54 protein-coding genes, 11 tRNA genes, 1 riboswitch and 1 other annotated feature (1 of these 67 cut by a window edge) are annotated in these 57,671 nt (G+C 36.6%); of the genes, 47 read left to right on the forward strand and 18 right to left on the reverse strand.

Annotated elements, in window-relative coordinates:
- Positions 1 to 2,073 carry the 3' portion of a CDP-glycerol glycerophosphotransferase family protein gene (locus MHB75_RS03835; RefSeq protein WP_340996003.1) on the forward strand. 1,191 nt of this gene lie to the left of the window's left edge, so the window shows 2,073 of its 3,264 coding nt (coding positions 1,192–3,264); its start codon lies off the left edge, out of view; it ends in the stop codon at positions 2,071 to 2,073.
- A gap of 362 nt (positions 2,074 to 2,435) precedes the next feature.
- On the opposite strand, the gene MHB75_RS03840 is transcribed toward MHB75_RS03835, so the two are convergent.
- From MHB75_RS03840 to MHB75_RS03850, 3 genes are all read right to left on the reverse strand, one after another.
- Positions 2,436 to 3,482, reverse strand: coding sequence for a LysM peptidoglycan-binding domain-containing protein (locus MHB75_RS03840; protein WP_141275085.1), 1,047 nt, complete (start codon positions 3,480 to 3,482; stop codon positions 2,436 to 2,438).
- Positions 3,483 to 3,721: 239 nt separating this feature from the next.
- Complete coding sequence (locus MHB75_RS03845) at positions 3,722 to 5,242, reverse strand: flotillin family protein (RefSeq protein ID WP_141275084.1); 1,521 nt, start codon at positions 5,240 to 5,242, stop codon at positions 3,722 to 3,724.
- A gap of 116 nt (positions 5,243 to 5,358) precedes the next feature.
- Positions 5,359 to 6,438 carry an iron-containing alcohol dehydrogenase family protein gene (locus MHB75_RS03850; RefSeq protein ID WP_340996005.1) on the reverse strand — a complete coding sequence of 360 codons (1,080 nt, stop codon included), beginning with the start codon at positions 6,436 to 6,438 and terminating at the stop codon, positions 5,359 to 5,361.
- 178 nt (positions 6,439 to 6,616) lie between these two features.
- On the opposite strand from MHB75_RS03850, the gene MHB75_RS03855 reads away from it, so the two are divergent.
- The 11 genes from MHB75_RS03855 to MHB75_RS03905 all read left to right on the forward strand — a co-directional run bounded on the left by MHB75_RS03855 (position 6,617) and on the right by MHB75_RS03905 (position 18,933).
- A complete protein-coding gene (locus tag MHB75_RS03855) occupies positions 6,617 to 7,378 on the forward strand; it encodes a hypothetical protein (protein ID WP_340996006.1) in 762 nt (253 codons plus the stop codon).
- A gap of 234 nt (positions 7,379 to 7,612) precedes the next feature.
- Positions 7,613 to 7,795: a hypothetical protein gene (locus MHB75_RS03860; protein WP_068453904.1), complete on the forward strand. Its 183-nt coding sequence runs from the start codon at positions 7,613 to 7,615 to the stop codon at positions 7,793 to 7,795.
- Between the two features lie 91 nt (positions 7,796 to 7,886).
- Positions 7,887 to 8,600, forward strand: coding sequence for a Fe-S oxidoreductase (locus MHB75_RS03865; protein ID WP_340996008.1), 714 nt, complete (start codon positions 7,887 to 7,889; stop codon positions 8,598 to 8,600).
- Between the two features lie 50 nt (positions 8,601 to 8,650).
- Complete coding sequence (locus MHB75_RS03870) at positions 8,651 to 9,127, forward strand: GNAT family N-acetyltransferase (RefSeq protein WP_340998551.1); 477 nt, start codon at positions 8,651 to 8,653, stop codon at positions 9,125 to 9,127.
- Positions 9,128 to 9,591: 464 nt separating this feature from the next.
- Positions 9,592 to 9,824 (forward strand) — a binding site (T-box leader).
- A gap of 61 nt (positions 9,825 to 9,885) precedes the next feature.
- Positions 9,886 to 11,460, forward strand: a complete 1,575-nt coding sequence (locus tag MHB75_RS03875) for a 2-isopropylmalate synthase (protein ID WP_068453900.1) — start codon at positions 9,886 to 9,888, stop codon at positions 11,458 to 11,460.
- Positions 11,461 to 11,527: 67 nt separating this feature from the next.
- A riboswitch (TPP riboswitch) is annotated at positions 11,528 to 11,631 on the forward strand.
- Between the two features lie 99 nt (positions 11,632 to 11,730).
- The gene (tenA, locus tag MHB75_RS03880) at positions 11,731 to 12,429 is read left to right on the forward strand and encodes a thiaminase II (RefSeq protein WP_121176868.1); all 699 of its coding nucleotides are present in this window, start codon (positions 11,731 to 11,733) and stop codon (positions 12,427 to 12,429) included.
- 106 nt (positions 12,430 to 12,535) lie between these two features.
- The gene (locus MHB75_RS03885) at positions 12,536 to 14,350 is read left to right on the forward strand and encodes a sensor domain-containing diguanylate cyclase (RefSeq protein WP_340996009.1); all 1,815 of its coding nucleotides are present in this window, start codon (positions 12,536 to 12,538) and stop codon (positions 14,348 to 14,350) included.
- 123 nt (positions 14,351 to 14,473) lie between these two features.
- Complete coding sequence (locus tag MHB75_RS03890; RefSeq protein ID WP_340996010.1) at positions 14,474 to 14,905, forward strand: MarR family winged helix-turn-helix transcriptional regulator; 432 nt, start codon at positions 14,474 to 14,476, stop codon at positions 14,903 to 14,905.
- Between the two features lie 18 nt (positions 14,906 to 14,923).
- Positions 14,924 to 15,910 carry a ring-cleaving dioxygenase gene (locus MHB75_RS03895; protein ID WP_087680537.1) on the forward strand — a complete coding sequence of 329 codons (987 nt, stop codon included), beginning with the start codon at positions 14,924 to 14,926 and terminating at the stop codon, positions 15,908 to 15,910.
- Between the two features lie 167 nt (positions 15,911 to 16,077).
- The gene (pfkB, locus tag MHB75_RS03900) at positions 16,078 to 16,992 is read left to right on the forward strand and encodes a 1-phosphofructokinase (RefSeq protein ID WP_340996012.1); all 915 of its coding nucleotides are present in this window, start codon (positions 16,078 to 16,080) and stop codon (positions 16,990 to 16,992) included.
- A gap of 12 nt (positions 16,993 to 17,004) precedes the next feature.
- Positions 17,005 to 18,933, forward strand: coding sequence for a PTS fructose transporter subunit IIABC (locus MHB75_RS03905; protein ID WP_340996013.1), 1,929 nt, complete (start codon positions 17,005 to 17,007; stop codon positions 18,931 to 18,933).
- Between the two features lie 40 nt (positions 18,934 to 18,973).
- Here MHB75_RS03905 and MHB75_RS03910 read toward each other — a convergent pair whose 3' ends face one another.
- The 4 genes from MHB75_RS03910 to MHB75_RS03920 form a co-directional block, all read right to left on the reverse strand.
- On the reverse strand, positions 18,974 to 19,147 hold the full coding sequence (locus MHB75_RS03910; RefSeq protein WP_340996014.1) for a hypothetical protein: 174 nt from the start codon (positions 19,145 to 19,147) through the stop codon (positions 18,974 to 18,976).
- A gap of 62 nt (positions 19,148 to 19,209) precedes the next feature.
- Positions 19,210 to 19,473 (reverse strand): ketopantoate reductase C-terminal domain-containing protein, encoded by a 264-nt coding sequence (locus MHB75_RS15075; RefSeq protein ID WP_445667016.1) that lies wholly within the window; start codon positions 19,471 to 19,473, stop codon positions 19,210 to 19,212.
- A gap of 171 nt (positions 19,474 to 19,644) precedes the next feature.
- Positions 19,645 to 19,986: a ketopantoate reductase family protein gene (locus tag MHB75_RS03915; RefSeq protein WP_141274850.1), complete on the reverse strand. Its 342-nt coding sequence runs from the start codon at positions 19,984 to 19,986 to the stop codon at positions 19,645 to 19,647.
- 75 nt (positions 19,987 to 20,061) lie between these two features.
- A complete protein-coding gene (locus MHB75_RS03920) occupies positions 20,062 to 20,256 on the reverse strand; it encodes a hypothetical protein (RefSeq protein WP_340996015.1) in 195 nt (64 codons plus the stop codon).
- A 113-nt stretch (positions 20,257 to 20,369) separates the two neighbouring features.
- Between MHB75_RS03920 and MHB75_RS03925 the strand changes: the two genes are divergently transcribed.
- Positions 20,370 to 22,715: a DEAD/DEAH box helicase gene (locus MHB75_RS03925; RefSeq protein ID WP_340996016.1), complete on the forward strand. Its 2,346-nt coding sequence runs from the start codon at positions 20,370 to 20,372 to the stop codon at positions 22,713 to 22,715.
- Positions 22,716 to 22,896: 181 nt separating this feature from the next.
- Here MHB75_RS03925 and MHB75_RS03930 read toward each other — a convergent pair whose 3' ends face one another.
- Positions 22,897 to 23,673 carry an exonuclease domain-containing protein gene (locus MHB75_RS03930; protein ID WP_340996017.1) on the reverse strand — a complete coding sequence of 259 codons (777 nt, stop codon included), beginning with the start codon at positions 23,671 to 23,673 and terminating at the stop codon, positions 22,897 to 22,899.
- Positions 23,674 to 23,796: 123 nt separating this feature from the next.
- Here MHB75_RS03930 and MHB75_RS03935 point away from each other — a divergent pair, with 123 nt between their 5' ends.
- The 8 genes from MHB75_RS03935 (at position 23,797) to MHB75_RS03970 (ending at position 25,065) form a co-directional block, all read left to right on the forward strand.
- Positions 23,797 to 24,303, forward strand: a complete 507-nt coding sequence (locus MHB75_RS03935; protein WP_068453876.1) for a ferritin — start codon at positions 23,797 to 23,799, stop codon at positions 24,301 to 24,303.
- A 129-nt stretch (positions 24,304 to 24,432) separates the two neighbouring features.
- A tRNA-Gly gene (locus MHB75_RS03940) sits at positions 24,433 to 24,507 on the forward strand.
- Between the two features lie 4 nt (positions 24,508 to 24,511).
- Positions 24,512 to 24,604: transfer RNA gene (locus MHB75_RS03945), tRNA-Ser, on the forward strand.
- 21 nt (positions 24,605 to 24,625) lie between these two features.
- Positions 24,626 to 24,700: transfer RNA gene (locus MHB75_RS03950), tRNA-Gly, on the forward strand.
- 5 nt (positions 24,701 to 24,705) lie between these two features.
- A tRNA-Ser gene (locus tag MHB75_RS03955) sits at positions 24,706 to 24,798 on the forward strand.
- 18 nt (positions 24,799 to 24,816) lie between these two features.
- Positions 24,817 to 24,891 (forward strand) — tRNA-Gly (locus tag MHB75_RS03960).
- A gap of 4 nt (positions 24,892 to 24,895) precedes the next feature.
- Positions 24,896 to 24,988: transfer RNA gene (locus MHB75_RS03965), tRNA-Ser, on the forward strand.
- Positions 24,989 to 24,992: 4 nt separating this feature from the next.
- Positions 24,993 to 25,065, forward strand: a tRNA-Phe gene (locus MHB75_RS03970).
- Between the two features lie 93 nt (positions 25,066 to 25,158).
- Here MHB75_RS03970 and MHB75_RS03975 read toward each other — a convergent pair.
- A complete protein-coding gene (locus MHB75_RS03975) occupies positions 25,159 to 25,863 on the reverse strand; it encodes an IclR family transcriptional regulator (RefSeq protein WP_340996019.1) in 705 nt (234 codons plus the stop codon).
- A gap of 150 nt (positions 25,864 to 26,013) precedes the next feature.
- Here MHB75_RS03975 and MHB75_RS03980 point away from each other — a divergent pair, with 150 nt between their 5' ends.
- The 10 genes from MHB75_RS03980 (at position 26,014) to MHB75_RS04025 (ending at position 33,319) form a co-directional block, all read left to right on the forward strand.
- Positions 26,014 to 26,868 (forward strand): dimethylarginine dimethylaminohydrolase family protein, encoded by an 855-nt coding sequence (locus tag MHB75_RS03980; protein WP_340996020.1) that lies wholly within the window; start codon positions 26,014 to 26,016, stop codon positions 26,866 to 26,868.
- A gap of 15 nt (positions 26,869 to 26,883) precedes the next feature.
- Positions 26,884 to 27,645 carry a dimethylarginine dimethylaminohydrolase family protein gene (locus MHB75_RS03985; protein ID WP_141275063.1) on the forward strand — a complete coding sequence of 254 codons (762 nt, stop codon included), beginning with the start codon at positions 26,884 to 26,886 and terminating at the stop codon, positions 27,643 to 27,645.
- 70 nt (positions 27,646 to 27,715) lie between these two features.
- Positions 27,716 to 29,119 carry an amino acid permease gene (locus MHB75_RS03990; protein ID WP_340996021.1) on the forward strand — a complete coding sequence of 468 codons (1,404 nt, stop codon included), beginning with the start codon at positions 27,716 to 27,718 and terminating at the stop codon, positions 29,117 to 29,119.
- A gap of 71 nt (positions 29,120 to 29,190) precedes the next feature.
- Positions 29,191 to 30,546, forward strand: a complete 1,356-nt coding sequence (locus tag MHB75_RS03995; protein ID WP_109350943.1) for a transposase — start codon at positions 29,191 to 29,193, stop codon at positions 30,544 to 30,546.
- A 155-nt stretch (positions 30,547 to 30,701) separates the two neighbouring features.
- The gene (locus MHB75_RS04000) at positions 30,702 to 32,315 is read left to right on the forward strand and encodes a M20/M25/M40 family metallo-hydrolase (RefSeq protein ID WP_340996022.1); all 1,614 of its coding nucleotides are present in this window, start codon (positions 30,702 to 30,704) and stop codon (positions 32,313 to 32,315) included.
- A 219-nt stretch (positions 32,316 to 32,534) separates the two neighbouring features.
- Positions 32,535 to 32,798, forward strand: coding sequence for a dienelactone hydrolase family protein (locus tag MHB75_RS04005; protein WP_340998553.1), 264 nt, complete (start codon positions 32,535 to 32,537; stop codon positions 32,796 to 32,798).
- 167 nt (positions 32,799 to 32,965) lie between these two features.
- Positions 32,966 to 33,051 (forward strand) — tRNA-Leu (locus MHB75_RS04010).
- A gap of 19 nt (positions 33,052 to 33,070) precedes the next feature.
- Positions 33,071 to 33,145 (forward strand) — tRNA-Gly (locus MHB75_RS04015).
- 4 nt (positions 33,146 to 33,149) lie between these two features.
- A tRNA-Ser gene (locus MHB75_RS04020) sits at positions 33,150 to 33,242 on the forward strand.
- Positions 33,243 to 33,246: 4 nt separating this feature from the next.
- Positions 33,247 to 33,319 (forward strand) — tRNA-Phe (locus tag MHB75_RS04025).
- Between the two features lie 193 nt (positions 33,320 to 33,512).
- Here MHB75_RS04025 and MHB75_RS04030 read toward each other — a convergent pair.
- On the reverse strand, positions 33,513 to 34,202 hold the full coding sequence (locus tag MHB75_RS04030; RefSeq protein WP_340996023.1) for a metal-binding protein ZinT: 690 nt from the start codon (positions 34,200 to 34,202) through the stop codon (positions 33,513 to 33,515).
- Positions 34,203 to 34,473: 271 nt separating this feature from the next.
- Between MHB75_RS04030 and MHB75_RS04035 the strand changes: the two genes are divergently transcribed.
- The 6 genes from MHB75_RS04035 to MHB75_RS04060 all read left to right on the forward strand — a co-directional run bounded on the left by MHB75_RS04035 (position 34,474) and on the right by MHB75_RS04060 (position 40,121).
- Positions 34,474 to 36,105, forward strand: coding sequence for a glycerol-3-phosphate dehydrogenase/oxidase (locus tag MHB75_RS04035; RefSeq protein ID WP_340996024.1), 1,632 nt, complete (start codon positions 34,474 to 34,476; stop codon positions 36,103 to 36,105).
- Positions 36,106 to 36,128: 23 nt separating this feature from the next.
- Positions 36,129 to 36,713, forward strand: a complete 585-nt coding sequence (locus MHB75_RS04040) for a glycerol-3-phosphate responsive antiterminator (RefSeq protein ID WP_340996025.1) — start codon at positions 36,129 to 36,131, stop codon at positions 36,711 to 36,713.
- 92 nt (positions 36,714 to 36,805) lie between these two features.
- Positions 36,806 to 37,639, forward strand: a complete 834-nt coding sequence (locus MHB75_RS04045; protein WP_285216255.1) for an MIP/aquaporin family protein — start codon at positions 36,806 to 36,808, stop codon at positions 37,637 to 37,639.
- Between the two features lie 12 nt (positions 37,640 to 37,651).
- A complete protein-coding gene (gene glpK / locus MHB75_RS04050; protein ID WP_340996026.1) occupies positions 37,652 to 39,145 on the forward strand; it encodes a glycerol kinase GlpK in 1,494 nt (497 codons plus the stop codon).
- A gap of 77 nt (positions 39,146 to 39,222) precedes the next feature.
- Positions 39,223 to 39,435 (forward strand): aldehyde dehydrogenase family protein, encoded by a 213-nt coding sequence (locus MHB75_RS04055; RefSeq protein ID WP_340996027.1) that lies wholly within the window; start codon positions 39,223 to 39,225, stop codon positions 39,433 to 39,435.
- Between the two features lie 197 nt (positions 39,436 to 39,632).
- A complete protein-coding gene (locus tag MHB75_RS04060; protein ID WP_340996028.1) occupies positions 39,633 to 40,121 on the forward strand; it encodes a hypothetical protein in 489 nt (162 codons plus the stop codon).
- A gap of 219 nt (positions 40,122 to 40,340) precedes the next feature.
- On the opposite strand, the gene MHB75_RS04065 is transcribed toward MHB75_RS04060, so the two are convergent.
- Positions 40,341 to 40,685, reverse strand: a complete 345-nt coding sequence (locus MHB75_RS04065; RefSeq protein ID WP_068453856.1) for a hypothetical protein — start codon at positions 40,683 to 40,685, stop codon at positions 40,341 to 40,343.
- Positions 40,686 to 40,825: 140 nt separating this feature from the next.
- On the opposite strand from MHB75_RS04065, the gene MHB75_RS04070 reads away from it, so the two are divergent.
- The 3 genes from MHB75_RS04070 to MHB75_RS04080 all read left to right on the forward strand — a co-directional run bounded on the left by MHB75_RS04070 (position 40,826) and on the right by MHB75_RS04080 (position 42,742).
- Positions 40,826 to 41,239: a DUF1284 domain-containing protein gene (locus tag MHB75_RS04070; RefSeq protein ID WP_141274649.1), complete on the forward strand. Its 414-nt coding sequence runs from the start codon at positions 40,826 to 40,828 to the stop codon at positions 41,237 to 41,239.
- Positions 41,240 to 41,389: 150 nt separating this feature from the next.
- Entirely contained in the window at positions 41,390 to 41,614 is a 225-nt protein-coding gene (locus tag MHB75_RS04075; RefSeq protein WP_141274650.1) for a hypothetical protein, read from the forward strand.
- A gap of 105 nt (positions 41,615 to 41,719) precedes the next feature.
- On the forward strand, positions 41,720 to 42,742 hold the full coding sequence (locus MHB75_RS04080; protein ID WP_340996030.1) for an alpha/beta hydrolase: 1,023 nt from the start codon (positions 41,720 to 41,722) through the stop codon (positions 42,740 to 42,742).
- Between the two features lie 107 nt (positions 42,743 to 42,849).
- Here MHB75_RS04080 and MHB75_RS04085 read toward each other — a convergent pair whose 3' ends face one another.
- Both MHB75_RS04085 and MHB75_RS04090 read right to left on the reverse strand, forming a co-directional pair.
- Entirely contained in the window at positions 42,850 to 43,758 is a 909-nt protein-coding gene (locus MHB75_RS04085) for an EamA family transporter (protein ID WP_141274651.1), read from the reverse strand.
- A gap of 52 nt (positions 43,759 to 43,810) precedes the next feature.
- Complete coding sequence (locus tag MHB75_RS04090; RefSeq protein ID WP_141274652.1) at positions 43,811 to 44,296, reverse strand: nucleoside 2-deoxyribosyltransferase; 486 nt, start codon at positions 44,294 to 44,296, stop codon at positions 43,811 to 43,813.
- 687 nt (positions 44,297 to 44,983) lie between these two features.
- Between MHB75_RS04090 and MHB75_RS04095 the strand changes: the two genes are divergently transcribed.
- The 3 genes from MHB75_RS04095 (at position 44,984) to MHB75_RS04105 (ending at position 48,039) form a co-directional block, all read left to right on the forward strand.
- Positions 44,984 to 45,181: a DUF6501 family protein gene (locus tag MHB75_RS04095; protein WP_068453836.1), complete on the forward strand. Its 198-nt coding sequence runs from the start codon at positions 44,984 to 44,986 to the stop codon at positions 45,179 to 45,181.
- A 76-nt stretch (positions 45,182 to 45,257) separates the two neighbouring features.
- Complete coding sequence (locus tag MHB75_RS04100; RefSeq protein WP_141274653.1) at positions 45,258 to 46,121, forward strand: AAA family ATPase; 864 nt, start codon at positions 45,258 to 45,260, stop codon at positions 46,119 to 46,121.
- A 10-nt stretch (positions 46,122 to 46,131) separates the two neighbouring features.
- The gene (locus MHB75_RS04105) at positions 46,132 to 48,039 is read left to right on the forward strand and encodes a vWA domain-containing protein (RefSeq protein WP_340996033.1); all 1,908 of its coding nucleotides are present in this window, start codon (positions 46,132 to 46,134) and stop codon (positions 48,037 to 48,039) included.
- A gap of 44 nt (positions 48,040 to 48,083) precedes the next feature.
- Here the strand turns inward: MHB75_RS04105 and MHB75_RS04110 are convergent, their stop codons facing one another.
- The 3 genes from MHB75_RS04110 to MHB75_RS04120 form a co-directional block, all read right to left on the reverse strand.
- Complete coding sequence (locus MHB75_RS04110) at positions 48,084 to 49,259, reverse strand: toxic anion resistance protein (RefSeq protein WP_340996034.1); 1,176 nt, start codon at positions 49,257 to 49,259, stop codon at positions 48,084 to 48,086.
- Between the two features lie 3 nt (positions 49,260 to 49,262).
- Positions 49,263 to 49,895: a 5-bromo-4-chloroindolyl phosphate hydrolysis family protein gene (locus MHB75_RS04115; protein ID WP_340996035.1), complete on the reverse strand. Its 633-nt coding sequence runs from the start codon at positions 49,893 to 49,895 to the stop codon at positions 49,263 to 49,265.
- A 92-nt stretch (positions 49,896 to 49,987) separates the two neighbouring features.
- The gene (locus tag MHB75_RS04120; RefSeq protein ID WP_340996036.1) at positions 49,988 to 51,712 is read right to left on the reverse strand and encodes a globin-coupled sensor protein; all 1,725 of its coding nucleotides are present in this window, start codon (positions 51,710 to 51,712) and stop codon (positions 49,988 to 49,990) included.
- Between the two features lie 119 nt (positions 51,713 to 51,831).
- On the opposite strand from MHB75_RS04120, the gene MHB75_RS04125 reads away from it, so the two are divergent.
- From MHB75_RS04125 to MHB75_RS04140, 4 genes are all read left to right on the forward strand, one after another.
- Positions 51,832 to 52,125, forward strand: a complete 294-nt coding sequence (locus MHB75_RS04125; RefSeq protein ID WP_340996037.1) for a DUF1033 family protein — start codon at positions 51,832 to 51,834, stop codon at positions 52,123 to 52,125.
- A 212-nt stretch (positions 52,126 to 52,337) separates the two neighbouring features.
- Positions 52,338 to 52,538, forward strand: coding sequence for a cold-shock protein (locus MHB75_RS04130; RefSeq protein WP_068453826.1), 201 nt, complete (start codon positions 52,338 to 52,340; stop codon positions 52,536 to 52,538).
- Positions 52,539 to 52,645: 107 nt separating this feature from the next.
- Positions 52,646 to 52,846: a cold-shock protein gene (locus MHB75_RS04135; RefSeq protein WP_087680518.1), complete on the forward strand. Its 201-nt coding sequence runs from the start codon at positions 52,646 to 52,648 to the stop codon at positions 52,844 to 52,846.
- Between the two features lie 185 nt (positions 52,847 to 53,031).
- On the forward strand, positions 53,032 to 54,069 hold the full coding sequence (locus MHB75_RS04140; protein ID WP_340996039.1) for an LCP family protein: 1,038 nt from the start codon (positions 53,032 to 53,034) through the stop codon (positions 54,067 to 54,069).
- Positions 54,070 to 54,159: 90 nt separating this feature from the next.
- On the opposite strand, the gene MHB75_RS04145 is transcribed toward MHB75_RS04140, so the two are convergent.
- Together MHB75_RS04145 and MHB75_RS04150 are read right to left on the reverse strand one after the other, a co-directional pair.
- Positions 54,160 to 55,764 (reverse strand): ABC-F family ATP-binding cassette domain-containing protein, encoded by a 1,605-nt coding sequence (locus MHB75_RS04145; protein WP_340996040.1) that lies wholly within the window; start codon positions 55,762 to 55,764, stop codon positions 54,160 to 54,162.
- A gap of 192 nt (positions 55,765 to 55,956) precedes the next feature.
- Positions 55,957 to 57,480, reverse strand: a complete 1,524-nt coding sequence (locus MHB75_RS04150) for a succinate CoA transferase (protein WP_141274661.1) — start codon at positions 57,478 to 57,480, stop codon at positions 55,957 to 55,959.
- Positions 57,481 to 57,671 lie beyond the last annotated feature (191 nt).

Here is a 57,671-nt window from a genome sequence, read left to right on the forward strand (position 1 = left end):
CATCATCCAGATTTCTTGTATCCAAATCGTTCAAAAGAGTTTATGAAGTGTATTCGTGCAAAGCAAATCTTTTTACAACATGGTGTATTAGGTGTGAAAAATATTTCAGGATTTTACAGTAAAAAGATGAAAGATTTCCAAACCGATCTATTTATTACATCATCTGAACGTGAAAAAGATATTGTAGTACGCGATTTGAACTATGAAGAATACGAAGTAGCTGTAACAGGCTTACCTCGCTTTTCACGTCTTTTTACAGATGATATTGAAGTGAAAAAACAAGTACTAATCATTCCAACTTGGCGCGATTGGCTGACGACGAATGATAAATTTTTAAAATCTGAGTATTTAGAGCGCTATACAGAACTACTTCATAATGATCGACTACTTGCACTGAAAAATCAGGGAGTAGAATTACTATTCTGTTTACATCCAAATATGCAACAATTCGTTGATTACTTTGATATACCAGAAGAAATTACAGTTATTCGTCAAGGAGACCGCTTAGTACAAGATTTATTAAAAGAGAGTGCGCTATTAATTACCGACTATTCGAGTGTAGCATTCGACTTTAGTTTCCTTCATAAACCTGTTATTTATTATCAATTTGATCGCGATCATTTCCTCGGAAAGTATCCATCGCATCTAGATATTGATGCGACATTACCGGGATTTATTACAGATGATGGTGAAGAAGTGGTAAATGAAACATTGCGTTCATATGAAGCCAATTTCCAAATGTCAGATCATTATAAAGAGTTAGCCAATCAGTTTATTGCAAATCGTGATGTGTACTCGAATGATCGAATTTTTGAAGCGATTCAAAAAATGCCAAAGAAAAAACCAATCTATGACACGCTTAAACATCATCAAGTATATGATGCGAGTATGAGGAAATTTAGAAAAAGTAAGAAGTATTTTTCAGCAATGCGCAAAATGTATAAAGTGATGTCGAAAACACTGAAAAAAGATCCGAAACTCATTTTATTTGAAAGTGGCGTAGGAAAACAAATTTCAGATAGCCCTAAAAATATTTATGACGAGCTAGTAAAACGAAACTCAGATTATCGTTATATTTGGGTATATAATGGTAAAGATGAATTTAAAACATCACATACGAAAGTGATTAAACGTTTAAGTCCTGAGTATTTTTATTACTTAGCGAAAGCGAAGTTTTGGATTAATAATCAAAACTTCCCGAGCTATGTAAAGAAAAGCTCAAAACAGATCTATATTCAGACATGGCATGGTACACCACTGAAAAAAATGCAAAATGATGTAGAGGACTTTAAAGGCAAAGATCCTGGTTACTTAGCACGTGTAAACCAAGCAGTGAAGCAATGGGACTATTTAATTTCGCCAAGTCCATATGCGACAAAAGCTTTTCGCAGTGCTTTCCAATTTAAAAAAGAAGTTTTAGAGGTAGGTTATCCGCGTAATGATATTTTTTATCATCCAGAGGAGCAGAAACAGTATATTGAAAAAGTACGTTTGAAATACAACATTCCAAAAGATAAAAAAGTATTACTGTATGCACCGACATTTAGAGATGATGATTTAGATGAGAATGGTAAACATATATTTAATATGCAGCTAGATTTGCAAAAACTATACGAACAGTTTGGCGATGAGTATGTTATTTTAATGCGTACACATGTTATTGTAGGGAATCGTTTACCAATCCCACTGGAATATCGTCATTTTGTTATAAATGTATCACGTTATCATGACATTCAGCATTTGTATTTAATTGCAGATGTATGTATGACAGATTATTCTTCTGTTATGTTTGATTTTGCGCATACACGCCGTCCACTGCTATTCTTTACGTATGACTTTGATCATTATAAAGAGAATTTACGTGGTTTCTATATGGACTTTGAAAAAGAAGCACCGGGTCCTTTACTACGTAATACAGATGATTTAGTAGATGCACTATCGAATATAGAAGAAATGACGAAAACGTATGCAGAAAAATATGCAGCTTTCCATGAAAAATACTGTGGTCTAGAAGATGGACATGCAGCAGAGAAAATCGTAGATCGTTTTTTCCCAGATGCACGTAAACAATAAAAGAGCTTGGGACAGAACAAAATAATATGTCTCAAATACGAATGATCAAATCAATTGAACGCGTAGAAAACGACTCCTGCGGGAATAGCATGAGCTGAAAACCCCACAGGAACGTAGTGACGAGGAGTTTGAAGCCATGCCCGAACGCTACGTAATATAGTGGGGCAAGATTTGCAACAGGACGTTACGTTCTTTTCTTGCCTACCTCTATTCATTTTTCGAAGCGAAAATTGATCTGAACGAACAAATCCCGTATGATTTTTCAAAATCATACGGGATTTGCTATGTTGAAAATACTTTTGTTTCAGGATCTTTTTGTTGTAAACTTTAAAAAGAGTGAAATGTGCTCTATTCACAAATTATTAAAAACGTTTATAACCTACAAAGTGTGATTGCCAGTAGCTATTTGTAATATCATCAATTTGAACATGGTCACCAGAAGCGCTAACCATTTTTCCATCGCCAATGTAGAAACCTACATGTGAAATACCTGATTTATATGTTCCTTCGAAGAATACTAAATCACCGTATTGTGGAGTTGTTACTTTTGTGCCAAGTGTATAATAACCAGCAGCAGAAGTGCGACCGTAATTGAATCCAGCTTGTTTAAATGCATAATCAATTAAACCAGAACAATCAAAACCTTGACTTGGAGAAGAACCGCCAAATACATATGAAACACCAACTTGTGTTAATGCCGCTTTAGTTGCTGCAACAAGTGTACTTGATTGGCTCGGTGCTTGTTGTGTTTGTTGATTGTTTTGCTGTGTACTTTGTTGCGTATTTTGTGTTGAAGTTGTTGGGTTACTTGTTTGTACCACTTGGTTAGATGGTGCTTGTGATGTTGAAGTACCACGTACTTTTAATGTTTGACCTACATAAATCATTGTAGAAGAAAGATTATTTGTTTCCATTAATTGTGTGTAAGTTGTATTGTGCGCTTGCGCAATTTTAGATAATGTATCACCTTTTGCAACTGTGTATGTACCAGAAGTTGTGTTTGCTGGTTTTGAAGCAGTTGGTTGGTTATTCGTTGTCGTTTGTTGTTTTGAACCACTTACTTGTAACGTTTGACCAGGATAGATCATTGTAGATGAGAGGTTGTTTAACGACATAATTTGTTGATACGATGTACCATATTTTTGTGCAATTTTAGATAATGTGTCACCTGATACAACTTTATATGTATCTTGCGTTGTTGTTTTTTGAGCCGTTTTTTGAGCTTGCTTCGATGGAAGCGTTTTAGAAAGTTCATATTGTAAGGCTTGCTTTTGAACTTGTTGTTGTTGCTCTTGTTTCATTTCTTGACTGCTATTTGCCATTGCATTTGCATCAGTTTGACCTGTTAGTGAAGATATAAATAAAGTTGAGCCTAATGTTAAAGAGGCTACAATTGTTTGCTTTTTCATTGAAAATAAACACTCCTACTTATTCATTTTTTGGAACAACTCTATCTTAACAGGCAAATATAACAAATAGATGATGTAAACATGTTATTTTCATAACTATTATATTAAAATAATACTAAAATATAAAAAATATAACAAAAATATATCTTTTTTAACAAAAAATACGCGAAAAAAGCAACATAAAGTTATTTAAATAAAATAAAAAATCATCGGCATAAAGAGCCAGATGATTTTTTTAGTTATACAAGTGTTTGTTGTCCATCTTCTTCATCAATTGTTGTTTCAAATAGTTCCATGTCATCGTGAGAAAGTGCCACAGGTTCGTCGTCTAAACTCGCTTCTTTTTCGGTTTTACCGCCTAAATAATTACGTCCATATGAAGCGTTTGTTTCGAGTAAGTCTTTAATGTCGATCCCAGTGGTTTCTTTTAATGATTTTTGTACCATCGACATAACGCCAACTGTGTTTCCAGCAACGCCTTGCACACCGCCACCTTCACCGCCAAAGTCCATTACTTGTACATTTTTAATAGAAGCAAGTGGTTCTGCAACTGCGCGAGCAAAATCAGGAAGGGCTTTAATGAACATTTCAGCAATTGCCGCTTCACCGTATTCTTTCATAGCTTCAGCTTTCTTTTTAATAGCTTCCGCTTCCGCAATACCTTTGTCACGAATCGCATCAATTTCAATTTGATTTTTACGTGCAATGGCGTCGTTTTCTACTTTTAATTGTAACTCTTTTGAACGAGATTCGGCTTCAGCTTGACGCTCTGCAATACGTGCTTTTGCATCATTAGCGATGACTTCTTTTTCAGAAGCAATTTGTGCGTCAATAATTGCTTGTTGCTTTGCTAATTCTTTTAATTCTAGTTGTGCTTTTTCACGTTCACGCTTCGCCTGTGTTTCTTTTTCAATTAAGTCTAGTTCTAGTTCAGCTTGTTTTTTCTCATAGGCTTGTTTTGCAATCGCTCGTTGTTCATTCAATTCACGTTCACGTTTTGTTTTTTCTAGCTCTAAGTCATTTTGTGATTTCGTCTGTTCAAGTTGTAAATCGGTATGCTGACGTGTAATTTCAATATTCGATTCACTTTTTGCACGTTCTGTTAACTGGGCATTTGTCGCCTTGTTTTCTTCAATTTGACGTTCTGCATCTGAGCGGGCGTTTTGTGCTTGTTTAGAAGACTCTGCTAGTTTTGTAATCCCTAAATTCTTTAAAAAACCGAGTTCAGAATCGTATTCGTCTGCATCGAGTACGCGGTCAAGAGAGAAATTGACCACGTTAAAGCCCATAGATTGTAAGTCGGATTCTGACTTTTCTTGTACAACTTGAATAAAGTTTTCGCGTGCATTATTTACTTCAAGTGCGCCTTGTTCAGCTACTGTTGTGCGTAATTTACCTTCTAAAATAACACGTAATTCTTTAGAAATTTCGTCAGGTGCTTTTCCCATGAACTGCTCAGCAAACTTAATGACAGCTTCTAGTTCATCGGCTACTTTAATCGTAGAAGTTGCATGAACTGTAATAGGCACTTCATCTTTTGTGAGAATGCCTTCTGCTTTTAATGGAATTTGGAATGAATTGAGAGAAATCGTATGTGCAGATTGAAAAGGAGTAACGAGAACAGTGCCACCACGTACAACACGCAGGCGACGTCCATCTCTTATGTAGACACCAGGATCGCCTTCTTTTCCGACGTTTTTCCCTGAAATAATGAGTGCTTCATTTGGTGCAACTTTTTTATAACCAAATTTAAAAACCATACAAGAACCTCCATAAAAAGTTTTTTAAGGAAAAATTATCCTCACTATAAGGTTAGTGTAAGAAGAGAGGGACGTCAACATGAAAAAGGCACCTTTTTACAGAGTGCCTCGTGTTGTTATGATTGTGTTTGATGATAAGCTTCTAAATCTGCGATTGCTTGTTTGTAAAGCTCTTTTGTAATGGGGTATGGTGAGCAAGCGATATCAACCGTTGTCATTGCTTTATCTAAAATACGCTCAACTTCTTCTTCATTTTTCACACCAATTTGTTCAAGTGATACAGATAAATCAACACTACGCATGAAGTCATATAAACGATTACGTGCTTCAATTTGTCCATCCATTGTTAAAAGAAGTAATACACCGTAACATACGATTTCACCATGTAAGTGTGATTCACAGCCTTCGACCACAGTAGAACCATAGTAAAATGAATGTGCGGCATTTGAATTGTAATCGTTGTCGACTAATACCGATGTTAGAGCAGTTGTCATTAAGATATCCAAAGCCACTTGTTCTAAAGCGAAAGATGTTTTGTTTTCTGTACAAGAATCAAGTGCATCTTTGCCATATGTCATTAAGCGATCCGCACTATTTTGTGCCACTTGAACGCCAAGTGCATCGGTATAAGCAAGTGTTTTACCGCGCGAAGAAAAAGCAGATTCATATTCTTTTGAAATGGCATCTGCAATTCCAGCCCACAAATAAACGCTAGGTGCTTCTGCAATAATCTCTGTATCAATGAAGCAATGTTTTGGCGGGGCATTTAAAAAGAATAGTCCATCCATTTCACCAGTTGCTTTATACATCACTGATACAGCAGTATTTGGCGCGCAATTTGAAGCAATCGTTGGGAATGTGAAAATAGGTTTTGCCATACGTTCAGCAAGCGTTTTTACAGTATCTACTGCACGCCCCCCACCAACTGCGAAGATAAAGTCTGCTTCTTGTACAGTCGGGATTGCTTGTAACCGCTCGACATGTTCATAGGTTGCATCGTCACCATAAACTTGTACATCCGTTAAAATAAAGTCAGTTTTTGCTAATGAAGCTTTGATTTTATCAATACTTTTTTCTAAAGCCGTTTGACCACCAATAATGGCGACCTTTGTTCCAAATGTGTGACAGATTGCACCAATTGCATCATATGCATCTGTTCCAATCGTATAATTTGGTAAAAATACGCTATTTGCCATCTGAGTTGCACTTCCTTTTTTTATTAAGTTATATCATCATAACATAAAAACAATTGAATTTTCAGTATTTTTAAAAAATAAGATATATATTTCAACTTATGGGTATAGTTTATTTTAGCTTTAAAAGACCGATATAAATTTTGTAATACACTATTACACGAAAGAAAGAGAAGAGCATATGAAAAAATTTTTAGCAGTTGGACTTGCAACAACGTTATTGTTATCAGCAGGTGCACAAGTAGATGCCAAACCAAAATTTATTGATAAAAACAAAAATGGCATCGAAGATAAGTGGGAAAAGAAGTACAAATTAAAAGGTAAAAATGTCGCAAAATTAGATACAGATAAAGATGGTCTAAACAACTTTGTTGAGTATAAGTTAAGTTTAAATCCAACGAAGAAAGATACGAATAAAAACGGTGTAGCAGATGCATTAGAAGATACAGACCGCGATGGAATCAGTAATGGCACGGAGCTTGAACTAGGTTTAAAACCTTATACAGCTTACAGCAAAAGTAAAAAAGTAAAAGATGGTCACTTAAAAGATACAGATGGTGTGAAATGGTCTGAAAAAGTACGTGAACTTGAAATCTCTGTTGAGTCAGGCAAAAAAGAGTTTGAGCTAGAGTACGAAAAGAAAAAAGGCAAAGCGAAAATCAAATTAAAACAAAAAGGTTATAATTTAGATCAAGCGACAGTTCGTGCACTTGTAACGGATTTACAAAAAGCAATTGATGATAACTTAACAGAAGACCAAATTTTAGATTTAATTCAATCACGCTTTGAGTTAACAGGCACATATGAAATTGAAGTAGAACTTGAGTACATGAATGGCGATGAATTCGAAATCGAACGCGAAGTTGAAGTGGATGATGAAGACGACGCAGATGACCAAGACGATGAAGACCAAGATGTAGTGGTAGAAGTACCGGCTGTTTAATAGAAGATAAAACAGGGGTTGCATATATTGCAGTTCCTGTTTTTTAAATTTTCGCAATAATTTTATTTGAAACGATAAAAGAGTGGTACAGAGATAGTAAGCGCTTTAAAGTAGTTAATAGTACATATTTGATTTTTTAGATGGATATTTTGAGCAATAAAATGTTTTTTTACTCAAAAATCCGATATACTATAGATATTAAATAAGTACAGTTGGAAAGAAGTGTTATAACAGATGACAAAAGAAATTTTGAACTTTGTTGATGAAATTCAAAGTCAATTGATGTATGACTTAGTAGACGGTGAATCGAATTTAGAACAGATTGCACAGCGTTTAATGGAGTGTCACCAAACGAGCACACGCGATATTTGCCAAGCTTATGAAGTCGTAAAACATGAGTTAGTCGGTACATTATAAGTACGTCGAAAAAGCAATTTCAAATGAGATTGCTTTTTTATTATGCTATGATTATAGTACGAATTGAAAATATACAATGAAGGTGAATAGAATGCCAGCACTCACGATGGAACAAGTTTTAACATTGGATGCACATCAAGTGTACACAGTAGAACCCAAAAGAACACTTTTTACATTAGAAAGAATTCGTAAAGAGTTTTTCCAAGAGGAACTGGGTGAGTTGATGCAAGGAATTACAGAAGCCTCTTCAAAAGCAGCAGCGATTTCGCATCTATCTAAAAAATATGCACAGTTTATCACGATGCAATTTTATATGCTGACAGCGTATGATGAGATTTGGGACGGAGATGAACGTGATTTACAATTTGATGTAACAGAGGTGAACGAGGTCTTCACTGTCTGCATGTTCGCAAATCCTAATGATTGGCGCTATGTACAAGAGGGCGACCGAGCATCCGTCATGAAATGGATTTTGTGGAAACAATGCTATGAAATTATTCAGGCGCTACGTAATACGACAAGTATTTCACCAAAAGTATTATGGGATAATCTTTTTGTCCAATTAACGATTACATATGCAAAATTACTGGAAGACCCGATGCTAGCTGATCGTGCAATGGACGATTTAGAAATGCTAGAAAGCGCAGAAGTATGGTCCATTTTCACAGACCACTCACTTTATTTGGATTATACCAAAGGACGAGCACCACAAGATTTAGTCGGACAACCGATTCGCAAAAGTTGTTGTCTGTCAAAAGATATTCCGGGTGTAGGGGAATGTGGCTATTGCCCACTTGCCAATTAAAAGGAGCGTAACTACATGATTCGTAAAGAAAAAAATAAGATGCAGAACAAATTAGCGTCTTATTGCAACGAGCATTTCAAACAGAGCCACATAGTAATCAGAAAGAGCATGAACTCGTTGAAAAGTTGCGTGTAACGGATGCCTATATCGATGATTTAGCACTCGTGTATGTTGAACAAGACAAAATTATTGGATTTATTACGTATACAGAATGTTTTATTGGTGATTTTCCAGTACTCGCTTTAGGCCCGCTTGCTGTCTTACCAGAAAAACAAGGACAGGGAATCGGTACACAGCTAATGGAGGCTTCATTAGAACGTGCGAAATGGAGTGGTTTTGCTGCAGTTGTTGTACTAGGACATGCCGATTATTATGCGCGCTTTGGTTTTGAACGCGCCGATTGGTATGGTGTTCAAGCGCCATTTGACGTACCACTGGAAAATTACCGCGTACTACCATTATATAAAGGTGCATTAACAGACCTATCAGGTGTGGTAACATACGCGAAACCATTTTATAAAGAATAAAGAGTTGGGGAAACCCCAACTCTTTTGTTTTGGAAAAAATGAAAATTAATATTGCTGAAAGGGACAAATGGTCGCGCGAAAGGGAATCGCCGCCGCTGAAAGGGACAAAAGGTCGCGCGAAAGGGAATCGCCGCCGCTGAAAGGGACAAAAGGTCGCGCGAAAGGGAATCGCCGCCGTTGAAAGGGACAAAAGGTCGCGCGAAAGGGAATCGCCGCCGTTGAAAGGGACAAAAGGTCGCGCGAAAGGGAATCGCCGCCGCTGAAAGGGAATCGAATCTTCCAAATTAGATACGGAAAATAATAAATGATTGATTCCTTGTATATGCATCAGATCCCTCCTTCATAGGAAACAGTATAACAAATACAACAACTCGACATAATAAACAAAGAAAATTAAATATTTTCTGAAAATTAGTTGACTTTGCTTTTTTAATGGTATATTATTCTAAACAATCAGATAATTTAAACAAGCGAAGATTGAAAGTAGTAGAGAAGTGTTCCATCTTTAGAGAGCTAACGGTTGGTGAAAGTTAGTGATGTACATTCTTGAACTCGTTCATGAGCACATAACCTGAACAATCGAGTAAGGTTATACGGATTCCTCCGTTATCAGGATTAAGATGAGAATCTTAAATAAGTGGGATTGTGTGATGCAATCCAAGTAGAGTGGTACCGCGAGTAATGTCTCGTCTCTAGTAGCTAGCGATAGCTATATAGAGGCGGGACTTTTTTTATTATACAGAAAAGAGGGAAAAATTATGTCGAAAAAAATCTGGCTATTTGATACAACATTACGTGATGGAGAACAAGTTCCGGGAGCGAAATTGAACTTATACGAAAAATTAGAAGTAGCACATCAATTAAAAAAATTACAAGTAGATATTATCGAAGCAGGATTCCCCGCTTCATCAGAAGGCGATTTCAATGCAGTAAAGCAAATTGCACAAAAAGTTGGTAACACAGACGATATTATGATTACGGCATTAGCGCGTGCAGTGAAAGCGGATATTGATTCAGTTTACAATGCTGTAAAATACGCAGAAAACCCAATGATTCACATGGTACTTGGTACATCGGATATTCACGTAGAGAAAAAATTCTCAAAATCAAAAGATCAAATTCTACAAATTGGTGTAGATGCAGTAAAATACGCAAAAACACTTTTACCACAAGTCCAATATTCAACAGAAGATGCATCGCGTTCTGATTTTGAATATTTATGGAAAACAATTGAAGCCGTAATGAAAGCTGGCGCAACGATGATTAATGTACCAGATACTGTTGGATACGCAGTGCCAGAAGAATTCGGTGAAATGATTGGTAAATTAAATGACCGTATGAAAAACTTAGATGATTCTGTATTACTAAGCGTTCACTGTCATAACGACTTAGGTATGGCAACAGCGAATACACTTGCGGCAATTAAAAATGGCGCGGATAAAGTAGAGTGTACAATTAACGGAATCGGTGAGCGTGCGGGTAACGCAGCACTTGAAGAAGTCGTAATGGCACTATCTACACGTTCAAACTATTTCAATGCACATACACGAGTCAATAAGAAAGAGATTATGAACACGTCGCGTATTGTTTCAAGCTTAATGGGACTTGATGTACAAGTAAATAAAGCTATCACAGGCGATAATGCCTTTGCGCATTCATCTGGTATTCACCAAGATGGTCTATTAAAATCACGTGATGCTTATGAAATCGTGAGCCCAACAGAGGTTGGTTTAGACGATATGGAATTAGTATTAACAGCTCGTTCTGGTCGTCATGCGGTGAAAAATGCACTTGAAAACTTAGCGTTAGGCAACTTAACACCAGATCAATTTGAAGAGGTTTTTGCGGATTTCTTAAAGTTGGCTGATACGAAAAAAGAAGTGTATAACCACGACCTATTCATTTTAGTAGAAAATTATTTCAAACGTACAAATGAAGATGCAAAAGTTGCGCTTCATAGTGACGCTTTCTACCACTTAGAAGACATTCAAGTGATTTCGAATCAAATCTTCCCGTCTGCAAGTGTGAAGGTACGTCGCGGTGAGGAAGTACTGAAAGCAGCGACAGTTGGCTCAGGTTCAATTGATGCATTGTATTCAGCGCTACAAGAAGTAACAGCATTCGAAGTAAAGCTACTTGAATATAAAATTTCAAGTGTGACACGCGGTAAAGAAGCTATCGGTAAAGTGAAGTTACAAGTTGAATATGAAGGCGAAACATATATTGCAAAAGCTTCTGATACAGATGTCATTAAAGCGAGTGCACTTGCTTATATTAATGCGATTAATACGATTGTTGTCGATCAGTTCATCTCGATTCCAGAACCTGTTTAAAAAATCGCTTGACTTTCCAATTGTTGTCATAGATGATAGGTATGTACTAACAATTAAATACACAAACAATCACTACTAGGGGTGCCATATAGAATTGGCTGAGAGAGCAGTAGCTTAACCCTCTAACTTGATACAGTTCGCACTGTCGTAAGGAAGAAGTGACATTTTTAGCATATTATTTGCAGGTCATTCTCTGTCTTTTACGATTTTCGTAATGCGGTGAGTGGCCTTTTTGTTTCCTTCGTGTTTGTGAAAAGGGAGAGAAAAAAGATGAAGTTTTCAGAGCAATTAATTGAGGAAATTCGACCGATTTGGCGTGCAAATCACGCACATCCATTCGTACAAGGAATTGGTCACGGAACATTAGAACCAGAGAAATTCCGTCACTACATGATTCAAGATTATTTATATTTAATTCAATATGCAAAAGTATTTGCGATTGGGATTCAAAAAGCACGCGATTTAGATGTTATGACACGCTTGTCAGCTTCAGTCCATCATACGCTATCAATTGAGATGGCCTTACATCGTAAATATGCAGAGCGTTTTGGGATTTCAGAGCAAGAGATGCGTGAAGCAAAAGAAGCGCCGACAACGATAGCTTATACTCGTTATATGTTATCAGAAGCGCAGAATGGCTCACTTGCGCATGTGATCGCAGCTATCTTACCATGTGCTTGGAGCTATTTAGAGATTGGACGTGAACTCGCACAAATTCCTGGAGCTGTCGATCATCCACTTTACGGTGACTGGGTGCGTATGTATAGTGAACCGGCATTTGAACATAGCGCACAAGATATGATTGATTTGATGGATGAGTTAGCAGCTGATTTAACAGGTGATGAACTGGCACATGTTAAAGAAATTTTCTTACAAACAACTCGCTTTGAATATTTGTTCTGGGAGATGGGAAACACAATTTCTCACTGGCCTCAGGAACTTCAAGCTGACAAAATCAGTTCTATATAATAGAATGAACACCCACTGAAATTTATTCGGTGGGTGTTTTTTGATGAATAAGTAGTAATTTTATAAGAAAAAGGGAATAACTAACGGAGGTAAAGGAGGGGCGTAAATGAAAAAATGGTTTGTATCACTTTTATCATTCTGTATACTTTTTATGACGTACGCTCCGATGAGTTTTGCTACCACAATGACAACACATGATTTTCGTCATTCAAATTACGATACTTTTTATGAAAATTTAAATGGAAACTGGAACTTTATACGTGGTGAATTATTTGATCCACAAGATATGAAAGAAGAAATTAAGCTTGGAAACAGCGATATTGTCAAAGTACCTTATATGCTAAATCAGCGTTTAAATATTGCCTCTGATCGTGCGACTTATAGTACAACGATTAAAGTTCCTGAATCTTTTGTTGGCCGCTATTTAAAATTTTATATACCTTTTCAATATAGTAGCTATAATTTATATGTAAATAATGTACTTATCAAAGAGAATGGAAGCCTCCTAAAAAGTAATAAGACAGCTGTACAACAAATGAAACCACAAATACCTGGTTTTCGCGTAGATCAAACGACGCTGCAAATTACGTTTCAAGTGATTAGTTTTGAGAATGTAAGCGGTGGTTTGAGGAAAAGTATATCTATCGGTAATGAACAAATTATCGTAAAAAAACAACAGCAACATGAGTTTTGGCAAGTCTTTTTAATTGGCTATATTACATTAACCGCATGTATTTCATTGCTTTTTTATGCATTTAGAAGAAAACAAAAGGAATTTTTAGCTTATGGCATATTTTGTGCAGCAACAAGTCTATGGGGTTTTTTTACAGACTATTATTTATATACAGCCTTTTTAAACCAACTAGACTGGAGTCTGGCTCTTCGTCTGACATTCATTATGCCTGAAATTGTTATGTTGTTCTATGTAGGTTATGTATCTAAAATGTTTAGCGAAGCGATCCCGAAAAAATTGATTACTTTTTATAACGATATAATGATTGTAATTATTTTCTTTACGGCATTTTCTTCTACGGTCATGTATCAAAAATTATTTAATATTATTTTGATTTTTATGTATGTTTTTTATCTCTTTTTACTTGTAAGTGTTATTAGAAAAATAAATTGGCATGATTTGACACAAGTGATTACACTTGTGGGGATACTATTAGTATTTGTAGGGGCCATACATGACATGATTCGCATTTCGGCAGCTGGAAATTCAATTCATCTTACTTTTATCATGTTAGGCATTTTTATTAGTATCCAATGTATACTATTTTGTCGGAAATTTGCTCTACAATGGTTACAAGTTGAACAATTAAATAAAGAATTGATTTCTCTCAATGAATCTTTGGATGAAAAAATTCGCATCCGAACGAAACAATTGGAAGAAAGTAATGAAAAATTACGTGAACTAGCTTTATTAGATAGTCTTACAGGAGTTTTTAATCGTCATTATTTAAGTAGTAGTTTAGAAAAGTTATATAAACACTATAAAGACACGAACATACCTTTTGCTATTTTAATTTTAGATGTCGATGAGTTTAAAAAATATAATGACTATTATGGTCATATTTTAGGTGATCAATTATTAAAAAATCTTGTAAAAATTTTAACAGATGCGTTACCTGATCGTGCGGAATTAACGCGTTATGGTGGAGAAGAATTCGTTGTGTTGTTAGATGCTACGACTTATAGTGAAGCTTTCGATATTGCAGAGTATATGAGAAATGCAGTTGAAAAAGCAGAGCTAGAACATTTAGGACGTGAATGTAAAATTGTAACAATTAGTGTAGGAGGAGTTGCGTTGACAGAAGCGCGATTTACTAATACAACTGAATTTTTAAAAATAGCAGACCAACAGTTATATGAAGCAAAAAATGCAGGGCGCAACTGTGTTCGAGTAAAAAATTTACATTAGCAAACACAACTTATAGTGTGAGAATTCATGCTGTAAGTTGTGTCTTTTTTAATTGACAGTATTTTTAATCCATGTTATCTTTAATTCAAGATATTTTAATTCGAGATAAAAGGAGTGGATAAAATGTCAAAAGAATTATCGCTAAAAGCATTGACGGTTCTACTTCGAGCATCTCAGACAGTTGAAGAAGTTTTGCGAAAGGACATGCAACGTTATCAACTGAACTTAACTGAATTTGCGGTATTAGAACTACTTTATCATAAAGGAGATCAACCGATTCAACGCATTGGTGAGAAGATTTTAATTACGAGTGGCAGTATCACATATGTTGTTGATAAATTACAACAAAAAGGCTATGTCGAGCGCGTAGCCTGTCCAACCGATCGACGCGTCACATTTGCAGCACTTACAGAAGAAGGACGCTCATTTATTGAACGTATTTTTCCACAACATGAAGCATTAGTGGAAAAACTATTTGATGTGGTAGATGAACATGACAAACAACAGCTTATTGCAGCCTTAAAAACAGTAGGATTACACGCCAAAAATATGTAATTAACGGAGGAAATAATCATGAATCAACAATTAAAAGGTATCCATCACGTCACAGCTATTACAAGTAGCGCAGAAAAAAACTATGAATTTTTTACGAATGTATTAGGTATGCGTTTAGTGAAAAAAACAGTCAATCAAGATGATATTCAAACATACCATACATTCTTTGCGGATGACCGTGGTTCAGCTGGAACAGATATGACATTCTTCGACTTCCCAGGTATTCCAAAAGGAACACATGGTACAAACGAAATTTCACGTACAGGTTTCCGTGTACCAGATGACGCAGCACTTGAATATTGGGCAAAACGCTTTACACGTTTAGGTGTAAAACACGACGGTATTCAAACACAATTCGGTGTCAAAGTATTACCATTTACTGATTTTGATGATCAACGATACCAACTTGTATCAGATGAACATAATGAAGGGATTAAAAGTGGTACACCATGGCAAAACGGTCCAATCCCACTTGAATATGCGATTACTGGCTTAGGACCAATCGAAATTACCATTGCTGATTTTAAATATTTTAAAATGATGCTAGAACAAGCACTATTATTTAAAGAAGTCGCACAAGAAGGAGACTTTCATCTATTTGAAGTAGGAACAGGCGGAAATGGTGCGCGTGTTATTGTGAAACACGATGAAACATCACCAAATGGTCGACAAGGTTTTGGAACTGTTCACCATGCGGCGTTCCGAGTAGAGGACCGTGAAGTGTTAGACTACTGGACAAAACGAATGGAAGAAATCGGATTTAATACATCGGGTTATGTGAATCGTCACTTCTTTGAATCACTTTATGCACGTGTAGCACAAGGCATTCTATTTGAGTTCGCAACGGACGGTCCAGGATTTATGGGAGATGAACCTTATGAAACATTGGGTGAAAAATTATCACTTCCACCATTCTTAGAACCAAAACGTGATTATATCGAAAGTGTTGTTCGTCATTTTGATACAGTGCGCTCAACAAAAACATTTGAAAAAGAATACGAATAATGAACAAGCGAGGATCATCTTTATAGGTGATTCTCTTTTTTTATATTAAATTTCTTCTGAAAGGGTAAAGGTATAGCAGTTATAACCAAATAGCGTTTTAATCCCGAATCCAATCGGGTAAAAGGTTATAGATTAGAGTATTAAAAAAGAGATGGAGGGGGGATTCGATGATTTACACTGTTACATTTGCACCGTCAATTGACTACATTCCATATGTAGATGATTTTCAAGCGAATACGTTAAACCGTGCAAAAGAAGTAAGTTATTACCCTGGTGGTAAAGGCATTAATATTTCACGTGTATTAAAACGAATGGAAGTAGACGCTACAGCACTTGGTTTTGTCGGTGGATTTACAGGTGATTATATTCAACAGTTTTTACAAAGAGAACAAGTACCTTCTGCATTCATTCAAGTAGATAGTGTAACGCGGATTAATGTCAAAATTAAATCACAGCAAGAGACGGAACTGAATGGCCCAGCACCCACACTGCAAAGTCAAGAAATAGAGCAACTACTACATTTTCTACAATTACACGCAAAAGAAGATGATTGGATTGTAGTCTCAGGAAGTATTCCAGAAACGGTGACGGATGAGTTCTTTGAACAACTTCAAAAAAGTTGTGCATTAACCGGTGCAAAGTGGGTACTCGATACGTCAGGACCACGCTTAAAACAACTTTTACAATATCAACCGTACTTTATTAAACCGAATCAGCACGAGTTAGGTGAATTAGTAGGAGATACAATCGACACATTGGAACAAGCTGTAGCACATGCAAAAAAATTAACAGAACAAGATGTATCACTTGTAATTGTATCGCTTGGTGGTGAAGGTGCAGTATGTGTGAGTAGTGACACACAATTTCTGGCAAAAGCTCCTAAAGGACAAGTTGTCAATACAGTAGGAGCTGGCGATTCACTTGTGGCAGGTATGGTTGCTCAATTAGCACAACAGCAAAGTTTACAAGATGCATTCTGTTACGGCGTTGCTTCAGGTAGTGCTACAGCTTTTAAAGAAGATTTATGCCATAAAGAAGAAGTAGAAAAACTCGTTCCACAAGTCGAAATTCAAACAATTTAAGAGGTGAAACGCATGAAAATTACAGAATTGATGCCTCTCGATACGATACAATTATCGCTGTCAGGTGGCACAAAAGGAGAAGTACTTGCAGAATTAGCAGATGTACTCGATCATGCAGGAAGGCTAAATAATCGAGATGACTTTTTAGCCGCAATTTTAAAGCGTGAAGAAGAAAGTACAACTGGCGTTGGTGATGGTATTGCGATTCCACATGCGAAAACAGCCGCTGTAAAAACTCCGACAATTGCTTTTGGGCGTAGTAAAAAAGGTGTGGATTATGCTTCGTTAGATGGTAAAAATGCGGACTTATTCTTTATGATTGCAGCGACAGATGGTGCAGGACAATTTCATTTAGAAGCATTATCTCGCTTGGCAGGGTTTTTAATGGATGCTAACTTTACAACTCGTCTACGTGAAGCGAAAACGAAGGAAGAAGTTTTATCGATTATTGAAGAAAAAGAAACAAATGAAGAAAAGCCCAAGCAAACGACTACTACTTCAAGTGAACAGCAATCAACAGGGAAGAAGGTTAAAATTCTTGCTGTAACAGCCTGTCCAACAGGTATTGCGCATACGTATATGGCAGCTGAAAAATTAGAAAATGTCGCAAAAGAAAAAGGAATCGACATTAAAGTTGAAACAAACGGTTCAAGTGGTGCACAAAATGTACTTACAAAAGCCGAAATTGAAGAAGCAGATGCGATTATTGTAGCCGCTGATACAAAAGTCGAAATGGCTCGTTTTGACGGTAAAAAAGTAATTCAAGTACCTGTTTCAAAAGCGATTTATGAAGCAGATCAATTACTAGAGCGTGCAGTAGAAGGAAATGCTTCTATCTTCCATTCCGACTCAGGAAAATCAACAGATGAACAAGACGGCGATGAGAAAAAAGGAATTGGATCTCAAATTTATAAACACTTAATGAATGGTGTATCGAACATGTTGCCATTCGTTGTCGGTGGTGGTATTTTAATTGCTTTATCTTTCTTCTGGGGTGTTAATTCTGCAGATAAAGATAGCTCACAATTTAACCAATTCGCCTATATGCTAAAAACTATTGGTGGCGATAATGCCTTCTATTTAATCGTTCCAGTCTTAGCAGGATTTATCGCAATGAGTATTGCAGACAGGCCAGGTTTTGCACCAGGTATGGTAGCAGGTTTACTTGCTATCACAGTTCAAAATAGCGAAGGAGCCAACTCAGGTTTCTTAGGTGGTTTGATCGCCGGTTTCTTAGCTGGTTATGTAGTAGAAGGCTTGAAAATTGTATTCAAAAAATTACCGAAATCTTTTGATGGATTAAAGCCAATTTTGCTATATCCAGTGTTTGGTATCGCAATATCCGGTATAGTCATGATGTTACTAAATCCACAATTAACGAAATTATATACCGCATTCTCGTCATTGCTTAATTCGTTGAATGGTTCAAACGCGATTATTTTAGGAATGGTTTTAGGTGCGATGATGGCATTTGACTTAGGTGGTCCACTTAATAAGGCAGCTTATACATTTGGTATTGCTATGCTTGAGGCAGGGAACTATGAGATTATGGCAGCTGTAATGGCTGGTGGTATGGTTCCGCCACTTGGCGTCGCTTTAGCAACAACAATCTTTAAAAATAAATTTACAAAAGCGGAACGTGAAACAGGTAAAACAAGTTATATTTTAGGTGCTTGTTTCATATCAGAAGGTGCGATTCCTTTCGCAGCGAGCGACCCACTACGTATGATTCCATCGTTCGTTGTCGGTGCAGCGATTACAGGTGGTTTATCGATGGCATTTAATATTGGATTACCTGTACCACATGGTGGGATTTTCGTTATTCCACTCGTTGAAAATGGTGTCGGCCAAATGTTGTTATATGTAACAAGTATCATTATTGGTGCAGTTGTATCTGCAATGATGATTGGACTATTAAAGAAAAAAGCAAAAACAGTTTAATAAAAAAGAGTGGAATCATAAGGGTTACCCCTATCTGATTTCACTCTTTTTTAATTCTTGTCGCCACAGTGTCCCTGTTCCCAATGGTTGAAAAAAAAGCGATATTCTTATGAAAATCTTCTTCATTTTTTTCATGTAAACAATGAGCAAGTGTCTCTAAATAAGGGGTCGGCTGATCAACTAAAGAAGCCACTTCTAATAATTCATCAATCAAATAAGCATCTTGATTGGAAGGTATTTTTTGATAGGGAAGTAATAACTTTTAAACAATTGGCATTATTTCGTTTTTTTGGTATCAGAATCAATCATTAATGCGGCATAATCCAGTTCAGGTGTCTGTGCTAAAGGAATGTTGTATTTTTTAGCTATCCGTACAATTTCATTTACTAAATGAATGGAGGATTGTAAAGCGATAGGATGATGTAAAATATCGCCATATAAACAATTTAAAGCACTGGCTAATCGGTCAATTGCTCCAGAGAAGATAGCTTGTGTCCATTTAATATCAAAAGCAGTACGTACAATTTGTGTACAGCCTATGGTATCTAATACACTTTTTACTTCTTCTGCATAATAAAAGTAAGATGGATGACTATCGTATAAGTCAAAAGCAACTTGGTTGAGAGAAGCGTGCGGTGAAGTGACGACAACTTGGTGATGCTGTTTGACATACGTTTCAAATTTACAAACAGCTGAAAATAATGGAAATTTTCAGGATGATTGAATTAACTCCCAATCCGAAAGATTTTCTTGAAATGATACGATAAAGCAGCTTTCATGTAACGTAGACTTTAGAATAGGTAAAATATTTTTATTATAAAAAGGATGGACAAATAAAAATACGAAATCATAATCAGAGGCACATGATTCAATGGGTTTTACAACGAAATTTGTAAGAAAAGTTGTACTTGAGTAAATCGTAACTCTACGTGACTGAATTTGCTCAAGCGGTTCCATTGGTACGTCGAGAATTGTCACGTCTGGATAAATTTTTTGTAAATAGGCTGCAACAGTTAAACCTTTTCCTGTAGCGCCAATGATCACAATTTCCATCTAAAATCTCCTTTATCGCTTCATTAATTAGAGAAAAGAAAAACTGTCTGAGCTATCAGTGCTGCAGGCAGTTCTTTAGAGCGGTGGGTTATCGTTGAGTACATCTTCACTAACGCCTTCGTATTCCGCTTCTACATTATCTTCCGAATCGTCGTCATTTACGACGTCATCGAGCACTGTATCATATAGTTCCATATCTTTATCATATACGCGTTGTGGATTTTCTTTTAAAAGCGGTTCGTCTGGTAAAATATCTTTATCTTTTTTCATGATGAAAACTCCTTTCATATAGAGTAATTCCCCAAAAATTTAAAGATAAGCCCTGTATTTGTTGTTTTCCTTTGATATAATATAAGAACAAACATTCGGAAAGGTTGGCGTATATGCAAGTAGAAGAATTATTAAATGATTTAACGATGCGCGCGATGAATAATCAACAGCAGCGTGTCTCCATTAAATGCCGTACATTTATGAAAAAGCTCGGCTACCAAACACGTTCGAAAAAGCGAGTGGAAGAAGTAGAACAGGCAATTCGTGCTTCTAAGTTGACATTACGTTTACCAGAAGAAGTAGAGAGTTGGTTAGCCATTTCTCCAGATGATTCACTTCATTTTTACATAGAAAAACAAGTACAAATGATGCGAAAAGCGCAGCACACACCACCACTTCCATATGCTTTTCAGGCGGAAGCTATTCACCGTTTACATCAAATGCGAAAAAAGACTTCTTTTAAGGGGCTTGTTGTACTACCAACAGGTGGAGGAAAAACGACGACTGCGGTTCGCTGGCTATGGGAAGCTGCATTAGTAAGAGGGAAAAAGGTATTGTGGCTTGCGCATCGCCATGAATTATTAAATCAAGCTTATGCGACATTTTGTCAATACGCTCAAAATGATCTAACATATCGCATAATATCGGGTGTTCATGATGCTGCACGTCTCATTCAGCAAGAACAATTACTCATTGCGAGTAAAGATAGTTTAGTACATCATGAAGCAATTTTAAGTCGTTGGTTAGCCGACGAACAAGAGGTTTATGTCGTAGTCGATGAGGCACATCATGCGACCTCTACAACATATAAAACATTACTCTCACATATAGAACGTCAAGGTGCTCGTATGTATCTACTCGGGCTTACAGCGACACCATTTCGAACAGCCGAAAGTGAACAAGGTGCATTACGTGCTTTATTTACAGATGGTATTTTTTATAAAAAAGATTTGAAGTATTTAATTGCCAATGGTATTTTAGCAGCACCACATTTTCATTCATTGCAAACAGATGTGACAGTTCAAACAGTATTGAACGAAGAACAATGGCGAACGCTTCAACAACTAGATCAACTACCTGAATCAATTATGCAGCAACTTGTAGCGAATCAACCACGAAATCACATGATTGTACAACAATATGTTCAACGTCAAAAACAATACGGTAAAACCATTCTATTTGCGATGAATCGATTGCATGCTTTAACTCTTGCACAAGTTTTTAAACAATATGGCGTAGATGCACGTGTCGTCATTTCAAATCATGAAACATCCGCAGAAAACCAACAGACAATTCAAGCATTTCGGGAAAACGTATTTCCTGTTTTAATTAATGTGGCGATTTTAACAGAAGGAGCAGATTTCCCAGATGTTCAGACTGTCTTTTTAACACGTCCTACTGTATCTGCAATTCTGATGACACAGATGGTTGGAAGAGCGTTACGAGGTGTTGCAGCAGGTGGAACAAAAGAAGCGTATATTGTTAGTTTTATTGATGAATGGGCTGAGAAAATTGCATGGTCTAATCCGCGCGTATTACTAGCTGGCGAAAATTTAGAGCCGATTCCATCTGAGCAGCTACCACTTCAAATGACACAAATGATTTCAGCAAAAATGGTAGAACAAGTGGCGCAGAGACTACAAGATCAAGCGCCAATTGAAGAACGAACATTTGAGCAAAGTGTGCCAAAAGGTATTTATTCATTACGTTATATTCATGAAGAGAGCGCGATTTCAGAAGATATTTTAGTTTATGAAAGTGATGTAGAAGACTACGAAGCGATGTTTCGATTTTTACCTACGTATTGTGTGCAGCAGGGGCTACATGCAAATTTAGAACGCCGCGCATTACGTGCATATGCTGAAGAATTAGAAATGCAATTTTTCATTCAAGACCAATTAAGTCCGATGTATGATATTTGGGACCTTGTCACGCTCATCCATTACTATTTAGTAACAGGTGAATGTCCGAAACTACTAGCGTTTAAAGAGCGACAACAAATTAATGTGACAGATTTAGCTAAAAAAATTATGAAACAAAACATGAGCTACCGAGAACAGCAAGATTATGTTCTTGAAAATTGGAAGCAGCACCCATTCTTGCGCATCTTTTTCGATGACCAATTTTTATACTATAAAAAATGTATTCAAACCGAGCTTATTTTATTAGAATATACCCAACAAAACATAGATGAAGAAACCTTTCAAGACACACCACTTACCCAATTGAAACGACAGCATCATGCCATTTGGCGTAAAATCGTCTATCGTGTTTTTGAAGAAAATCAAAAACAATATGGTCAATATACATGTGTGAAAACAGGTTATGCAAGCAATGAAAAAATCGATTTTCATATTGCGTATAAAGTCTCATTAAAAAGAGGTGGCACAACAACCGTTGATAATTTAACGCTCGTTCATAAAAAATATATACAAGAAAAAAGTTCGAGACGCACGTGAAAACGTTGCTCGAACTTTTTTTATTTGACGAATGATCCGTTTGAGTGGGCGAGTACCCCATTTTTGTGCTCGAATGCCCCGAATCGAGTAGCGAGTGCCCCAGCACCTTCAGTGAATGACCCGTTTCGCCAGTCGAATGTTCGAATTCACACAAACCAAGTCAAATCAAGTCCTTAATTTTTCAAAACCATGTGAAAAATTCTTTTTCCGAGATAATCTGAATGGGAAATCCTTGTTGCTGTAAGTGAATGGCTTTTGTCCATTTGGAACTTTGTTTTTGTGTGTCGTCATACTGTTGTTGGCTTCGTTCACTCACAACGAGTACATCCACTTTTTTGGTCATCGTATTACTAAAGAATCCACCTGCTTGCATGACTTTTCTAGCAGCTTCTGATCTTGTTATTTGTTCTAAAGCGCCTGTGAAAACGACTGTCTTTTGAACAAGAGATTTGGTTGCAACTGTTTCAAGGTGCGTGAGAGCTTGTTTGTTTTTGAGAGCCTGCGCAATTTGTACAATGCGTTCTGCATCATTTAATGCCTCTTTTGTCTGTACTTTTATATGAACATCATAGAGGGTATAGGAAGAAAGGGTAGGCCACTGCGCTTTCATATCGCTCAATAAATTTTTATGTGTAAAGAGCGGCATTAATTTTCCGCAAGCCTCAAAACTTTCTTGTAAGCAGAGGTGATCGTACGGTGCGAAATAAGAGATGACGGTTTGATGTTGAAGCCATCGTTCAAGTATGGGAATCAGTGATTCAAATGTAGGAGCTAATTGTACATCATTTGCTTCAATTCCATGGATACTTGTATAAAAAGGGTCAAACGTTTGTAGCGTTTGGACATATGTACTAAAAGAATCAACAATTGTATTTTCTTCCATTCTTATTAATTCAATTGCACAAATACTATCAGGCCATTGATTGGCTGCTTTCACTGATAGTGTCACATAATTCATGTGAATCAACTCCTTGTTCTTTCATTAGTGTAAGGGAATAGATATAAAAAGTACAAGCGTATAAATGGGTAAAATAGTCGTTATATGGTAAAATAAACAAATCAACCATTAGGAGGGTTTTTTATGATTTCAGAAAAACTTCATGCAGCATTAAATGATCAATTAAACTTTGAATTTTATTCAGCACATGCGTATTTAGCAATGGCAGCTTATTGCACAGATCAAGATTATGATGGATTTGCAAATTTCTTTTTAGTACAAGCAGAAGAAGAGCGTTTCCATGCGATGAAATTTTATAATTTCCTAAGTGATCTAGGTCAACGCGTTACAATTAGCGAATTCCCAAGTGTTAAAAATGATTTCACATCGCTTTTAGATGCTTTTGAAACAGCATTAAAACACGAAAAAGAAGTGACACGCCGCATCTACGAATTAGCAGATATCGCACTTGATGAACGTGAACATGCGACAATGGCATTCTTAAAATGGTTCATTGATGAACAAATTGAAGAAGAATCAACATTTGATACATTAATCACAAAGATTGCACGTATCCAAAACGATGCAAATGCTATTTTCATGTTAGATGCAGAGCTTGCGACACGTTCTTTCAAAGCACCAGCAGAATAGTAAAGTAGTGATGCAGGAGTTGTTTTATAAACAATTCCTGCATCTTATTTTTATTTTAAAAAATATTTTAAAAAAGTAGTTGACCGTATTCGATATTCTATGATAATATATTTTTTGTCAGTAAGAGATGCGGAAGTAGTTCAGTGGTAGAACACCACCTTGCCAAGGTGGGGGTCGCGAGTTCGAACCTCGTCTTCCGCTCCAAAATGGAGATATACCCAAGTCTGGCTGAAGGGATCGGTCTTGAAAACCGACAGGCGGGTCAAACCGCGCGGGGGTTCGAATCCCTCTATCTCCTCCATTTTCAATTTTATACGTTTTTGCGGAAGTAGTTCAGTGGTAGAACACCACCTTGCCAAGGTGGGGGTCGCGAGTTCGAACCTCGTCTTCCGCTCCAAAAACGGAGGTATACCCAAGTCTGGCTGAAGGGATCGGTCTTGAAAACCGACAGGCGGGTCAAACCGCGCGGGGGTTCGAATCCCTCTACCTCCTCCATTTTTAATTTTATATTTTGCGGAAGTAGTTCAGTGGTAGAACACCACCTTGCCAAGGTGGGGGTCGCGAGTTCGAACCTCGTCTTCCGCTCCAAAACGGAGATATACCCAAGTCTGGCTGAAGGGATCGGTCTTGAAAACCGACAGGCGGGTCAAACCGCGCGGGGGTTCGAATCCCTCTATCTCCTCCATGAAGGGTCGGTAGCTCAGTTGGTAGAGCATTAGATTGAAGCTCTAAGTGTCGGCGGTTCGATTCCGTCCCGACCCATATTAAGCTCGTAAGTAGTATGACTACTTATGAGCTTTTTTCTATGCCTATCAACAGAAAAGAGACTGGATGTATTTCCAAGTCTCTTTCTTTTTACATAAAATATAAAGTTTCTTCGACTAACTTTCGTGTTTCGAGTAATTGTTTAGTCAGCCATTCAGTTCGTTCTTCTGTTAGTGAAAAAGCTAGAACACTTAAACTAATCACATGTAACAACTCTTGATTCTTCGTAACAATCGGTGTCGCAAAAGAGACTGTCTCTTTTTGTGCATCGTCCATTAAAACAAATCCATCTACAATGATTTTCTGTAAAAATGAAGTATCCACATTAAATACATTTTCTTTTTTCTCTAAAATAATACGATGCGCCAAAATGATATGGTTAGCAGCACCTTCTGGCATAGCAGTTCGTAAACCAAGTCGATCAACAATATGTATACGACTATTCGGGCTATCCAAACGCTCAACAATCATTGATTCGTCTTCCATTGGTTTATGCATATACACACTTTCTTGTGTGAGCTCGGCTAAGTCATCTAAAATCGGACGAATTTTCGATACATAATCAAATTGATCATATACTTGTAATCCGTATTGCATCCATGCATCACCTAATGTGTAACGCTTCGTTGTTGCATCGAATTGAATAAGACGATGTTCCACAAGTGAGTGTAAAATGCGATGTAATGTAGCAAGTGCGAGTTCGGTATGTTCTGTTAATTGGCTGATGGTAACGCCTGTCTGGTTGTGTTCAGAGATGGCCTTTGTGATCATCATCATGCGATCAAGGGCTTGCATATGAAACACTCCTTTTAAAAAATAATAAAATACATCTATTGACATTATAAAGTATGGCGATTATATTTGGAATATAAATTTTTCATATAACGGAATTGTTTTCCGTCTAATGAAAAAATAAAAGGGGTGTAGCAGTTGTTTACAGACACAATGTACAAAAAACTTGAAAAAGTGATTGTAAAACATCCGAAAGATGCTTTTATTAGTCAAGAACATCTACGAGAGAATTGGATGAAATATTTTTATTTATCTGAACCAAGCTACGATGAGGCATTAAAAGAGTATGAGAATTTTTTAACGCTTTTAAAACAGCATGTAGGGGAAGTTTTGTTTTTAGAACAAGATGAACGTGTCGGTTTAGATTCGATTTATGCGCATGATCCGGTGAAATTTACACCGCAGGGCGCAATTATTTTAAAGTCAGGTAAAGCATTACGTCAGCCAGAAGCAACAGTGTATCGTGAATTTTTAGAAAAGTATGACATTCCGGTTATCGGTCAACTGCAGGGGGATGCAGTATGTGATGGCGGCGATATTGTCTGGTTAAATGAGAAAACGGTTGCAATTGGTCGCGGCTATCGTACAAATGATGAAGCGATTCGTCAATTAACAGAGATGTTAGAACCGATGGTAGATGAAATCAAGGTCATTCAATTACCACATGATTTAGGGGAAGAAGCATGCCTCCATTTGATGTCATTCATTAGTATTGTAGATAAAGATTTAGCGGTCGTTCATTCGCGTTTAATGCCTGTCGCACTGAGACAGTGGTTATTAGCGCAAGGTTTTACACTTGTGGAAGTACCAGATGATGAATACGATGCACTGGGTTGTAATGTATTAGCATTAGCACCGAGAGTTTGTATGATTCCTGCTGGAAATTCTGTAACAACAGCGCGATTAAAAGAAGCGGGCGCAACAGTTTACACATATAAAGGTGATGAAATTACTGTAAAAGGTACGGGTGGACCAACTTGCTTAACATGTCCAGTCGTTCGTATATAAAAGGGGGAAAATGAAATGTTCAATCATGTCATCGTTAAAAAACCAGGTAAAAGTTATGTAGAAGGTCTTACAACATCTGATTTAGGTGTTCCAAACTATGATGAGCTATTAGTACAACACGAAAACTATGTTGGTGCATTAAAACAATGTGGTGTGGAAGTAGTTTATTTGGAAGCAGATGAGCAATTCCCAGATTCGACATTCGTAGAGGATACAGCCGTTTTAACAAAAGAATTTGCGGTCATTACAAATCCAGGAGCAGACAGTCGTAATGGTGAGGTCGAAGCGATTCGTCCAGCTGTATCAAAATTTTATGACAAAATTTATACAATTGAATCGCCAGGCTATTTAGATGGTGGTGATGTATTACAAGCAGACAATACATTCTATATTGGTATTTCGGAGAGAACGAATGAAGAAGGAGCGAAACAACTACAAGCCATTTTAGAAAAAGAAGGCTATACAGCGCATATCGTACCATTAAAAGAATTTTTCCATTTAAAAACAGGTATTGCGTACTTAGGTGATAATACGATGGTATTAGCAGGTGAATTTTTAGAAAATTCATTATTCGATGAATATAAAAAAATCATTATTCCGAAAGAAGACGAGTATTCAGCGAACTGTATCTTAATAAATGATTATGTCATTATTCCAGAGGGCTATCCAAATACAAAAGAAAAATTAGAGAAAAATGGTTACCAAGTAATTGCGTTACCAATGAGCGAGTTCCAAAAGCAAGACGGGGGATTAAGCTGTTTATCATTACGATTTTAAAAAGGTTGTCCACTGCGTGAGTGCGCGGTGGACAACCTCATTCGCATAGAACAAAGGGGAGCGGATTACAATGCATAAACAAGACACAACACCGCAATTAAATCGGACGATGAAAAGTCGTCACTTAATGATGCTATCACTTGGTGGCGTTATTGGAACAGGGCTCTTTTTAAATGTTGGTTACACGATTAATCAGGCAGGACCTGGTGGAGCCATTATTGGTTATTTAATCGGAGGCTTTATTTTATACATGGTTATGACTTGTTTAGGGGAGCTAGCAGTTCATATGCCAGTGACAGGTTCATTCCAAACGTATGCGACCAAGTTTATTCATCCAACAGCAGGCTTCTCGTTAGGATGGATGTACTTCGTTGGATCAGCTGCAACTGCAGGGGTGGAGTTTACAGCTGCTGGTATTTTGATGAAGCATTGGTTTCCAGATATGCCAACATGGATTTGGTGTGCGATTTTCATCGTATTATTATTCTCGCTAAATGCTCTTTCAACAAGAGGTTTCGCAGAAGCAGAGTTTTGGTTTGCAGGCATTAAAGTATTAGCAGTTGTCTTCTTCATCATCGTAGGCGCAGCAGCTATTTTCGGTATTGTACCAATGGCGGATCGCGTTGCACCACATTTGACTAATTTAGAACCGACCTTACTGTTTCCAGCAGGCATCATTATTATCTTTGTGACGATGATGAATGTTATTTTCTCGTATCAAGGTTCTGAATTGGTTGGGATTGCAGCAGGTGAGACAGAAAATCCACAAAAGACGATTCCAAAAGCGATTCGCACAATCTTAGTTCGAATCATTGTCTTTTATATTGCATCAATCGTCATTTTATCAGCGATTTTCCCATCATCTGAGCTTGGATTATTAGAAAGTCCGTTCGTAACATTACTTGAATTAGTCGGTATTCCATATGCTGCAGATATTATGAATTTTATTATTTTAACAGCGATTTTATCCGTTGGGAATTCATGTTTATATGCGTCAACACGTTTACTTTGGGCGATGTCACTTGAAGATATGGCACCGAAAATTTTCAGTAAAACAAGTAGACGTAACATTCCGCTTAATGCTCTATTGTTCACGATGGTCTTTTCATTACTTTCTCTATTAACAAGTGTTATGAAGGCAGATGCGGTATTTGTACTTCTTATGTCGATTGCAGGTATTTCCGTTACGATTTCATGGATGGGGATTGCATTATCACAATTTATGTTTAGACGAAAATATGTAAAATCTGGTGGACGTTTAGAAGACTTACAATATCGTGTGAAGTGGTATCCATTCATTCCGCTATTTTGTATTACATTTTGTAGTGCCATTCTCATCTTCTTACTGTGGGATGAAACACAACGAACAGGTGTATTGTATGGAATTGGTTTCTTACTATTATGTATCGTCTTTTATTCAAGAGTTAATTTCATAATTCCAATCCCTTTGTTATCAAGGGGTAAAATTAAATAAAAATGAGGCACCTCCCCAAATTCGGTATAATGGTAGCGACTAAACAACCCACCCGAAAGGAATGATGCCTCATGACTATTGTAAAACAAATTAGCCTGTTTGACATCCAAGAATTATTCGAAATGGAAAGTTCGCACCGATTTGATGCCATTTTCTCCACTTTCGATGTACAACCTATCTTTCATCTCTTTTCTAAAAAGACAATGCGTGGTGCTCCACGCGAATGTAATTACGGGGCCATGATTCAATCATTAATAGTACGTATCGTCGAACGTATTCCAACAATAAAGGACTTAGTCAAACGTTTAGTCAACGACCCTTTATTCCGTTTGGATTGCGGATTTCTTGTTTCGGATTCAGTTCCGTCAGAAGCGTCATATTCTCGTATGATTGATGTCATTAGTCAATCTGATGTACTAGATTTCATGCAGGATCAACTTATCCTAGCCGCTTTGACGGAAGGATTTCTCGAAGACGAGTGTCTCGGTTTTGATGCAACACACTTCGAATCACGTGATGCCTCAAAGCCTTCAGAGAAAAAAGAAGCAGCTCCACCAAAAAAACGTGGTCGAAAAACGTCTGAAGAACAAGCGATTTGGTTAGCTGAACAATCTGAGATTGAGGTCAATCAAACAACCTATGAAAAGAAGCTAGAAGCTCAGTTGACGATTCCGACGAACACACTTTGGCAAGATATCCCCATTGAACCGAAGTGGGGAATTAAGAAAAATAGTAATGGCAAAAATACGTTCTGGTATGGCTTTAAGGGACATTTAGCTGTTTCAACTAAAAGTCAATACATTGTCGCTCGCATCATGTCCTCAGGGAATTTAAGCGATAGTAAAGCAGCTATACCCTTGTTGAAAAAAATCGCAGACTTCTTGCCAAATCATTTCGCTACCGCAATTTTTGATGCAGGATATGATTACGAGCCAATTTACCGTCAAATATTAAATCAAACAATGCGTGCTGTTATTCCGTATAATGTCCGACGAGAGAGCGAAGTAATTGGATTTGACCAACATTTCCGCCCAACCTGTGTGCGCGAACATAGTTATCGTTATGACAGCTTTGATGAAAAATATCAGACACTCAAATTCACAAGACCAAAGGAATGTGAAACTTGTCCATTACGCGATGATTCCCTATGTCAAAAGGTTTTCAAAATAAAATGCGAAACAGATATTCGTAAGTATACGTCTCCAGCACGTGGCTCAGATTTATGGAAGAAACTCTATAAAGAACGTACGGCAGTAGAACGTGTAAATGCTTATTTAAAGCAATATTTCCAGTTAAATAACATCCGTCACAGAACAGGTCGCAAAGCAAAATTGCATTTCAATCTAGTGACGTTTATTTATAATGCCTGTAAGTTAGCAGTTGACCGCATCAATTCGCAATTAAGTCATGCAAAAGTACCTGCATAAATTTTAAAAACGATAGTTTTTACATCGGAGCAATCTAAGCTCTTGAAAAAATCGAATTATGAAATTGATTCAATTAAATTAAAAAGACAAAAGAGAGAAGCAGTTCAAGTACCTGAAGTAAATGAAGATTTATAAATTAAAAGGAGGAATAAGATATGAATTGGCAAACACCTGAGAAATTGCGCGCGTTATTATGTGAGGTGGTAAGCTTTGGGAGTGAGACATTTACAGAAGGTGAGCGTTTATTTTCGCGTAAACTAAAAGAAAAACTAGAAACATTAGCTTATTTTCAAACGAATCCGTCGCAATTGCAACTTGTCGATGTCGATTACGGACGCCAAGTCGTATCTGCTTTTTACCATGCACCACATTGTCGAGATACGGTTGTACTCATCAGTCATTTTGATACGGTCCAAACAGAAGAATACGGTGAAATTCGTCACTTAGCGACACAACCAGAAGAGCTGACAGCACTTTTAGAAAAACAGCCACATTATGTCAATGAAGCGGCACAGAAAGATTTACAAAAGGGCGAGTATCTATTTGGACGTGGTGTTATGGATATGAAAATGGGGCTATGTTTACACATGCAGTTAATCGAAAAAGCAATTGAGGAGCAGTGGCCGATTAATTTACTACTTATTACAGTACCTGATGAAGAAGTAAACTCAGCAGGTATGCGAAAAGCAGTGGAACATATTGCAGCTTTACGTGATAAACATGATTTACACATCGAGTTATTTTTAAATAGTGAGCCATCTTTTTCACAAGGTCCAGAAGATGTCAAAGAATATATTTATTCAGGTACAATTGGAAAAATTATGCCCGCAGCTTTATTTTACGGAAAAGAAACGCATGTCGGTGAACCATTAAAAGGCATTACAGCACCGTTTATGAGTGCCTTCTTAACAGCTGAGATGGAATTTAATGATCGCTTCGAAGAGACGGTTTACGGCGAGACAACACCACTCCCTGTATCACTTCAGCTGAAAGACTTAAAAGAGCAGTATTCAACTCAAACACCGTACCGAGCAGCAGCGCTTTATAATGTCTTTTTAATGAAGCGCAGTGCAAGTGAGATTTTTGACATTTTTGAACAAGTAACAATAGAAGCGATGGACAAATGTAATGCACAATACGAAAAAATTTGTGCGAAAAAGAATGTAAAGCCTGTTGGCATGATTCGTACGATTCGCTTTAGTGAATTGAAAAAGTATGCCCTTGAAAAATTAGGTGAAGCGAAAGTGTCAGAGTTAGAAGAGGGAATTTATACGAATGATGTATGGGATGACCGAACAAAATCATTGAAGATTGCGGATGAACTGATGATTCATTGTAAAGAGTTAGCACCAGCGACAGTTACTTTATTTGCGCCACCCTATTATCCACCAGCGAATTCGTCAGAGCATCCGTTTATGAAACAAGCTGTATCATACTTATTAGATGCAGCAAAACCATATGATATTCCACTCGAACAAATTCATTACTTTAATGGTATTTGTGACTTGAGTTATTGTCAGTATGTTTTAGACGATGGCTGGCAAAGCTATGAAGAAAATACACCAGTATGGGGCAAGACATATGAAATTCCTTTCGAACAAATTGCGACATTCGATGCACCAGTTTTAAATGTAGGACCTTTTGGAAAAGATGCACATCAAATTTCAGAGCGACTGCATACAAAAAGTGCATTTGAAGAAATGCCTGAATTAATTCAAGGATTGATTCAGCAAATGATTGTTTGGAAACAAGGAAATGGAGCTGTATAAGTAATGTTGAAGAGGTTGGATTACTAGCCTCTTTTTCGTTTATATTAAACAAGTAGGGGGGATTTAGATGAATCATCAAACTTATTAAATAGAACAACAGCTTTTATGTACGATGAGGAAGAAAAAGCCTATGAATATTTTATGAAAGCAGTCGGTTTTGAAAAAGTAAAGAAGATGGTTGAGGAGTTAATAGACGCACTGGCAAAACAATAGGACTTTATTCAATTAGTCGGTTTTAGTGTCGGTGCAACAGTCGCATGGTTATGTAGTGAACATGTTGTTGGACAGAAAGTATTATGCTTTTACGGTTCGCGTATTCGCTCCTATACGAATGTCATACCAAAAGTACCTGTGCAGATGGTCTTTGGAAAGAATGAAAAAGCATTTAGCCCAGAGAATGTAAGAATAGAATTAAGTGAGCATTCTCTAGTAACTTTTGAAATAGTAGAAGGTACACATGGCTTTGCGAATCCGTATGATTAAATGTATCGTGAACAGACTACGAAGCGAGTATTACAACAATGGTTTGATTTGAAATAAAAAGTAAGAAAAAATTTCAGATAATAGTTGTCAACATGTAGTAGTTATGATAATATAATTATTGTCAGTAACAATAAATCACTTAATAATAGTGTGATTTATACATCCATGCCGGGGTGGCGGAACTGGCAGACGCACAGGACTTAAAATCCTGCGATGAGTGATCATCGTACCGGTTCGATTCCGGTCCTCGGCATCTTTTTTATGCTTAATTTGCGGAAGTAGTTCAGTGGTAGAACACCACCTTGCCAAGGTGGGGGTCGCGAGTTCGAACCTCGTCTTCCGCTCCAAAATGGAGATATACCCAAGTCTGGCTGAAGGGATCGGTCTTGAAAACCGACAGGCGGGTCAAACCGCGCGGGGGTTCGAATCCCTCTATCTCCTCCATGAAGGGTCGGTAGCTCAGTTGGTAGAGCATTAGATTGAAGCTCTAAGTGTCGGCGGTTCGATTCCGTCCCGACCCATACTAATCGCGCAAGTAGTTATACTACTTGCGTGATTTTTTATAGTTTTTTATCACATGAAGTTAGTTAGAAACACCAATAAAAAGAATTGAAATTTAGTACGAGTTACGTTTCATTTATGAAATGTAACTCGCTTTTTTATATGAATCGTCGAATTTTTTTGTTTAACATAAAGATAAGTATTCTCAAATTATTAGTGAGCGATCATCTCGTGTGCAATAGTATGTCCATTCATAGAAGAAGAGTAAAATGTTGGCCAGTTCGTTACTTCTTTTAATAAATTTGCACGATTATTTCCTAAGTAAATATGATAGTGAGAAGATGCAGTAGGTGAAATACTGTGGTCACTGAATTGGATATATGTTGGCAAATTTGAATCTTTTTCTACTAATTTAAAGATATAACGGACACCACGATTACCTTTTTCATATGTTAAAATTTCATATCCATCTTCTTTATAAGTACCTGTTGCTTCTTTTCCTTTTTCTGTAAAAGTAACTTGGTTTCCTTTAATTTTGATATGTTCAATAGATGTTTTATATCCTTTTTTATAATATTTTTTGTATGCTTCTGCAGTCATACTATTATCTTTTTTTGCTTTATAAGTAAATACTTCATCTAATGTACCATCAAGTAAATAGGGATAGACCGATTGCCAATCACCAGCCCAATCGCTTAACTTACGCGATTTTACTTGTTCATCTTTAAAGTAACCTGCATAAATTTGTTTTTGTGTTTCACTTAACTTTGTATGATTATGATCGTGTTTCTTTGTTTCTTCTGTTGGTTTCTCAGCTTTCACTTTCTCTTCCTCGGTAGTCCCGTTGCATCCTGTTAGTAATAGACTAAGTGCTAAAATACTACCCCGTGTTTGCTTGTTCATTTGTAAGTACGCTCCTTTAAATAGTAATGATTACACTTTATAATTATAAAGGGATTATTTGTAAGTGTCAACGTAAATAGTAATGATTACTATTTATAAAAAATAGAACAAACTAAATCACAAAGGTTGCAAATGGTTTCCAACAGATGTACAATGAAGTCAAGTTAATAATTGGTTTGAGTGAATGAGAGACCTTTAAAGAACACATGCGATAGCTATGTGCTTTTTAAAGGTCTCTTTTTTCGCGTCTAAAAATAGGAGGAATTTACGTATGAGAGCAGCATCAGCATTCAATCGTCAACAAACAATCGAGGAATTACAACAAACATCATATGATTTATTAGTAATTGGTGGAGGGATCACAGGTGTCGGCATCGCACTAGATGCTGTTACACGTGGTTTGTCTGTGGCATTAGTTGAAATGCAAGATTTTGCGGCAGGTACGTCTAGTCGCTCAACAAAATTAGTGCATGGTGGCTTACGCTATTTAAAACAATTCGAAATTAAAGAAGTTGCAGAGTTAGGTAAAGAACGTGCAATTGTATATGAGAACGGACCGCACGTAACAACACCTGTTTGGATGTTATTACCATTCCATAAAGGTGGTACATTCGGCAAATTCTCAACAAATATTGGTTTACGTCTCTATGACTTTTTAGCAGGCGTTAAAAAATCAGAACGTCGTTATATGTTAAATGCATCGCAAACATTAGCAAAAGAACCACTTGTAAAGAAAGCTGACTTAAAAGGTGGCGGTGTCTATGTAGAATACCGTACCGATGATGCACGTCTAACAATTGAAGTTGCAAAAACAGCAGTTGAAAAAGGCGCGACATTAATCAATTACACAAAAGCAACAGGCTTTTTATATAATGAGCAAGGCAAAATTAACGGGATTGAAGCACAAGATGTATTAAATAATCAATCTTTCAATATTCGTGCAACTAAAGTAATCAATGCAGCGGGTCCATGGGTAGATGACGTGCGTTCAATCGAAGGGAAAACAACAGGAAAACATCTAATTCTTTCAAAAGGTGTTCACTTAGTATTTGATGAGTCTGTATTCCCATTAAAACAAGCGATTTATTTTGATACACCAGATGGTCGTATGGTATTCGCGATTCCACGTAATGGAAAAACATATGTGGGAACAACAGATACATTCTATAAAGGTGATCCAAAAGATATGGAAATCACAAAAGAAGATCGTAAGTACATTTTAGATGCGATTCACTACATGTTCCCAGATGTGAATATTACAGAGCGTCAAATTGAATCAAGTTGGGCAGGGGTTCGACCATTAATCCATGAAGAAGGAAAAGACCCATCTGAAATTTCACGTCATGATGAAGTATGGGAATCTGAAACAGGATTAATTACGATTGCGGGCGGTAAACTAACAGGTTATCGTAAAATGGCAGAAGGCGTGATTAATCGTATTGCATCAAGCTATAATCGTACACTAGCACCTTGTCAAACGAAGCAATTGAAAATTTCAGGTGGTGATATTGGTGGTTCACAAAATCTTGAAAAATTCATCGATATGAAAGTGGCTGAAGGTGTAAAACATGGCTTAACAGAAAAAGAAGCGCGCCATCTTGCACATCACTACGGAGCGAATGTGAATCAAGTATTTGCTTACTTAGCAGAAGCACCAAGTAATTTACCAGCAGGATTGTATGCACAATTGCAATATGGTTTAGCTTATGAGTTTGTACAACATCCAAATGACTTCTTCATTCGTCGTACAAGTGATTTATTCTTTAATATTCAAGAAGTAATTGAATACAAAGAAGTCATTTTACAATTGATGTCTCAACAATTACAGTGGACAGATAACCAAAAAGCGTTATATACTGAACAATTGGAGTTAGAGATTACACGCGCAACAACAGCCAAATAATTTGCTTGAGAGGAGAGAACGACATGAGTTTTCAAAATCAGCGCATTATTCCAGCTGCCAAAACAATTAGTCAAGTCGATTGTGCTTTTTCAAGTCCATTTGAATATGTTGTATTACTGGAAACGCATATTAGTCAATTACGTCCATTAAAAAGAGAAGCAGAACGTGTAGGAAAGAAGTTAATTATACATGCTGATTTAATCAATGGTTTAAAGACGGATAATTTCGCAGCTGACTTTCTATGTAATGAGATTCAGCCAGATGGTATCATTTCGACACGCTCGAACATGATTATGAAAGCGAAAGAGCGAGGAATTTTAGCAATTCAACGTGTCTTTTTAATTGATACGATTGCACTTGAGAAAAGTTATTCTTTAATTGAGAAGAATGCACCAGATTATATTGAGTTATTACCGGGTATAATTCCAGAGATGATCCAAGAAGTGTATGAACGAACAAACATTCCTGTTATTACGGGGGGATTGATTCGTCATGCTGAGGAAATCGAACGCGCTTTGGATGCTGGAGCAGTAGCCGTGACAACATCAGATAAAAAACTTTGGCGAAAATTCCAAAATAATATTGACGATTCACGTGATCCTATTTAAAATGAAAAATAAGATAATATTACGTGGTTGAGATTAGGAGTCCGCATCTATAGCTATTTTTAGTAGCTTATTTAGATGCGGATTTTTTCTGTTTGCCATACAAAAAAAACCAAAGGAGTGAGTTTATGTCTACTTTTACAGCAGAATTAGTTGGTACAATGTTATTGATTTTATTCGGGGGTGGTGTAGTAGCAGGTGTCGTATTACACAAATCAAAAGCTTTCGGTGGTGGCTGGATTGTCATTACATTTGCATGGGGGCTTGCAGTAGCGATGGCTGCATATGCAGTAGGAGGAATTAGTGGTGCACACTTGAACCCTGCTTTAACGTTATCGCTTGCAACAATTGGTGATTTTCCGTGGAAAAATGTACCCGCTTACATTTTAGCGCAAATGATTGGTGCATTCATCGGTGCAGTGTTAGTCTATTTCATGTACTTACCACATTGGAAAGGAACAGAAGACAAGGAAGCAAAATTAGCTGTTTTCTCAACAATTCCTGCAATCAAGCATCCATTTTCAAACTTAATTGCAGAAATGATTGGAACATTTGCATTAGTACTTGGTATTCTAGCTTTAGGAACAAATACAATTACAGATGGTATGAGTCCATTCTTAGTGGGTATGTTAATTGTAGTGATTGGTATGGCTCTAGGTGGACCAACTGGCTATGCAATTAATCCCGCTCGTGATTTAGGTCCACGTATTGCACATGCATTACTACCGATTCCAGGGAAGGGTTCATCGAATTGGTCATATGCATGGATTCCAGTTGTTGGACCGATTATCGGTGGTGTATTCGGTGCATTGTTCTTCCAAAAAGTATTTGAGGGAGAAAATAATCCGTTATTTTGGGTATTTGCAGTGATTATTATCCTTATTTTTGTAGCTGCTCAAATGACTGTAAAGCATGTAAAAGAAGATTAGGAGGAATTTGATATGACAGAAAAGTATATTTTAGCATTAGACCAAGGTACGACAAGCTCGCGTGCCATTTTATTCGATCATGAGGGAGAAATTTTTTATTCACATCAACAAGAGTTTCCACAGTATTTTCCAGAAGCAGGTTGGGTAGAGCATGATCCAGAACAAATCTGGTCTTCTATTCTATCGTGTATTGCAACTGTTTTAGCAGATAAACATATAGAGGCTTCACAAATTGCAGGAATTGGTATTACAAACCAACGTGAAACAACTGTTGTTTGGGATCGTCATACAGGTCAACCAATCCATAACGCGATTGTTTGGCAATCACGTCAAACTGCAGAAATCTGTGAGGAGCTAAAAGAAAAAGGACATGATGAACTTTTCCGCGATAAGACAGGTTTGCTAATCGATGCCTACTTCTCAGGTACAAAAGTAAAGTGGATTTTAGATCATGTAGAAGGCGCACGTGAAAAGGCTGAAAACGGTGATTTATTATTCGGTACAATTGATACATGGTTAATTTGGAAATTAACAGACGGTAAAGTGCATGTAACAGATTATTCAAATGCATCACGTACGTTAATGTATAATATTCACGAATTAAAATGGGATGAGGAATTACTTGATATTTTAGGTGTTCCAGCTTCGATGCTACCAGAAGTTAAAGCATCTTCTGAAGTATATGGTGTAACAGATGCAGCGAAATTCTTTGGTAGTGAAGTGCCAATTGCTGGTGTAGCAGGTGACCAACAATCTGCTTTATTCGGTCAAACTTGTTTTGAACAAGGTATGGTGAAAAACACATACGGAACAGGTTGTTTCATGTTGATGAATACAGGTGAAAAAGCAGTCAAGTCAAATAATGGTTTATTAACAACGATTGCATGGGGCATTGATGGTAAAATTCACTATGCACTTGAAGGAAGTATCTTCGTAGCAGGTTCTGCGATTCAATGGTTGCGTGACGGTTTACGTATGTTCCGTAATTCATCTGATTCAGAACAATATGCAACACGTGTTGACTCAACAGAGGGGGTTTACGTTGTACCAGCATTCGTTGGTTTAGGAACGCCTTATTGGGATTCAGACGTGCGTGGTTCGGTATTCGGTTTAACGCGTGGTACGACAAAAGAACATTTCATTCGTGCAACGCTTGAATCGCTTTGCTATCAAACAAATGACGTATTAAGTGCAATGGAAGAAGACTCAGGTATTCCATTTAAAACATTACGTGTAGACGGTGGCGCAGTCGCAAATGACTTCTTAATGCAATTCCAAGCAGATCTATTAGATGTTCCAGTAGACCGTCCGGTTGTAAAAGAAACAACAGCATTAGGTGCAGCATATTTAGCTGGTCTAGCAGTTGGTTTCTGGTCTTCAATGGATGAAATAGCAGCACACTGGAAGTTAGAACATAAGTTTACACCAGAGATGGAACAATCACGTCGTGAAGAATTATATACAGGCTGGAAAAAAGCAGTAAAAGCAGCACAAGCTTTTAAATAATCTAAAAATCGGAATCGCGCTATAATGTGGTTCCGATTTTTTGTTGTGCACGCCGTTTTAAAATATAAAAAGTATATTTGCAAAGAGAAATCAAACCATCTGAATTGTTTCCACATGATTTATTACAAGGCGCGTCATCTGGTGGCGTAACAATTAATGGAATCATTATGCATAATGTTCATCCAGTCTTACCATTCGGTGGTGTTAATAATTCTGGAATTGGCAGTTTCCATGGTATTCATGGTTTCAAAGAGCTATCACACGCACGCGTTGTATATCATATTTTATAAATAAAATTTTATCATAAAAATAAAGCGAGAGTATGAACATTACATATGTCATACCCTTTTTTCAATGTTGAAAGGATTTACGCATGAAAAAGCGAATGCTGTATATACATGAATATTTTTCGATTATATAAATAATGGGTTATGGATAAATAAGAGAGGGGTATGAGACTATAAAATAAATATAAAGGGGTGGCAGTGTGAGAAAAGCGTACGTCGGAATCATTCTTCTTATAGGCATGCTTCTACTAGGGGCATGTAATGAAGCAACAACGTCACACTCTATTCAATACGGAAAAATCATTCAAAATGACGAAGTAGCATTAACACATACATTACGCAACGAGCAAGTATATGAAAAAATACACGACATTTTAAAAGAAGCTACAAATGTTGGGATGTCTGAAGATGAGCTCAGTCATTTTTCATCACAATACATTCAATTTAAAAATACACGACAAAATATGCTGATTGCGAATTATTATCTCTGGGAAGACCGAAAAAATCAGCGTTATATTTGTCGCCCTTTTTATGAATCCAAGTATTTATTTTATGAAGTAACGGCTCACAATTATCGAGAACTAAAAAAACAAATAGAGAAAGTGAAAAAGAGTAAAGAGAAATTAGATAAAGATGAAACGGTCACTAAAAAACAACCTGAGCAAACACCGAATTTATTAGGAGATTGAAATAATAAAATGAACTCTCCATTACGTTAAATCGTATGGAAAGTTCGTTTTTTTTATTATTTGTGTTTAAAATATAGTCTTTTAGGGGTATATAAAAAACATACCACCTTAGATGTAATAGGTATAGTAATTTTTAAAGCCAACTCCTCTTGCTTTAAAAATACTACAGTCTCTTATTACCTCATAACTTACTTTGACCCTTGCTCGTAGGGTCCTTTTTTATGATTTAGACTGCGGATAGAGTGCATCGACTAACACATAGATAATGGCTGTTATAATACTCACGATTAAAATAGGTGAACCGATAAAAGGTAGTGTGCCTGCGATTAAATAAAGTAGCACACGGATCAAAATTTTCACGACTTGATAATCGAAAATAGCAGCGATTCGTTCGATGATATACGATGCAAGCAAGCCATACGTCATTAATAAAATCATAATGAGACAAAAAATAAACCACACACGACTCGGCTCCATTGAATTCCAATAATAAATCTTCGTTGCAATGGTTGATAAAATACTAGTAATAATCGTAATGATTATTCGCTCACGTAAAGAATGCAAGAGCATCAACCTCCCATCTTCTATTATACGATAGAATCCTTTCAGAATCATCACAACTTTATCTTCCATATTGTACTTCGAATCATAAAAGTGTAAACTTATTTATTGTATCAGTTTACATAAAAGGGGGGGTGCTTTTCATGATTCATTTAAGAGGACATCATTTACTTTGCTTAGTCGGCTACAGAGGAATGGGTTATTCAGAAGAATATGTAGAAAATATGACACGCATTCATCGACAACTGCGTGCAAGACCGACGACACTTGTTCGATTAGTAAAAGGCATTGATCATCTATGCGAGAAATATCCAAATAGCGGTGAATATCATTGTTTAAGCGAAGAAATTTTTAATCAAGATGCATACATTGCAGAAAAGTTGGGCATTCAAATTGGACAACTCGTACCATGGTTCGAAGTGGAAAGAAGATTGAAAAAGTATATTCAACCGACAGACCTTGCAACAATCTGTGAAACTTGTTCTTGGCGTTCCTACGGAGTTTGTGAAGAAGGAATGGAGCGGATTCATAAGGGAATTTCATTATTTGATGTATAAAATATAAAGGAATTAGCACTTAAATTATGGATAAATATTGTAAAACAATAGATTTTAAACTAGTCAAAAGTACTCTATAGAATAGAGTGAAAATATGCGATAATAGAATACGAACATACGTTCATTTTCATATTATATTGGAGGTTTAGTATGACAACTTTCCTTTTCAAACGCTTAAATCAATTATTTGGACTGAAAAAATATATTGTTGTTGCAGTAGAAAAAGCCAGTGGACAATCAAAACAATTCGTTGTGGTATCACGTAAGCAACACGCAGCAGTTTCAGAAGTGAGTAAACAACTTGATTTACAACAGTACGACGTAATAGCTTATACAAAAGTGCAATATGCACATATGTTAAAATTAAAATATTAAGAAAAAAGAGATTCTTTTAAGTGGAATCTCTTTTTTGTTACATATAAAAATGGAATAATAGAGGGTTTTTAGTGAATAGTGTTATGATACAGTGGGGTGAGAGTTATGAAGTGGGTGAAACGCTTTTTAAAATGGTACATAGGTTTAAATATTATACTCATTGTAGGACTAATTGTCGCAACAGAAGTATCACCAAAACCTGGTACAGCGATGATTCGCTATGTTTTTAATCGAGAAGTACCGATTAAAGACGTCGGAAATTTTAAGAAAAGTGAAGAAGTAGTAAACATACAAAAAAATATCAATTATAATTCAAAATATCCACGTAATACATTCGATTTATATACACCAAAAGATGTGAAAAAAGATGAAAAGTTACCTGTATTAATTTGGCTACATGGTGGTGGTTACTTAGCAGGGGATAAGTCACTTGCAAAAGAGTTTGCGACATATGTTGTGACAAAAGAGCGAGTTGCGGTGATTTCCATGAATTACGAATTGGCTCCTGAGCTACGCTATCCAGGGCAAGTTGTACAAGTGAATGATTTGTACAAGACACTTGTTGCTTCACCTGAAAAATGGGCAAATTTAGATTTAACAAAACTTGCATTTGGTGGCGATTCTGCAGGTGCGCAGATTGTGGGGCAGTATGTTGCGATTCAAACGAATCCAACGTATGCAAAAGAGATGAACATGAAGCAACTTGTACTGAAAGAACATTTAAAAGCTTTCATTTCCTATTGTGGTCCACTCGATTTGCAGCAAATGAAGGATTTACCGAAAAAAGAGATACTAATGAAATTTTTCGCTAAAACGGTAGCATGGGATTTAATTGGCGATAAAGATTGGAAAGATAGCCCGGTTGTGACACAAGCTTCATTGACTGAGCATGTGACATCTGATTTTCCACCAAGTTACGTAACAGACGCGAATGGTTTTTCTTTCTTATCGCAAGGACAAGCTTTCGTAAAAGAGTTAGTGGAACAAGATATACCTATTCAGTCGCTATTTTATGCGAATGAAGAACAGCCGATTTATCATGAATACCAATTTAGCTATGATACAAAAGAGGCGCAGCGCTGTTTAGCAGAAACACTCGCATTTTTAAAAGTAACTTTAAAAGATTAAGAAAGAACAGAGACATAAGTGTACGAACATAAAAAAACGGAATCACGCTATCGAGCGGTTCCGTTTTTTTCGAACTCTAAAAAGAGAACTGAATAGCCTCTTTCATTTTATAATTCATCTGCATAGCCGAGCAAGACGATACCGATCAGTATAATCCATATAACAAAATATTGACGACCTGATAATTTTTCTTTTAAGAAAATGCGCGATAAGATAATAGAGAAAATACAAAATGACGAAATTAGTGGTGCAGCGCCAATTGCGTAAGCAGCAATGGCATATACATAGAAGAATTGACCAGCTGTTTCGAGTAATGCCGCAATTGTTCGATCTCCTTGTTTGAAGATGTTTACAACTTCATTTTTTACAACTGCTAAATAAGCCCAGTAAATGACTGCTACGATGAAGAATGTATATTCATAGGCGATTAATGCTGCATCTTCTGATAATAACTTTGCTTTTTCTAAAACAACACCATCTGCAAATGTTCCTAGACCATCTAATACAGCGTATAGTAATGGGAATAGTAAGGCGAAAAAGCCGAACTTATATTTTTTCTCGATGACAACGCCAGATTGATGGCGAATTAAATCATCTTGTTGTTTTTCAAGTACAGCAATCCAAATAACACCGATACAAATAATCGAAATACTTACATAGTGTAACCAGTTATTATCACTTGGATAGAAAATAGATAGTAAAATGACGGTAATTGCGCCTGAAGAATTTTGAAGTGGTGCGACAATTGATAATTCCAAATAACGTAAACCAACATATCCAAACACCATCGAAGAAATATAAAGTGCAGAAACAGGTAAATACGTAATCATATCATCAAGATTTAACGATAAACCTTTAACGAGCATATAGATGGTTGCATGCGCACCCATGACAAGACCGACCATGATTGTAATTTTGGCATGACTATTGCGGTCGGCAGGATCTGACCCTTTTTTGTAGAACAAGTTGGCTGCGCCCCAACATGCCCATGTTAACATTGCATATAAAAACCACATAAATAAAAAAGACCCCTCTATCTCAATAAAATAAACGAATGCATGAAGAAAGTTACGACATGAATTGTTTTTTCAGTTCGACGGTTAATTCATCAATTGTTGTACAAACATAGCCATTTTGCTTAATTAGGCCAACAACGAATAAGTTGCGATAGACGAATTGATTTTCAACACCGTCTGCTTGTAGTGCTTCAATTTTCTTCATGTTGTCGCGCCCTTGTTGTCTTGAATCTGTAAATACAGCGAAAATAGGACGATTTAACATCGAAAAAGCACCGATTTCTGCGGCAACACCACTGTCGATTTCAACACCATCAATGACGGCTATTAAAAAGTCACTCATTTTTAATGCTTCAATATCTGCGTATGCAATCTGCTCACTATTTGCAAATGCTGTTTTATCATTAATTGCATCATTTTCTTGTGGTACGTATAAGTCGACGTTTGGTAACGTGTGACGAACTGCTTTTGCAATCATTTCGTTCACTAAACGATCACCTAAACTAAATAATCCGTTCGCTAAATAACCTTTCAACATCTTGCATAACCTCCGTTCTGTTCTATTGTATGTTATTGTGTAATAAAAAAACAAGCATCTATGCAAATTTTGAATTGAAAGAAAAAGAGAGACACCAAAAATGGGGTCTCTCTGTGTGATGATTTACAATTTAATAAAATCAAACCTTTATCTTGTATGTAATTGGGCGTGAATCGTCGCTGTTTTTAGTTTACTCATCACTTCAGGTGATAAGCCAATTTCATAACCTTCTACTTCGATAATATAATCCATATCAAGTAGCGTATCAATATCTGCTCCAATCGTAAAATCACCCGACTGATAAATACCATAAAAACGTAATTTTAAGGTTTCTTCATTTGCGGTGGCTTTTGAATAAATGTTTTTCCTGCCTCTGTCAATTTCAACGAGAAGTCACATTTTTTTCAAAGAAAAATTATTTTACACTCTTTTTCCACTGAAAAGATAGTAATAAATCTTATTTGCGTGTCAGCCATTCTGAAAAAATGAAAAATAGAATGATGAATGAAAAAGCGATAATGAAGAACCAAGTTGGAACACTACCAAACATTAATAACATATTGAACCTCCAAAACCATTGTTTTATCTAGCATAGCATGAAATGAAAAGGGCGTAAAAAAATTAACACATTTCTCTAAAAATGAGTTAGAATAAGAGAGTAAATGCGAGTAGAGAGGTTGTTTGAACATGATACATTTAAATTGGAAAGATGCACCAACAATTAAAACGGTCAAATGCGAACATACAAATGCAAAAAAATATTTAGTATCGAATATGCTAACAGTAGGTAAAGAGTATGAAGTGAAAAATGAAACAGACGAGTTTTATTTTGTAGTTGATAACTCAGGCCACGTCGGTGGTTACTACAAAGAATATTTCGCATAATTGAGCGATTTACAGAAAACAGCTCCTCCGTCTCATCGGGGGAGTTTTTCTTTTTTTAGAATAGGGGGAAGCGACGATGCACGAACTGATTGAACAAGAAATTGTAAAGCGTACGAAAGATCATGAAAATAATGAGTGGCAATCACTTATTCCAGAAGGTGGTTATAAATCACCAGATGCTTATTTATACGAAGATATTCTATTAAGTGTAGTACTGAAAAAAGCGATTTTACTAAAGGGACCTTCTGGTTCAGGGAAGACGAAATTAGCAGAGTCGATTGCGGCATTATTTGAACAACCGATGCATAGCATTAACTGTTCGGTTGATTTAGATGCAGAGAGTTTACTTGGTTTTAAAACAGTTGTACAAAAGGAAGGACAGACATGGATTGATTTTGTGGAAGGTCCTGTTGTAAAAGCGATGAAAGAAGGACATTTCCTTTATATTGATGAAATTAATATGGCAAAACCTGAGACATTACCGATTTTGCATAGTGTATTGGATTATCGCCGTATGTTGACGAATCCATTTACAGGTGAGGTTATTCAAGCGCATCCAAACTTCGGCGTCATTGCCGCAATTAATGAAGGGTACATCGGGACAACACCGATGAATGAAGCGCTGAAAAACCGTTTTGTTTCTTTTGCGATTCCATATATTACAGGTGAACAATTAGCGGGATTAGTGGATGAATACTTCCCGAGGATTCAAGCAACTTTAAAAAATAGTATGCTGTCACTTGCGACAGATTTGCGAAAACAAGCAGAGAATGGTTTAGTGAGTGAGGAAGCAGCGTCGATTCGAAGTTTATTAGATGCGATTGAGTTAGCGCAATACATGTCACCAATTCGTGCAGTGCGATATGCCATTGCAGAAAAATTAGATGATGCATCAGAAAAGCAGTTAGTTATTGAATTAGCAAAAACATGGATGGAGTAGGTGATTCGATATGGCAGAGATGAGTAGATTTATTCAATTTAATAATGAACAAATCGATGCAAGACAGATGATTACCTATGAGAATTTAGCACAGGCACTTTCGGGAAATCCACATATTCATCTAACAGAACGACAATTAATGGAATTCAATCCGAAAGAACAAACGATGTCCATGTCTGTATTTTGGCGTCATCGAACAGCTGAACAAACACATTTAGGCCGTTTATCTGATATTTTTTTACTAGCAGAGGGGTTTTGGCGTCATTTTTCACAAAGAGCTTGGCATGAATTTCAAGAAGAAATAACAGAGCTGAACTATCCAAAGTTTTTTGAACAACAGCTTATTATGGCAGAAGAATTTCGTTTGATGGAATCTGTAGCCAAAAAACGTCCAGGTACAAAAAAAGCTTTTCGATTGCGTACACAAGCATATTTAGTGACATACCGACATCAAATTCATGTGCACCATCAAAAAGGATTTCTAGCAGAAGCATTATTAAATTATTTTTATATCGCTCTACATGAAGGTAGTTTACGCTTACCGACAGGTGGGATATTCGATACATTTAGCGATTTACTATATAAATGGCAGCGCGTATTTGATAGTCAATCGACAGAGGAAACGATTCGTATTATTTGGACGCTTGTACCGCAGATTGAAGAAATTCTAAAAAAAGATATTCAGTTGGATGTCTACGCTTTACTAGATCAGTTGGAAGTAGCACCTTTTATTCCAGATCATGAACATGATGGTGTTTGCGGGGGAGAAGAAGGCAGTGGTGAAGCTAAAGAAACAATCGAAGAAACTTTTAGAAGTTGGCATCGTGAATCACAAGATGATACAGGGACCCATCTACGCTTTGAGTTAGAGCGGGGAAACGAAGGGAAATCTTTATCAGATGAAGCAGTGGAAGGACAGGATGGTCAACCACCGACAGAAGTTGGAACTGGCGGAGATGTAGACGCTACTGTTAAACCACAAAAAGAAGAAAGTCTCGCGACAAAATCATTAAAAAAGAAATATACCAAGTCTGGTAAAGTATTTGGACGTGAACATGAACAAGTAATCTATCAAGAGAAGATGATTACTACACATGGAGAAGAGGTTACACCAAAATCTATCATGGAAAAGTGGCGTCTACAACAAGAACCAATGGTACGTGCACTTGTTCAAGAATTACGAAAACGCATGGCACAAAAGAAGATGAGTCGACGAACGCATCTCAGTTATGGTCGTTTAGATTCAAAACAACTTTTATCATTTGTTACAGAGAATCGCCCGCGTCCCTTTTATAAAAAAGATGCACCTTCTAAGCCACTTGATGCTGTATTTGGTCTATTAATTGATGGTTCGGCTTCTATGATGGATAAAATAGATGAAACAAAACAGGCCGTTCTATTATTCCATGATGTACTGCGTTCACTTGAAATTGCGCACGAGATGACTTTATTTTATGAAGATGCGTATGAAGCGACAAAAGAAGTGCAGCCGAATATATTTGAATGGATTCATCGTTTAGAGGACGGGGCAGTGGATGCTAGTGACAAAATTGCAGCGATAACATCGCATGAAGATAATCGAGATGGCTTTGCGGTTCGCTGGATGACAGAGCGTTTAAAGAAGCGACCTGAAAAACATCGCTTTTTACTTGTTTTTTCCGATGGGGAACCTTCTGCTTTTGAATATGCACAGAATGGTATATTAGATACTGCTGAAGCTGTTATTGAAGCAGAGAAGCAAGGGATTACCGTATTACATCTATTTTTAAATACATCCGAACCGAGTGAAGAACAACTTCAATTATTTTCAACCATCTATGGTAGACAGTCTATTGTCGCAAGTGATGTAGCGCAATTTTCAGATATGACACTTCGCACGTTACGAAAAGTTTTATCACTCGTTGTACAAAGTATGTAAAAAAGGAGCCGTTCCTCTATGATGGGGAATGACTCCTTTTCATTTTAATAGCCTTGTTGTTTTGTTTGAATCGAAAGTAAACGCTGTTTTAAATCTTCTTCCATACGACCAATTTCAATTTCAGCTTCACGACGTTTTTGACGTCCTTCTGCTTGAATTTGTAAAGTTTCTTCAATCGTTGAAATTAAGTTTTCTTGTGTCGCTTTTAATGTTTCGATTTCTACGATACCACGTTCATTTTCACGTGCTGTTTCAATCGTGTTCATCTTCAACATTTCAGAGTTCTTTAATAATAAATCATTTGTTGTCGCAGTTACTTGTTTTTGCGCTTCGACTGCTTTACGTTGATTATTCAATGTAAGGGCGATGGCAATCTGATTACGCCAAAGCGGAATCGCTGTCATAATCGAAGATTGAATTTTTTCAGCTAATGTTTGGTTCGTTTGCTGAATCATACGAATTTGTGGAGCAGATTGAATCGTAATTTGACGTGATAACTGTAAGTCGTAAATTCGTTTTTCTAAACGATCGACGAACTGTGCTAAATCATTTACTTCTTGAATCGCCATTTGGTCATTCGATTTTTCAGCTTCTGCACGTAATTTTGGCAAAATATCATGCATGATTTCATCGCGCTTTAATTCAGCTGCAGCGATATAGACATTTAATGCTTCAAAGTACGTTTTGTTTTGTTCATATAATTGGTCGAGCATTTGAACATCATCTACAAGACCGCGTTTTGAATGTTCGAGTTGAACGCCAATACGGTCAATCTGTGTACTCAGTTTTTGATACTTCGACATCATTTCTTGAATCGATTTTTGCATTTTACCAAAAAGTTTACGTAAGCCTTTTGGTTTGTCTTGATGTAATTCTTCAGGGTCAAGTTCATTTAATTTTGTCATTAAATCTTTCAAAATATCGCCGACAGGCCCAATATCTTTCGCCTGTACATGGTCGAGCATTTTATTTGAGAAGCTCGATAAAGCATTTTGTGCATTTGCACCATACGTTAAAATTGCTTCATAACTACCTGTTGGAATTTGAGAAGCTAATTGACGTGCTTTTTCTTGATCTTCAGGTGTTAAACGATCTAATTGGCGAACCGGTGCATCTTTTTGAATTTCTGGTTGAATCGTTTGTTGCTGTGGCAGAGGATTCATCGTAAATGGATCTGCCAGTAAATCATCGACTGATTTATTTGACTGATTTTCTTGCATAGATTAAGACTCCTCCTTCGAGCTGCGCTCACTTCGTCGCGTCACAAAATCAAGCTCGACTTTTAATTCTTCGATATCAGCTGCTAAAATTTGACGAAGATCTTTTTCTAATGACACAAAAAGATCTTCAAGTGCATCACGTGTGCGTTGGAGTGCAAGATGCATCTCCGTATCTTTAATCGGCTGTTTCGATAAATAAGCATATTTCTCCGTTAATTCAGTAGCAGAAGGTAGGTGAGAATAAAAAAAGATTTCTGCTTGATAGAATTTCGGAGGGTTTGCACGCACAATTGAAATAATGCGTTTTGATAAACGACTCATCTCAAATAAATGTTTAAAACCTGAAATTGAACGAACGCGTGTCGCCATTCGGTTAAAGTTGTAAAGTGATTCTCGCGCCTCTTGAATCTGCGCTTCGATGTGATTATATTCTGATTTGGTAAGACCAAATTGTTTTCTTTTCTTGTATCGTTGATAGACTTTTATAATAAAGTTGCTCGCCATGTAAACGAGCGCGGCGATTACAAGACTAATCCAAAAGCCCAAATGGAATCCTGACATCGCAATCATAAATGTAACAGGTATCGTTACAAATGAAATGAAGTAGCGTAATGCTGTATGTCCAGCGTGTAACATGTAATTCCCTCCTTACACTCTTTTGTTAATATACGTTTTAAAATGTAGAAGGTTTCAATTCAAAATATTTTCTTTTGAAATAATTTGTCGAATTATTGACCACGTTGTAGTTCAATCTTGTGAATGAGTTCGTCAATTAATTCTATCACATATGATGATGCTTCTTCTAGTTTAGACAAGCACTGTTCAGCTGTACGTAAGTCGTTGTGTGAATAAGCAGTTGCAGCTTGTTTTGCTAGTTCATGTACTTGTGCATGATACGTATCTAATTGTTGATATGCGGGCTCATTCGCAAAACGAGCACGTGCTTTTTCTGAGTTGTACCATTTACCTAAACGACAATCCATGTGCGAAGACACATCTTCAGGACGGATATGTTCTAAACCTAAGAACATATTATATACTTTCCATTTCCATAAAATATGATCGGCTTTTGATAATTGCAACAGAGCATAGCTTGAAAGCTGTACATTTGCATTATTGACAACACTTAGACGGAATGCATCAATCTCTTTACTTAATTGATGTACACCAACAGAAGTCGATTGTCCAAGTTCACGAATATCTTGTTGTAAATCGGTAATCTGTACCATACGATTAGATACGTCATCAATCGCAACAGACTGTTCTTCAGAAATTGAAGCAGTGGTTTTAACTGCATCGTTGATATCTGAAATCTCGTCGACAATTTGATTTAGAAGTGGAAGTGACTCTTTTGCTTCAGTAGTAGCTTCTTTAATAATTTTTGTTGTACTTGTAATCGATTCTTGAACCGTATTTGAATATGATTTTAAATGCTTCACATTCGTGGATACTTCTGTTAAAGCAGATACCGTATTTTCTGCAAGCTTACGAACTTCTTGTGCAACAACTGCAAAACCTTTGCCATGCTCACCTGCGCGCGCTGCTTCGATTGATGCGTTTAGTGCTAGTAAATTCGTTTGATCAGCGATTTCATTAATCAAAGTGACAACATGTTCAATGTCACCGACACGTTTTTGTAATTCGCTAAATGACTCAACAATTGTAGAGAATGTTTCACCTGTTTTCATAATTTCATTTAAAGCACCACCAATTTCATTTTGTGAATGAAGTGCATATTCAACTGATTGGTTTGTTTTTTCTGAAATTCGGGTAGAAGTACGTGCAATCTCTGCAATCGAAGCAGTAATCTCTTCAGTTGCAGCAGTAGAAGATTGAATCTCGTCTGTTTGGCGATCTAGACTATAAATTAAGTCTTTCATATACATGATTTTAGAGTTTGTCTCAATTAAACGGACAATTTCAGATACGGATCTTTCAAGTGTGCGCTCTGTAAAAGATTCAAATAATAATTCTTGATCGACATTCACTGCAGATTGAAATGAGCGCATTAAGTCGAATGCTTTGGAAGGTTTAAATCCAAAGTTGTATAATACGTGTGTTGTCACATAGAATGCGAATTGATTGAAAATCACAATCGTTTTTCCAGGTTCAAATTGATGTTTTCGGAACTGATCAAAGAATCGTAACGTCTCATTTACATAGTGTTCGTCGCGATCAGCTGTAAAAAAGTTTACAAGATAATGTTCAATCATCTCTTCAGCAATTTTATGGTGGCTATCAGGAGATAATTCTGTTAAATATTGTGTGAAAATTTCTTTCATAGATGGAGTTGAACTAGCCAACGTTTCATATAAATAACGTAAATTTTTTTCGTCGTTTGATGTAAAATGATTGAATGCGAGCGTTTTTTGAAAACGTTCAATTGTTTGAATATCAGTACCACGTTCTAATAATTGATTCATTTTAAGTTTTGGGCGAAGTGAAGAAAACATGTATAAACCTCCATTTTTTGGTTAAAGCTTTTTTAGTTATTTTAGCATATTTTAAGAGGATAGTGTAGTAAAAAAGATATATTGGCACATAAGTAATTTTTTTAGAAAGTAGGAATATTATGTATAAAGTGATTTACATGAAAGCAGACTACGAGCCATGGTGGCAGTTTGAAGGTTGGGAAGAACATGTCGTGACAGAAGTCACATATGATAATGAACAAGAAGCAAGTCAATATTTACAACAATTAATTGAAGAGTTTTCAAAAAAATATATGAATATGATGCATAAAAAAGATCGCTTTTGGGCTTTTTGGTCCGATGATGAAAGAGAATACTGTGAAAACTGCGCAGACTGTTTACCTGTTTACCATGGGGTAATATGGGAAGTAGTAGAAGGAAATGTAAAAAAATGAAAGAAATTATTGTCAAATATATTCAAATTTATTGACAACATAAAGTGGTATGTTATAATAAATTTAACAAATGAAACTTGTATTACCGGTACTTCTATTCACATATTACAAAAAGTGATCGGGTTTATGTCGGTACTTATTGTAATATGTGAATTTTTGCAAAGGTATAATTAGATTCATATGTTCACTTTTTATTTTGGAGGTTTTTACACATGAAACAAGGTACAGTAAAATGGTTTAACGCAGAAAAAGGTTTTGGCTTTATCGAAGTTGAAGGAGAAAACGATGTATTCGTACACTTCTCTGCAATCCAAGGCGAAGGATTCAAAACTTTAGACGAAGGTCAAGCAGTTGAGTTCGAAGTTACTGAAGGTAACCGTGGACCACAAGCAGAAAACGTTGTAAAACTTTAATTTACAATTACAGGGACTAGCCTAGGCTAGTCCCTTTTCTATTTCATTTTTTATTTTCTGAATTATTTGTTATTATGGATATAATGAATAGTATGGAGGTTAGATAAATGGAACAAGGTACAGTAAAATGGTTTAACGCAGAAAAAGGTTTTGGTTTTATTGAATCAGAAGAAGGAGCAGATATTTTTGTTCATTTTTCAGCGATTCAAGGTGATGGGTTTAAAACATTGGATGAGGGACAAGCTGTAGAATTTCAAATTATCGAAGGTGAGCGTGGACCACAAGCAGCAAATGTCATGAAAAAATAGTGTACAAGAGAAAATCTTTAAATTAAAAAGAAAACACATAAAAGCGATGTTGTTTTCTTTTTTTAATGTAAAAAAGAGAATTGAATATTATATCATCATAGTGATTAAAGGTATATTTTTATGACAATTAATAGTAGTTTATGATACAATTGGTTTTAGGATAGAAGTTATATGGGGGAATATACATGGGTGCAAAAACAAGAACGTCCAAACGACGTCGAAAGAGGCTGCTGCATGGTTCTTTATGGTTGTTAGTCCTTTGTTTAGCTGTTGTTAGTAGCTACCTGATTTATTCAGTGATATCTGTTAAAGGGGCATTGAACGATTCCAAAGTATCACTACAACGTGAAGCAAATAAGTCAGATTTGAGAGAAAAGGAAGTTTCATATAGTGATGATCCCTTCTCCATTCTATTGCTAGGCATTGAAGATTATGCGAAAAACACAGAGACAGCACGTGCAGATACACAATTAGTCGCAACATTCAATCCAAAAGAAAGTAAAGTGATTTTAACGACTGTACCACGTGATACACGTGTTCAAATTGACAATGCGGGCGAATATACGGGTGTACATAAAATTAACGCAGCAATGACATATGGACAGATTAATTCGTATGGTGGAGAGAAATTACAGTTGGAAACAACCGAAAAATTATTGAATATTCCGATTGATGCTTTTGTAACAGTGAATTTTGATGGATTTCGTGATGTAGTGGATGCACTAGGTGGTATTAATATAGACATCAAATATCCTTTCTGGGAAACAAATGTCTATAATAAAAAGCGCATTGATTTCAAAGCTGGCGAGACTCGTTTAACAGGAGAGGAAGCACTTGCCTTTGTGCGTATGCGTAAGCGTGATGTCAATGATGTTTATTCACGTGAACAGCGTCAACAACAGTTTATTCAAGCAACTGTTGAACAGTTAAAATCTGCGAATACATTATTAAAAGTAGGGGAATTAACAAAAATCTTCGGTAAAAATGTGAGAACAAGTTTATCGATTTCAGATTTATTTGCTATCCAAAATCAATATTTAAAGATGGAGAATCTAAAAATCGAATCAAAAGAAATTGAAGGTTATGAAACGCGAATTAATGGCGTTTCGTATTTTGTAGCAGATCAACAGAAGTTACAAAACTTAAGCAAAGAATTGCGTACAGAGTTAAACTTGAATCCAAATGAACCATTCAAGACAAATGCGTCATTTGGTGCTTATTAAATCAAATTTTAGAGTGCATACTTTCGGGTATGTGCTTTTTTGTATAAAAAAGAAGAAACCACATCATTGTGATTTCTTCTGTATTTTAAATTAATCTAATTTATTTGTTGCTTTCCACTCTAGGAATTCATCATATGTTAATTGCTTATCTAAAATTGAACCGTCTTCGCGGATTTCAATTACACGATTTGCGATTGTTTGGATGAACTGATGGTCATGAGATGTGAAAATCATCGCGCCTTTAAAGCTTGTTAAGCCTTCATTTAATGCTTGAATTGATTCAAGATCTAAGTGGTTTGTTGGTTCATCTAAAAGTAGTACGTTTGAGTGTGATAACATCATACGAGATAACATACAACGCATTTTTTCGCCACCTGATAAAACAGAAGGTGATTTTTTCACTTCTTCACCAGAGAATAGCATACGACCTAAGAAACCACGTAAGAATGTTTCTGTTTCATCTTCTGGAGAGAACTGACGTAACCAATCAACTAATGTTTTTTCAGAACCTTGGAAAAATTCTTCGTTATCTAATGGGAAGTAACTTTGAGAAGTTGTAACGCCCCATTTGTAAGAACCTTCAAAATCTTCATCTTCACCAGCGATGATTTTTAATAAAGCTGTTTTTGCAATTGGGTTACCAAGTAGAACAATTTTATCTTCACGATTCATTGAGAAGCGCATATCTTTAAATTGTTGTTCGCTGTCTACAGATTTACCTAAACTTTCAACTGTTAATACGTCATTACCGATTTCGCGTTCCATCGTAAAGTTGATGAATGGATATTTACGGCTAGATGGACGAATGTCATCTAACTCGATTTTTTCTAACATCTTTTTACGAGAAGTCGCTTGTTTTGATTTCGAAGCGTTCGCAGAGAAACGAGCAACGAATGCTTGTAATTCTTTGATTTTCTCTTCTTTTTTCTTGTTTTGATCTGATAACATACGTTGTGCTAATTTACTTGATTCATACCAGAAGTCATAGTTACCTACGTAAATTTGGATTTTAGAGAAGTCAAGGTCAGCGATATGTGTACATACTTTATTTAAGAAGTGACGGTCATGCGATACAACGATGACAGTGTTCTCGAAGTTGATTAAGAACTCTTCTAACCATTGGATTGCTTTTAAGTCTAAGTGGTTAGTAGGCTCATCCAATAATAGAACGTCTGGTTTACCGAATAGAGCTTGCGCTAATAATACTTTGACTTTTTCAGAACCTGTTAGTTCAGACATTGTCATATAGTGCATTGAATCGGGAATTCCTAAACCTTGTAGAAGGATTGCTGCATCTGATTCAGCTTCCCAACCATTCATATCTGCGAATTCACCTTCTAATTCAGCAGCACGAATACCGTCTTCATCTGTAAATGGATCTTTTGCATAGATGGCATTTTTCTCTTGCATAACTTCATACAATTTTTTATGACCCATCATAACTGTTTCAAGCACTTGGAATTCTTCATATTCGAAGTGATTTTGTTTTAAGACAGCTAAACGTTCATCTGCCCCCATGCTTACATGGCCTTCTTGTGGCTCGATTTCACCAGAAAGAATTTTTAAAAATGTTGATTTACCAGCACCGTTTGCACCGATTAGGCCATAACAGTTACCAGGTGTAAATTTAATATTAACGTCTTCAAATAGCTTACGATCGCCGAAACGAAGAGCTACATTACTTACTTGAATCATGTAAGTACCTCCTTTTTCACAATACCTCCATTATAACACGTCTACATAGGTACGACTATAGGCTAGATGGAACTAGACAGGAAACTGACATAGTTTCTTAGAAAATATCGAGAGAAACGCGAAAATAAAACAAAAGGGAGCGGGCATAAAAAATACGAGCATCCAAAAGGAAACTCGTATTTGAAGTGACTCTTATTCTACAGGTTGATTTTGTTTTTTCATTGAACCTGTTTTTTCAAGATTGTCGTACATTTCGAATGCACGGTTTAATAAATGTGGAGTTTGTACATTGCCGTGTTTTTCAACTGCAGCATTGTAGTATTCCCATAATTGTTCACGGAAATCAGGGTGTGCACAGTTTTCAATGATTAATGGAACACGTTCTTTTGGTGCAAGACCACGTAAATCAGCAACACCTTGTTCTGTAACGATTACATCTACATCATGCTCTGTATGGTCAACATGTGTAACCATAGGTACGATTGAAGATACAGCGCCACCTTTAGCATATGATTTTGTAACGAAGATACCAAGACGTGCGTTACGTGCGAAGTCACCTGAACCACCAATACCGTTCATCATTTTTGAACCTGAAACATGCGTTGAGTTTACGTTGCCGTAAATATCTGCCTCAAGAGCCGTATTGATTGAGATTAATCCTAAACGACGGATTAATTCTGGGTGGTTAGAGATTTCTTGTGGACGTAATGTAATCTTGTCTGCATATTTCTCTAAGTTACCATATACCTTTTGTTGTAATTCTTCAGTTAATGTAATTGAAGTAGCAGCTGCGAAGCGTACTTTACCTGCATCAATTAGATTGAATACAGCATCTTGTAATACTTCTGAAGCAACAACTAAGTTTTCAAATTCTGCGTCTGCGAAACCATCTAATACAGCATTTGCTACTGAACCAACACCTGATTGTAGAGGCATTAATTCATTTGTTAAGCGACCTTCTTTAATTTCGTTACGGAAGAAATCAAGTAGGTAGTTCGCCATTGTTTGTGTTTCTTCATCAGGAGGCACGATTAATGAAGGTGCATCAGGTTCTTCAGAAACAACGATTGCTTTAATTTTTGCTGGATCAACTTTAATTCCTTTTTCACCGATGCGTTGTGTTGCATCTGTCATAGGGATTGCTTCACGCTTACCTTGCTCACCAGGAATATAAATATCATGAATACCGATTAAAGTTTCAGGATGTGTAATATTTAATTCAATGATAATGTTTTCAGCTACTTCACAAATGATTGGTGAGTTACCAACTGAAGTTGTTGGAATGATATAACCATCTTCTGTAACTGCTACGGCTTCAATAATCGCATAGTTTACTTTACCGAAGATATTTTGACGGTATTGTTCAGCGTTGTGCGATAAGTGCATATCTGCATATAATACATCGCCCGAGTTGATTAGTGTACGGATTCCGCGGTCACCAATGAATGGTCCACGTTTACGAATACCACCAGCAGTTGCTAAGTAGTTATCAACTTCAGGGCCTAATGAAGCACCTGTGTAAACATCAATTTTGAATGTTTCATTTTTCGCGCGTTCTGCAAGAGCCATTGGTACAACTTTTGCATCTCCAGCACGTGTAAAGCCTGACATACCTACTACGTCGCCGTTTGAAATTAATTTTGCCGCTTCTTCAGCAGATACAACTTTATTTGCTAGTTCTTTTAACCCTAAACGTTTTTCGATTGTTGATTCCATTCATAATTCCCCCTAAAAATAATAATCATGTAAATAATTGTTTTGTAAGCGTTTAACAAAATAGGCACATGACGAGTGAAAAAATCGGTCGGTCATATAATTATACTAAATCACATTTCTCTGTACTATTACAGGGGAATGATAGCGCTTTATTATATTCCCATTTGAAATAGAATTTGGTTTCGATTTCT

Source organism: Kurthia sp. FSL E2-0154 (genome assembly GCF_038003625.1).
GTDB lineage: Bacteria > Bacillota > Bacilli > Bacillales_A > Planococcaceae > Kurthia > Kurthia gibsonii.

Bases quoted from the DNA above. Each gene is read 5' to 3' on its own strand.
- MHB75_RS03975 (WP_340996019.1), bottom strand. From the start codon at position 25,863: ATGCAAGCCCTTGATCGCATGATGATGATCACAAAGGCCATCTCTGAA.
- MHB75_RS04125 (WP_340996037.1), top strand. From the start codon at position 51,832: ATGTATAAAGTGATTTACATGAAAGCAGACTACGAGCCATGGTGGCAG.
- MHB75_RS03980 (WP_340996020.1), top strand. From the start codon at position 26,014: ATGTACAAAAAACTTGAAAAAGTGATTGTAAAACATCCGAAAGATGCT.
- MHB75_RS03860 (WP_068453904.1), top strand. From the start codon at position 7,613: ATGACAAAAGAAATTTTGAACTTTGTTGATGAAATTCAAAGTCAATTG.
- MHB75_RS04040 (WP_340996025.1), top strand. From the start codon at position 36,129: ATGAGTTTTCAAAATCAGCGCATTATTCCAGCTGCCAAAACAATTAGT.
- MHB75_RS04110 (WP_340996034.1), bottom strand. From the start codon at position 49,259: ATGCAAGAAAATCAGTCAAATAAATCAGTCGATGATTTACTGGCAGAT.
- MHB75_RS03915 (WP_141274850.1), bottom strand. From the start codon at position 19,986: ATGGAAATTGTGATCATTGGCGCTACAGGAAAAGGTTTAACTGTTGCA.
- MHB75_RS04135 (WP_087680518.1), top strand. From the start codon at position 52,646: ATGGAACAAGGTACAGTAAAATGGTTTAACGCAGAAAAAGGTTTTGGT.
- MHB75_RS04150 (WP_141274661.1), bottom strand. From the start codon at position 57,480: ATGGAATCAACAATCGAAAAACGTTTAGGGTTAAAAGAACTAGCAAAT.
- glpK (WP_340996026.1), top strand. From the start codon at position 37,652: ATGACAGAAAAGTATATTTTAGCATTAGACCAAGGTACGACAAGCTCG.
- MHB75_RS04080 (WP_340996030.1), top strand. From the start codon at position 41,720: ATGAAGTGGGTGAAACGCTTTTTAAAATGGTACATAGGTTTAAATATT.
- MHB75_RS04000 (WP_340996022.1), top strand. From the start codon at position 30,702: ATGAATTGGCAAACACCTGAGAAATTGCGCGCGTTATTATGTGAGGTG.
- MHB75_RS03840 (WP_141275085.1), bottom strand. From the start codon at position 3,482: ATGAAAAAGCAAACAATTGTAGCCTCTTTAACATTAGGCTCAACTTTA.
- MHB75_RS03865 (WP_340996008.1), top strand. From the start codon at position 7,887: ATGCCAGCACTCACGATGGAACAAGTTTTAACATTGGATGCACATCAA.
- MHB75_RS03875 (WP_068453900.1), top strand. From the start codon at position 9,886: ATGTCGAAAAAAATCTGGCTATTTGATACAACATTACGTGATGGAGAA.
- MHB75_RS03895 (WP_087680537.1), top strand. From the start codon at position 14,924: ATGAATCAACAATTAAAAGGTATCCATCACGTCACAGCTATTACAAGT.
- MHB75_RS03925 (WP_340996016.1), top strand. From the start codon at position 20,370: ATGCAAGTAGAAGAATTATTAAATGATTTAACGATGCGCGCGATGAAT.
- MHB75_RS03985 (WP_141275063.1), top strand. From the start codon at position 26,884: ATGTTCAATCATGTCATCGTTAAAAAACCAGGTAAAAGTTATGTAGAA.
- MHB75_RS04090 (WP_141274652.1), bottom strand. From the start codon at position 44,296: ATGTTGAAAGGTTATTTAGCGAACGGATTATTTAGTTTAGGTGATCGT.
- pfkB (WP_340996012.1), top strand. From the start codon at position 16,078: ATGATTTACACTGTTACATTTGCACCGTCAATTGACTACATTCCATAT.
- MHB75_RS04100 (WP_141274653.1), top strand. From the start codon at position 45,258: ATGCACGAACTGATTGAACAAGAAATTGTAAAGCGTACGAAAGATCAT.
- MHB75_RS03885 (WP_340996009.1), top strand. From the start codon at position 12,536: ATGAAAAAATGGTTTGTATCACTTTTATCATTCTGTATACTTTTTATG.
- MHB75_RS03855 (WP_340996006.1), top strand. From the start codon at position 6,617: ATGAAAAAATTTTTAGCAGTTGGACTTGCAACAACGTTATTGTTATCA.
- MHB75_RS04030 (WP_340996023.1), bottom strand. From the start codon at position 34,202: ATGAACAAGCAAACACGGGGTAGTATTTTAGCACTTAGTCTATTACTA.
- MHB75_RS03890 (WP_340996010.1), top strand. From the start codon at position 14,474: ATGTCAAAAGAATTATCGCTAAAAGCATTGACGGTTCTACTTCGAGCA.
- MHB75_RS04130 (WP_068453826.1), top strand. From the start codon at position 52,338: ATGAAACAAGGTACAGTAAAATGGTTTAACGCAGAAAAAGGTTTTGGC.
- MHB75_RS04095 (WP_068453836.1), top strand. From the start codon at position 44,984: ATGATACATTTAAATTGGAAAGATGCACCAACAATTAAAACGGTCAAA.
- MHB75_RS03930 (WP_340996017.1), bottom strand. From the start codon at position 23,673: ATGAATTATGTGACACTATCAGTGAAAGCAGCCAATCAATGGCCTGAT.
- MHB75_RS04105 (WP_340996033.1), top strand. From the start codon at position 46,132: ATGGCAGAGATGAGTAGATTTATTCAATTTAATAATGAACAAATCGAT.
- MHB75_RS04035 (WP_340996024.1), top strand. From the start codon at position 34,474: ATGAGAGCAGCATCAGCATTCAATCGTCAACAAACAATCGAGGAATTA.
- MHB75_RS04145 (WP_340996040.1), bottom strand. From the start codon at position 55,764: ATGATTCAAGTAAGTAATGTAGCTCTTCGTTTCGGCGATCGTAAGCTA.
- MHB75_RS03845 (WP_141275084.1), bottom strand. From the start codon at position 5,242: ATGGTTTTTAAATTTGGTTATAAAAAAGTTGCACCAAATGAAGCACTC.
- MHB75_RS03995 (WP_109350943.1), top strand. From the start codon at position 29,191: ATGACTATTGTAAAACAAATTAGCCTGTTTGACATCCAAGAATTATTC.
- MHB75_RS03920 (WP_340996015.1), bottom strand. From the start codon at position 20,256: ATGAAAAAAGATAAAGATATTTTACCAGACGAACCGCTTTTAAAAGAA.
- MHB75_RS04115 (WP_340996035.1), bottom strand. From the start codon at position 49,895: ATGTTACACGCTGGACATACAGCATTACGCTACTTCATTTCATTTGTA.
- MHB75_RS04120 (WP_340996036.1), bottom strand. From the start codon at position 51,712: ATGTTTTCTTCACTTCGCCCAAAACTTAAAATGAATCAATTATTAGAA.
- tenA (WP_121176868.1), top strand. From the start codon at position 11,731: ATGAAGTTTTCAGAGCAATTAATTGAGGAAATTCGACCGATTTGGCGT.
- MHB75_RS04075 (WP_141274650.1), top strand. From the start codon at position 41,390: ATGACAACTTTCCTTTTCAAACGCTTAAATCAATTATTTGGACTGAAA.
- MHB75_RS04140 (WP_340996039.1), top strand. From the start codon at position 53,032: ATGGGTGCAAAAACAAGAACGTCCAAACGACGTCGAAAGAGGCTGCTG.
- MHB75_RS03990 (WP_340996021.1), top strand. From the start codon at position 27,716: ATGCATAAACAAGACACAACACCGCAATTAAATCGGACGATGAAAAGT.
- MHB75_RS04070 (WP_141274649.1), top strand. From the start codon at position 40,826: ATGATTCATTTAAGAGGACATCATTTACTTTGCTTAGTCGGCTACAGA.
- MHB75_RS03850 (WP_340996005.1), bottom strand. From the start codon at position 6,438: ATGGCAAATAGCGTATTTTTACCAAATTATACGATTGGAACAGATGCA.
- MHB75_RS03935 (WP_068453876.1), top strand. From the start codon at position 23,797: ATGATTTCAGAAAAACTTCATGCAGCATTAAATGATCAATTAAACTTT.
- MHB75_RS04085 (WP_141274651.1), bottom strand. From the start codon at position 43,758: ATGTGGTTTTTATATGCAATGTTAACATGGGCATGTTGGGGCGCAGCC.
- MHB75_RS03905 (WP_340996013.1), top strand. From the start codon at position 17,005: ATGAAAATTACAGAATTGATGCCTCTCGATACGATACAATTATCGCTG.